The organism is Lysinibacillus sp. 10T31, from assembly GCF_056394365.1.
Genome location: NZ_JBFTHS010000037.1, coordinates 1 through 48,468, shown reverse-complemented (window position 1 = coordinate 48,468; position 48,468 = coordinate 1). Strand labels below are relative to the sequence as shown.

Here is a 48,468-nt window from a genome sequence, read left to right as displayed (position 1 = left end):
ACAACAAGCGATTGAGGATTATATCCAGTTTTACAATAACGATAGATACCAAGAACGATTAAACGGCTTAAGCCCATTAGAATACAGGGCTAAAGCCGCTTAAAAGCTTTTTATTATTTCCACTGTCTACTTGACAGGGAGCAGTTCAGGCTACTTAAATGGTGAGAGGGGTTTTTTATTTTTTCGTTGTTATGCGGAGATAAAAACCTTGCTGCACTTTGTTAGCGTTTTGTGCCTTTGAATGGGCAAGGAGCATATATTCTCGGCCTGGAGTTAAAGGTTTTGATGGAGTTATAGTTAATGAACGACCATCTACGTTAGCTGTAATAGGCACTTCATTACCACCTAAAGCAATTAGCTGAATCTTATCCTCAGACATTTGTGAAGAAAGTGTAGAAGGGACTTTCACAGTTAATTTTTTAGTATCCGAAACATTTTTTAAACTTGCAAGCTCTTTATAATTTGTATATTGTGCTTTAATTGCATCATAATGTGCCTGGAAAATAGGAGCAGTTTTTGTTTGAATGTTCGGTTTTACCCCAACATCATTAATTGTTTTCCCTAATGGACCTGTAAAATTACCGATTGTAAGCTTTAAATAGCTACCATCCTGCAGTTCAAAAAAGCCCTGCATACAGCCTTTTCCATACGTAGTTTCTCCATATAAAATAGCAGATTGCTGATCTTGTAATGTTGCTGCTAACATTTCAGAGGCGCTAGCACTATAGCGGTTTACGAGAATACGTGTATCAGCTGGGAATTTTTCATTCTGATTGACTGCACGTACTTTATAAGAGGCATGTGCTTCTTCCAATAAAAAGGCGATTTTCGCTTTTGGGAAAAGCCCTGTAATCTCCTGAGCCGTTGTTACATAGCCTCCGCCATTGTTTTGTAAATCCAATATAAAAGAAGTTGCACCACGCTGTTTTAACTGAATTAGCGCATCCTTAACAAGCTTTGCACCGTCTTCTGAGAAGGATGACATAGCAATATATCCAACATTCCCAAATAGTAATCCAGATTCAACATTCGGTAATGTGAATTTTTTTCTTGTAATGGTTGAAGTAGAATTTGTACCATCTGCATGTCGCAGTGTCACTTCTATTTTAGTGTTTTCATCACCAACTAATAGGGATGAGGCTTCTTGAGTAGAGCTTCCTGCTAAGGATTGCCCGTTAATGGCAATAATAGTGTCTCCAGCAACTACACCAGCATCAAAGGCACCGCTATTCTCAAACACTTGTAAAATATGAATGCCATCTTCATGTTCTTCGATGATTACACCAATCCCAATTGTAGATAGTTCGATGCTATTGATAAATGCCTCAAATTCCGTTTTCGTAAAATATGTAGAATAAGGATCTAACATATCAATAATTTCAGGAATCGTTTTAGCTTTTTTCAAATCTCCATGGATGGTTCCAACATAATTTTCCTCAATAATTCCCTTGATTTCCTTTACAAGCTGTTGTTCATTGCTTGCAGCAGAAGCATTTGTAAATGGAAAGATGAAAAAGCTTAGAACGAATACGAAAGACAACAATACTTTTTTCATAGGACACCTCTTTTCAAATTATCTTTATTATACATGAATTTCCATATAACCGTGAATAGGAAAAGGAGGGAATTACCTGCAAAAAAAAGAATCTACTAGCCTTTTGCGAAAAAGAAAGTTTATGCAAGATTCATAGACAGTCGTTGTCTAAAAGAAACTTGAAGTTATTCGCAAAAAGCAAGTAGATTCTAGTTAGATGAAGAACTTTTATTTTTTTATTAGCTTATGAATGATCAAGCCGATAAGCGCACCGATTATTGCAGGTACAAGCCATGCCAGACTTTGCTCGTATAATGGTAAAGCTTTTAAAATGTTCACATATGGTGTAATTGTAATCTTCATTTCCTTTAAACCATCATTCAGACTAACGAAGAATGTAGGAATTAATGCTAAAATGTAAACAATTTTTCCACCTTTAAAGAAGTTATCGAAAAGCGACAGAACCATTAACACCATCGCTAACGGATAGATGATTAATAATACAGGTAGTGAGGCACTAATAATTGTTTCAAGACCAACGTTTGTTATAGCGGCACTGAAAATTGTGAAAATTACCAAAAATGTTTTATACGAAATTTTTGGAAATAGTTTATTGAAAAATTGAGCGTTAGCAGTTAGTAAACCTACAGCAGTAGATATACATGCTAGTAAAATTGTGGCAGATAATATTACACTTCCAAGTTTTCCGAAAAGAACTTCAGCGGACTTCGCAATAATAGTACCACCATTATCAAAAGTACCAATTGCATCAATACTAGTGTTACCAATTTGTCCAAGTGAGATATAGACAAATGATAAGCCAAGAGCGGCAACAATTCCTGCGAAAATTGTAGTTTTGACTTGCTTTTTAGTATCTGACATACCCATGTCGCGCAATGCTTGCAAAATAACGATCCCGAAAACGAGTGCACTTAGTACATCCATTGTTAAGTAGCCTTGAACAAAGCCCTCAGTCAACGGTGACTTAGTGTATTTTCCTATAGCTGCCCCCGGTTCACCCATTGGAGAAATAAAGCTTTTAATCGCTAGTAATAAAATAACGGCCAATAGAACAGGCGTTAAAATTTTCCCTACGCGATCGACAAGCTTAGAAGGGTTAATAGCTAAGAATAGTATAAAGGCAAAGAATATTACAGAAGTAATGAAAAGAGGTGCCCAATGATCTGCTGCTGCCTCTGGGAGAAATGGAGCGATCCCAATTTCATAAGATACAGAACCTGTACGCGGCACTGCAAAAAATGGTCCAATCGCTAAATATACGATGGATGTAAAAATAACACCAAAGGTAGGGCTGACACGATTAGCAAGTATTTGTAAATCGCCACCTGCTTTCGCAATAGCAACGATTGCTAATAACGGTAATCCAACACCTGTTATTAAGAAACCAATCATTGCTATCGTTATATGTTCACCAGCTTGTTGACCTAATAATGGGGGGAAGATAATATTTCCAGCACCTAAAAATAAGGCAAATAATAGTAAACCTACTGCCAAATTTTCTTTGATGAAAAGCAAAATGTTTTTCATAAAAATTAAAACTCCTTTAAGATTGAAAAGATAAAACTTTCTAAAAATTTTAAATACAGAAGTGATGTTATCATATGAATACTAATCTTGCAATTAATATTCTGTTACAATTTGTAAGAATCTGTCGGAATCAGTAAGTTTCATAAATTGTTTGAAAAATAGTCAGTTTTTCCGATATCTGATTTTTAAAATATCTAGTATGATAGACACACAAGGAAATATTTTAGCACGAACGGAGGCAAATTGGTATGAAAAAGACAAAAAAATTAAGAATCCTTGCTTTAAGCACTATAGCTACTTCTTTTTTAGCATTACAGACCGCAGAAGCAGCTACTTATACCGTACAAAAAGGAGATACTTTATCTAAAATCGCTACAAATCATAAAGTAACAGTACAAGACATAAAAACTTGGAACAATTTAATGAATGATATGATTTATGTCGCACAAAAGCTTGAAGTTTCAAAACAAGCTACTAATGAAACGGTAAAACCTTCAAATCCATCAACAACAAACCCATCAACAACAAAACCGACAACACCATCAAAACCGACAGCTGTTTCCCATACAGTAGTTAAAGGCGATTCATTATCCAAAATCGCTAACCAATATAACGTGACAATAAAGGAACTTAAAGACTGGAATGGTCTAACGGTAGACACTATCTACATTGGACAGGTATTAAAATTATCTTCAGTAGCTTCAGTACCCGAGGGTGAAACAGTACATAATAACGGAACTTCAGGTGCGGGAACATCATCAGGAACGTCTAAAGATCCCACAGCTAATGGACAAGCTGTTAATAAGAAAACAGTAGAAGTAGCTAATTCATTAGTAGGAACACCATATCTCTACGGCGGCAACACACCTGAAGGTCTAGATTGCAGTGGCCTTATTTACTATGCCTTTAATCAAGGTGGCTTAAAAATTGGAAGAGAAAGTAGCGAAGGATATTTTTACGGTAATACAACACAAGTAAAAAATCCGATTGAGGGAGATTTAGTGTTCTTCCAAAATACGTATAAAGATGGTATCTCTCATATGGGTATTTATATAGGTAACAATAAATTTATCCATGCAGGGGCAGACGGTGTTGAAATTTCGGACGTTACATACTCTTACTGGTCTACAAGATTAGTAGCGTATAAACGATTCGACGCTATCAAATAAAGTAAAAGCGATTTTTGCATATACATGCAGAAATCGCTTTTTTTATGGAGTTAGTTAGAATCGATGAAAGGAAGGTGATTTTACGGGAGGGAAGTGAATACTCTGCGTGAGGGGATCGAACGCGGGAGGGACGGAAATACTCGCGGAAGGGAAATGAATATCCCGCGATGGGCGGAAATACTCGCGGAATGGAAGTGAATACYCGCGGGAGGCAGAGATACCTGTGGAATGGAAGTGAATACCCGCGGGATGGACGGAAATACCGCGCAGTGGGCGGAAATACTCGCGGAAGGGGATCGAATACCCGCGGGAGGCAGAGAGAGACCCGCGGGAGGGAAGTGAATCCCGTGCGTGGGTCGGAAATACCCGCGGGAGGCAGAGATACCTGTGGAATGGAAGTGAATACYCGCGRAAGGGACGTAAATACTCGCGGAAKRGAAGTGAATACCGCGCGATGGACGGAAATACTCGCGGAATGGAAGAGAATACTCGCGAAAGGGACGTAAATACTCGCGGAAGAGAAGAGAATACTCGCGAAAGGGACGTAAATACTCGCGGAATGGAAGTGAATACCGCGCGATGGACGAAAATACTCGCGGAATGGAAGTGAATACCGCGCGATGGACGGAAATACTCGCGGAAKRGAAGTGAATACCCGCGGGAGGGAAGTGAATCCCGTGCGTGGGTCGGAAATACCCGCGGAAGAGAAGTGAATACTGCGCGATGGACGTAAATACTCGCGAAAGAGAAGTGAATACCGCGCGATGGRCGGAAATACTCGCGGAAGAGAAGAGAATACTCGCGAAAGGGACRGAAATACTCGCGGAAGAGAAGAGAATACTCGCGAAAGGCAGAGGAATACTCGCGGATGAGAAGAGAATACTCGCGAAAGGGACGTAAATACTCGCGGAAGGGAAGTGAATACCGCGGGATGGGCGGAAATACTCGCGGAAGGGAAGTGAATACTGCGCGATGGACGTAAATACTCGCGGAAGGGAAGTGAATACCCGCGGAAGAGAAGAGAATACTCGCGAAAGGGACGAAAATACTCGCGAAAGGGACGTAAATACTCGCGGAAGAGAAGAGAATACTCGCGAAAGGGACGTAAATACTCGCGGAATAGAAGTGAATACCGCGCGATGGACGGAAATACTCGCGGAAGAGAAGAGAATACCTCGCGATGGGCGGAAATACTCGCGGAAGAGAAGAGAATACTCGCGAAAGGGACGAAAATACTCGCGGAAGAGAAGAGAATACTGCGCGATGGACGTAAATACTCGCGAAAGAGAAGTGAATACCGCGCGATGGGCGGAAATACTCGCGGAAGAGAAGAGAATACTCGCGAAAGGGACAGAAATACTCGCGAAAGGCAGAGGAATACTCGCGAAAGGCAGAGGAATACTCGCGGAAGAGAAGAGAATACTCGCGAAAGGGACAGAAATACTCGGGGAAGAGAAGAGAATACTGCGCGATGGACGTAAATACTCGGGGAAGAGAAGAGAATACTCGCGGAAGGGACGAAAATACCCCCGAAAGGGAAATGAATACCCGCGCAAGGCAATGAAAAAAATCCCTTCTTTCTATGAAAAAAGAAGGGATTTTGATATTTTATTCCGCATTAACGGGCAGTAATTTATCTGTACCGAAAGCGAAGCGTCAGGTACAAGGCTCTCCTTCAAATGCAGGAGAATAACTGCCCGTAAATGCCCGATTGGGGAAGTACTGATTAAAGTTTCACTTTATTGTGTTACGCGTGCTGTCCAACGAGAAAGATCGGCATCTTTTGCGTCAACAAGCTCTGCAGGGAAGACAAATGTCCAAGGCTTCGTTGAGTTCGGTTGTACAGTTAATACTGGATCCATTGTAAATGAACCAGTAGCAATTTGTTTACCTGTTGCATCTATAATTTCTAGTGGTAATTGTTCTAGATTAATAGCTTTATTGTGTCCATTACGGATAAAAATCGATACATTTAGGTTGCCGTTATCAGCCAGCTTTGCTTGTAAGCCAGTGAAGTTTACTTCAGTTTCACCTAACTTTGGTAAAGTATCGACGATTTTAGCTAGCTCTTCTTTTTGAGCTGCCGGTAATTGTTTTTCCCATGATGGATCTAGTTCTAATTGATGACCACGAAGGGAAACAAGATTGAAGGCAATTTTCCAACCATCTTCAGGAACTTCATCTACTTTAATTGTAGATTTTTCAAATTCGAACACCCATGGGCGAGCGCTTTCTGCTGGAATTGTGCCAAGTGCTTTAAAATCGAATTTTTTAGATGCTATAAGCTCGTCATCTTTATCCATGATAAATAGCTCAATTTCTCCTAGCTCGATTGCTTGTGCTAAGGATGAGCGGAAAAATGCACGAACAAGCCATTTACCAGAGCGTTGGTTTTCTTCAATACTAATAGAAGAAAGAGATAATTGATTTGGTTTCAATGGTTCTAGCTCATTTGCAAGGAAGTTAAAAATGTATTTTTGCTCCTGTGGTACATCCCAATCTGGATGGAATGAAAGCTTTGTCTCAACATCGCGGTTATCGCCAGAATTAGTTGAAGCGTTTCCTAGTAAGTCTTTTGAGTCAATTGTGTTTTCTTGAACGATTTTGTCCGATTTTTTAAAGAATGAAAATAAGCCCATTATTGTACCTCCTGTTGTGCCTCAATTTGTTTCATGAAGCCAGTAATCTCTATTATAATAGAACGACGTAATTCTTGGAAATTCTTACCGAATAACTCAAGTCCTTCACGTTGGTAAATTCGCATTGGATCTTCTTGCTGATAATGACGTAAACCAATACCTTCTTTTAAATGAGCCATTACCTCCAAGTGTTTCACCCAGCCACTATCTATGTAACTAAGCATTATTTGGGGAAGGACTGCTATTACTTGTTCATTTTCAGCGAATTGCTCTATACGATTGAGCAGTTCTTGTTCAGAAGGTTGAATGTCAGCTAAAATTTGTTTTACTTTGCCCGCTTCTCGGTCAATTGTGACAGGTGTATTGAAAAGTGAGTTAAGCGAGCTCTCCATTTGATCATAATTCCATTCAATGGAACTAATTTCTTCTGGTGCAGCGTCAAGAACAGCAAACTCAACCGTTTCACGAAGCATTTTTTTAAGCTCGCCCATTAAGTCTTCCCCAGCTAAGATTTTGTCACGTAGACCATAAATAACTGTACGTTGGTCGTTGATAACATCATCTAATTTTAGGTTGTATTCACGCATACCGTATTGGGAGCCCTCAACGATTCGTTGTGTACGGTTAATGAGTTCTTGAGCATCTTTATTTTGAATAATGCCCTGTTCGTTGACAACCATTTTTGCTGAGAATTTTTCAACTTCGTCTTTTGCATAACGACGGAACATATCATCTTCAATAGAGAGAATGAAGCGGCTTTCACCTACGTCGCCTTGACGACCTGAACGACCACGTAGTTGATTATCTACACGGCGGCTTTCATGCTTCTCGGTACCGATGACATATAGACCTCCAAGTGCATGAACTTCTTCGCCTAACACGATATCTGTACCACGACCAGCCATATTGGTAGCTACAGTAATACGACCTTTTTGACCTGCTTGAGAAATAAGCTCAACCTCTTGTTGCACTGTTTTTGCATTTAGTAATTGGAATTTTAAGCCTGCTTTTTTCAAGGAATCGGCAACAGTTTCAGATTGCAGTATTGACGTTGTCCCAATTAAGACGGGTTGTCCCTTTTCGTGACGACTTTTAGCTTCAGCTGCTACATACTTATATTTATCTTCTTGTTTGTTGAAAATAATATCAGGCTGATCGACACGTTGACGAGGACGGTTTGTTGGAATTTGAATAACTTCCATGCCGTACACTTCTCGAATTTCCTTTTCCTGTGTTTTCGCAGTACCCGTCATCCCAGAAAGCTTCGGATACATACGGAAATAGTTCTGAATTGTAATTTGTGCCTGTGCTTTATTTTCTTCAGTAATCGTTACATTTTCTTTTGCTTCAATCGCTTGATGTAAGCCATTAGATAGTGAACGACCTTCTAAAATACGACCTGTGAACATATCAACGAGCTCGATTTTGTCATCCTTTACGATGTAATCAACATCACGTTGAAACATGACATGTGCACGAACTGCTTGGATAACATAATGGAAAAGTGATTGGTGCTCTAAGTCATACAAATTATCTATATTGAATGCAGCCTCAACTTTTTCAATACCTTTATCTGTTAGGGAAGTAGCTTTCGTTTCATCATCAAAATCATAATCTTCATCTACTTTGAAGCGTTTTGCTAACATAGATGCGATGCGATGTAATTCATCGTTAGAAGGCATTTTACCAGCGATAATCAGTGGTGTTTTTGCCTCATCGATAAGTACACTATCTACTTCATCAATAATGGCGAAGTGATAAGGACGCTGTACTTTATCAGCTAAGCTATATGCCATATTATCACGCAAGTAATCGAAACCGAATTCAGTCCCTACACCATATGTAATATCTGCATTATAGGCTTCCTTTTTTTCGTCTGCCTCCATCATTGGTAAATTTAAACCAACTGTTAAGCCAAGGAAACGGTGAATCTGTCCAACGAGCTCAAAGTCACGTTTAGCTAGATAATCATTTACAGTAATAACATGAACACCTTTGCCTTCTAATGCACGTACATATGAGGGAAGGGAAGCAACAAGCGTTTTACCTTCACCTGTAGGCATTTCAGCGATATTGCCTTCAGTTAAAACAAGACCACCAATAAGCTGTACATCAAAATGACGCATTCCTAATACACGTTTTGAGGCTTCGCGTACAACAGCAAAAGCGTCTGGGATGATGGATGTAATAGGCTCACCTTGTTGTAAGCGATCTTTGAAAATAAAAGTCATTTCTCGTAATTCCGCATCTGACTTGTTGACATATTTTTCTTCGAGATTATTAATTTGTTCTACTATTTTATAGTAGTGTTTCAATTGACGAGCACTTGTTTGCTCTTTATTACTTTTGAAAATTGAGAACATGAAATATACGCTCCTTTAAAGTTGTCTAAATGCTAGACACTACATTATTCTATCAAATTTTACGAAAGGTGACTACATTTGACATGCAGCATTCTTCCAATCTGAAAAAAGAGGAATAATATTTGTGAAATGGTGGAAAATAAATAGAAAAAGTATATTTCGGCGCCTGTTCATGCTATAATCAATTTGGATTTAAATGTAGATTATTTTTTGAGGAGGAGAGACATGCTCTACGTGTCTATAATAGCAGCGTTTGTTGCTTCAATATTGTTAACTCCACTAGTTAAACGATTAGCGTTCAAAATAGGTGCTGTCGATGCACCGAACTATCGAAAAGTACATGCACGAATTATGCCAAGACTTGGAGGATTGGCGATATTCCTTTCATTTTTAATAGCTGTGGCTATATTCCAGCCAATTTTGATAATCAATGAAAATGGTAGTAATTTTTTACTTGCAATTATTATTGGTGCTTGCATTATCGTAGCAACAGGTGTCGTAGATGATATGCGTGAAATTTCCGCAAAGGCCAAATTAGTTGGCCAGCTTCTTGCGGCACTTATCGTTATTTTTGTAGGTGGTATTCAAATTGATATGATTACCTTACCATTTGTAGGTGAATTAAATTTTGGATTCCTAAGTATTCCTTTGACAATTCTTTGGATTGTTGGGATTACCAATGCCATTAATTTAATTGATGGCTTAGATGGACTCGCGGCAGGTGTTTCAACGATTGCCCTTATTACTTTAGCTGTCATGGCAATTATTATGGGCAATATGTTCGTTTTAGCAATCGCAGCCATCTTAGCAGCAGCAACATCTGGATTTTTATTTTACAATTTCCACCCAGCGAAAATCTTCATGGGTGATACAGGAGCATTATTCCTTGGCTTTATGATATCAGTGCTCGCATTGCTTGGATTTAAAAATATTACGTTTGTTGCATTAATTATCCCAGTTATTATACTAGGTGTACCAATTTCTGATACATTCTTTGCGATTGTACGTCGTGTACGTATGAAGAAAAAATGGTCCGATCCAGATAAATCACACTTACATCACCGTTTACTGGATATGGGCTTCACACATCGTCAAACGGTACTCATTATTTATGGGATTGCCATCATGTTTGGATTAGCAGCCATCATTTTCTCTATGGCAAAGGTATGGGGTGCGATTTTACTCGTTGCAGTTATTTTAACAGCCATTGAGATTTTTGTTGAAGTCATCGGACTCGCTGGTAAAAACTATAAGCCATTATTGAATTTTGTTCGGATATTCAGTAAATAATAAAGTTCAAAGCAATCACACATTTTTGTGTGATTGCTTTTTTTGTTGACACTTTTTAGAACGATTTTTGGGGAATACCTGCGGAAGGCGGAGATACTTGCGGAAGGGAAGCGAATACTCGCGGAAGGGAGAGGAATACTCGCGGAAGGGAGAGGAATACTCGCGGAAGGGAGAGGAATACTCGCGGAAGGGAAGCGAATACTCGCGGAAGGAAGAGAAATACTCGCGGGAGTGAAGCGAATACTCGCGGAAGATAAGCGAATACTCGCGAAAGGAAGAGGAATACTCGCGGAAGTGAAGCGAATACTCGCGGAAGGCAGAAGAATACTCGCGAAAGGAAAGCGAATACTCACGGAAGTGAAGCGAATACTCGCGGAAGGGAGAGGAATACCCGCGGAAGTGATGCGAATACTCACGGAAGGAAGAGATACTCGCGGAAGTGAAGCGAACACTCGCGAAAGGAAGAGATACTCGCGGAAGTGAAGCGAATACTCGCGGAAGGCAGAGGAATACTCGCGGAAGGCAGAGGAATACTCGCGGAAGGAAGAGGAATACTCGCGGAAGGGAGAGGAATACTCGCGGAAGGGAGAGAAATACTCGCGGAAGGAAGAGGAATACTCGCGGAAGTGAAGCGAATACTCGGGAAGGCAGAAGAATACTCGCGAAAGGAAAGCGAATACTCGCGGAAGTGAAGCGAATACTCGCGGAAGGTAGAAGAATACCCGCGAAAGGGAAGCGAATACTCGCGGAAGGCAGAAGAATACTCGCGGAAGGAAGAGGAATACTCGCGGAAAGGAAGCGAATACTCGCGAAAGGAAGAGGAATACTCGGGGAAGGTAGAGATACCCGCAAAAGGAAGCGATTACCCGCGGAAGTGAAGCGAATACTCGCGGAAGGCAGAAGAATACCCGCGGAAGTGATGCGAATACTCACGGAAGGAAGAAATACTCGCGGGAGTGAAGCGAATACTCGCGGAAGGAAAGCGAATACTCGCGAAAGGAAGAGGAATACTCGCGGAAGGAAAGCGAATACTCGCGGAAAGAAGAGAAATACTCGCGGAAGGAAAGCGAATACTCGCGGAAGGAAAGCGAATACTCGCGGAAGGCAGAGAAATACTCGCGAAAGGAAAGCGAATACTCGCGGAAAGGAAGCGAATACTCGCGGGAGGAAGAGGAATACTCGCGGAAGGAAAGCGAATACTCGCGGAAAGAAGAGAAATACTCGCGGAAGGAAAGCGAATACTCGCGGAAGGCAGAGAAATACTCGCGAAAGGAAAGCGAATACTCGCAAAATGAAGTGAAGGAATACCCGCGGAAGGAAAGCGAATACTCGCGAAAGGAAGAGAAATACTCGCGAAAGGGAAGCGAATACTCGCGGAAGGAAAGCGAATACTCGCGAAAGGAAGAGCAATACTCGCGGAAGGAAAGTGAATACTCGCGGAAGGAAAGTGAATACTCGCGGAAGGAAAGCGAATACTCGCGGAAGGAAAGCGAATACTCGCGGAAGGAAGAGGAATACTCGCGGAGAGGAAGAGGAATACTCGCGGAGAGGAAGCGAATACTCGCGGAAGGAAGCGAATACTCGCGGAAGGAAGAGAAATACTCGCGAAAGGCAAGCGAATACTCGCGGAAGGAAGAGGAATACTCGCGGAAGGAAAGCGAATACTCGCGGAAGGAAGAGGAATACTCGCGGAAGGAAGAGGAATACTCGCGGAAAGGAAGCGAATACTCGCGAGAGGAAGAGGAATACTCGCGAAAGGAAGAGGAATACCCGCGGAAGGAAAGCGAATACCCATGAAAGTAACTTTCAATATGATTCTATTAAAAAAGCCTTTCCACTAATTGAAAGTGGAAAGGCTATAAGAGTTATTGATCTAGTTAATTCACCGAAGATTCTTCACTTGAATCACTATCAGTATCTTTATTTGTGAGGCGTGATGAAGTTTCATCTAAGCCAAGGTGGTTTTTCAAAGTTTCTGATACTTCATTAACAGACTGTTGATTTAATTGGTAATAATATATACCAGTAGACATATCATCAGTGCCATCTAATGTTAATGTGTCAATGCGTGGTACACCATCTGATAAATAAGACAAGAAGGCTTTCATTTCAGTAAATGTCATATCAGTCTTCATGTTATCACCAAGTGCTTTAATTACGTCATCGTATTTTGTTATAGAACCAACAGAAGCAACTTTAGTAATAATAGCTGATAGAATTTCTTGTTGACGCTTACCACGTTCAATATCGCTATCTTGTTTACGTGTTCTTGCGAGTGCAAGTGCTTCACTACCGTTTAAATGCTGCATACCTGGCTTCAGGTTGATTGTAAACTTGTCGAATTCGTCTAACTCATGTAAAGCATAAGGTACTTCAGCTTCAATGCCGCCTAATGCATCGACTACGTCAATAAAAGCATTGAAGTTCATGCGTACATAATAGTCAATTGGAATATCTAATAAATTTTCAACTGTCTTGATTGTTGTCAGTGTACCGCCCATAGCATGTGCATGGGTAATTTTATCTCTATAGCCTACTTTAGGAATATAAACGTATGAATCACGAGGAATGCTTAGCATTTTAATTGTATGCGTTTTATTATTCAAAGTGGCTAAAACTAGTGCATCGGAACGCGAATGATCAGAACCTTGCCCACGATTATCACTATCGTCAACACCGACAAATAAGATAGATACATTATCATGTATCGGTTCTACTTTATTTTCGCGAAGTGCAGAAACGTCGCGGCCTTCTAATTTTTCATGTGCTGAGTCTGCGGCATGTTTCACTTGTTTAGTAAGATACACACCATAAGCAGTTACACAAATTGCTAAACTAGCAACGAGAAGTAAGGAAACTTTTATAATTAAGGAAGCTTTAGAAGACCTTTTTTTGTACTTTTTAGTAGCTTTATTTTTCATTTATATTCTCCTCTAAGTTATGGGGATTATAATTACGATTAAACTAAATTTTATTCAAATACAAGTAATAATATGCAGTTGATAAAAATAGATTAACGTTAAAATTATACTATGCATATTTTGTTTAGGCAATTAAAACTATTTATCTCACGGAAAATTCAATAAATTGGGCGTTCTCAAACGTAATATTGGCTTGTCCGTTTGTCATTTCTGTTACCCAGTTTCGGAACTGTTCTTCTTCCTCTTTTAACACGGATACAATTATTTCGACACCTTCTAAATAGCGAATTTCCTCTAAAGTATACGAGGAACCTCGAATTTCATTTTCTACTTTGCCAAGCCATGTGTAATCAACGGTTATTTTCATAAAATGATGTAGCTTGCGTTCGACGACCTGTGCAGCAAGTAAACCTTCTGTTGTCGCTTTTCCGTACGCGCGAATAAGACCGCCTCCGCCAAGCTTAATGCCACCAAAGTAGCGTGTGACGACAACGACCGTATCCTTTAACCCTTGTTTTTTTAGTACCTCTAACATAGGGACGCCAGCAGTGCCACTAGGTTCCCCATCATCATTGGCTTTTTGTATATGATCATGCTCGCCAATCATATAGGCTGAACAGTTGTGTGTTGCATTATGATGCATTTTTTTTATGCGGTCAATAAAAGAAATTGCATCCTCTTCCGTTTCTGCACGTTCTATATAAGTAAGGAAGCGAGATTTTGAAATAACAATTTCACTTTCTCCATATCCTTTTACAGTTAAATAGTTTTCTCTCATCCGTATCAATCTCCTTTAAAGTAGAGTTCTATTCTATAATTTTCATAAAGAAAAAGCATTAAATTTTAACATGAGAATGCTATAATAGGTGTAGACTATGTAATTGGTCTATTGAAATAGTAAGTAATCATAAGACATTAGACTGGGGAGTATACTATGTTTTCAAATGATACCTTCGATTTAAAGTCGCTTGATGACATATTTAATCGAATGTTAGAAACAATCATGAGCTCAAAAGATGATATCTTTATTATAAGCGAACAAAGCCGAAGAAGTTTCGAAGATATGAAAATAGAGCTAGAAATTGTTCGAAAACAAGTTTCAATTGTTATTGATGAAGGCGATGCTTTAGAAAAGAGTACACAGCTTGCTAAGCAAAGACTTGTGTTAGTGAGTAAAGCTTTCGATAATTATACCGAAGAACAAGTTAGAGAAGCATATGAAACTGCACATGATTTTCAAGTGAAGCTCTCCGTTATTAGGACACAAGAAAAGCAGCTACGTGATAAAAGAGATGATTTAGAGAGAAGATTAAGAGCGTTACTCGATACGATTGAACGTGCAGATCATATTGTCAATCAAGTAAATGTCATTTTGAATTACTTAACTTCAGATTTGAAAAATGTTGGTTTAGCACTTGAACAAGCAAAAATGAAACAAGATTTTGGTATACGTATTATTGCAGCACAAGAGGAGGAGCGCAAACGTCTATCTAGGGAAATTCATGATGGACCTGCTCAAATGCTAGCAAACGTACTAATGCGTACTGATTTAATAGACAGAACGTATCGTGAAAAGGGCATTGAATATGCTTTAGCTGAAATTGCTGATTTAAAGAAAACGGTGCGTAATGCATTATCAGAGGTGCGACGTATAATCTATGATTTAAGACCAATGGCACTAGATGATTTGGGAATTGTTCCGACATTAAAAAAATACTTATCGACAGTGACTGAATATAATCCTGGTGTTGAAGTTCATTTCCAATCGAGAAGCACAGAAAAGCGTATACCATCAAACTATGAAGTATCTATTTTCCGTTTAGTGCAAGAATGCGTAACAAATTCCATGAAACACGGGAAATGTAAGGATATTTGGGTAAAACTGGAGTGGATGAAAAATGCCGTAAATATCGTTGTAAAGGACGATGGCATAGGCTTCGATGTACAGGAAGTTAAAGACCATTCCTTTGGGATTTTAGGTATGAAAGAACGTATCGAAATTTTGGATGGGACAATCTCAATTACAAGTGAGATAAATCGAGGTACGACGGTTTTATTTAAAATTCCGTTAGAAGTGAAGTAGAGTAAAACGATTGTTGGAGAATTCTAGGGGGTAAAGACAAATGACGAAGATTATTATTGTAGACGATCACCAGCTATTCCGCGAAGGAGTAAAACGTATTTTAGACTTTGAAGATACGTTTGATGTAGTAGCAGAAGGTGACGATGGTACAGATGTGGTTTCTTTATATGCGGAAAATCAACCAGATGTTGTACTAATGGATATTAATATGCCGGGCAAAAATGGAGTAGAGGCAACGGCAGATTTAATTAATGAATTCCCAGATGCGAAGGTTATTATGTTATCCATTCATGATGATGAAACATACGTAACACACGCGCTAAAATCTGGATCACTTGGTTATATGTTAAAAGAGATGGATGCAGACGAAATTGTTGAAGCCATTAAAGTAGTTGCGAATGGTGGATCTTACCTACATCCAAAAGTAACTAAAAATTTAGTAGCGGAATTCMGTCGTCTTTCTGAGCATGAAAATAAAGGTAACTTCCATCAAACAGAAATTCGTCGCCCATTCCATTTACTAACAAAACGTGAATGTGAAGTATTACAACTATTAACAGATGGACAATCTAACCGTACAATTGGTGAGACACTGTTCATTTCTGAAAAAACAGTTAAAAACCACGTTTCAAGCATTTTACAAAAAATGAATGTAAACGACCGTACACAAGCTGTTGTGACAGCCATCAAAAATGGCTGGGTTGAAGTACGCTAATAGTATACATTGAAATTAAAGCTGTTTTTAAAGGCTACTATATTATTTAGTAGTTTTTAAAGCAGTTTTTTTTAGTGAAAGTATACCGCTGTCCACCGAAGACTCCTGTAATATTCACACCTATTAAAAATATACATAGTGATCACATAAATAGTGCAACATTTTAAAACCATGGGCGTCATAAGGAAGATGTAACACCTAAATGTTGAAAATGCACAACAAAATTCCTAGAACGGGATTTATATGCTACAATATGCGCGGGAGGTTTTTTGATGTTAAAAAAAAGTTTTCTAGCAGTTTTTACCTTATTAATGTTAACTGCCTGTGGTAATAAAAAAGATGAAATGAGTGCAGAAGAAAGACAAAAAATCATTGATGATGGAACCGTCGGGTTTGAAATGAATGGTGGAAAAATAACAAAGGCAGAAAATATCCCTGCTAAAGAAGAAAAAGCGATATTAGCAGCCTTTAATGAATATAATGCAGCTTTCAATTCAAAAGAAATTGATCGTTATATGCAAACACTCTCGAAGAATCCAAAAGGTTTCAATTATGAAGAAGAAAAAAAATACACGACAGAAGTCTTTAAACAGTCAGACGTTAAACGAGATGCTAAAGATACTACGATTATAAAATATAGCGAAAATGAAGCACAGGTCTATTCAAATATAACATTGCATTTAGTACAAACTACAACAAATGTGAAGCATGAAAGTGCAGGACAACAAGTTACAGTATTCGTCAAAGAAGATGGACACTGGAAGGTCACTAGCGTCTTCTATACCGGAGATGACACGAAATCAAGCACAGGCAAATAAAATGAGGATATCTTCATTCAGGCTCATCACTAAGAGTTGAGGTTGTGTGATTTTCTGAGATTAGCGTCAAGCGCAAGCTAGGAACGAAGGCAAAAAGCATAACGCCTAATGCCTAACGATTCATTGGACTTGCCTAGCTGGAACGGAAATCAACCCCAAGTTTTGGTGATGAGCTTTTATATACTTAAACGAAGGATTAATGGAATGAAGATAAAGCCTCCGGACGCTAATATGCTAAGGCATAATTGATTTTTGCTAAGAGCACTATACATAGAAAATGAATGTGAAATGGATGCTAAGTCTAACAATTTAGCAGATGTCTAGAATGATGAAAGAGTGAAGCATAATTACTTCTATTCGACATTCAGACAAGATTACGTAATGCCGTAATTCATTTCACATTCATTTCTTTTTATTGTAAACTATGTAGAATAGGAGAGTGGACATGGATGAGGACAGCAATCGTAACAGATAGTACTGCATATATTTCGGCTGAGGAACGAGGACGCTTAAACATTCATATGATTCCGTTAAGTGTAAATATCTCAGGGCAACTATTTGCAGAAGAAGTAGATATCACAGCATCTGAATTTTATGATAAAGTACGCGGTGCAAAAGAATTCCCAAAAACAACGCAGCCCCCAATTGGAGAATTTGCCTCTCTCTTTGAAGAGCTGGCAAAAGAGTATGATGAAGTAATATCTATTCATTTATCAAGTGGAATCAGTGGAACATATCAAGGTGCAATTCAAGCAGGCGAGATGGTAGAAGACATTGATGTGTACACTTTTGATAGTGAAATATCCTGTGCGGTACAGGGTTTTTATGCTTTACGAGCAGCTGAAATGGCGGCTCAGGGCTTTTCTGCAAAAGAAATTCTCGCTACATTGGCGGACATGAAGCAATCAATTCGTGCTTACTTCATTGTAGATGACTTAGCGCATTTACAACGTGGGGGACGTTTGTCTTCAGCAGCGGCATTAATTGGCGGCTTATTACAAGTAAAGCCAGTACTTCATTTTGTGGACAAGGTTATTGTACCTTTTGAAAAAATTCGTACGCGTAAAAAAGCATTAAAGCGTGCGGAGGAGCTACTAGCTGAGGATGTTCAAAAGTATGAAGCACTTGAAGCTGTCGTGATTCACGCCAATTGCAAGGCTGAAGCGGAAGAATGGCTAGCACAACTAGCAGCAACTTACCCGAACGTTAACTTTAAATTAAGCTATTTCGGTCCCGTCATTGGCACACACTTAGGTGAAGGTGCAATGGGTCTAGGCTGGACAAAAAAATAATATGAAGTGAGACAGTCTCTACAGCAAATTTGTAGAGGCTATTTTTTTATTTTGGGGACATAACCGGGAGAATCACCGGTAAATCTTGAACATCGCTGATAAAAACCACCTAAATGAAAGGAGCAATGCAATGAAATATAAAGGTTGGTTGTTGCCACCTGCATTACGAGATTTCCATGAAGGACGTATTTGGTTAAAGGAGCACGCCCCATTTTCAAAGGAAGATGTCGAGAAATCAATTAATCTCAAATACCTCCATATGATAGAAGGAATTCAAAAAGAACCACATCTAAAATGCAATCGTTGTCAAAATGATAATCCGCAGCAATTTACAATGTTTGATTGTTCAAAGTGCCTGCAGCGATGTGTATATTGTAGACATTGTCTGAATATGGGCAGGGTGAGTAGCTGTACGCAACTGATGATTTGGACAGGCCCTCGCGCAATTAGAACAAGCAAGCATTCACTCAAATGGGCAGGGCAATTTACAGTGCTTCAACAGCAGGCGGCAAATGAAATGCTAGAAAGTATTAAAGCAAAACGTTCCCATCTCTTGCATGCAGTATGTGGGGCAGGAAAAACAGAGCTACTTTTTCCGACTGTACATTATGCGTTAGAGCAGGGCTTACGGGTATGTATCGCTACGCCGCGTACAGATGTAGTGCTAGAGTTATATCCACGCTTTCAAACAGTTTTCCCGCAAACGATCATACATGCACTATATGGTGGATCACCAAAGCAGGAGGATTATGCACAGCTTGTGTTGGCTACAACTCATCAGCTTTATCGTTTTGAACGAGCGTTTGACGTCATGATTGTTGATGAAGCTGATGCATTTCCCTATACATTTGACGAAACCTTACAAAGCGCTGTGCAAAAAGCAAAAACGGCAAACGCACCAATATTGTTGGTCACAGCAACACCTTCGCAAAAATTACTGTCTCAATATCAAAATGAACGCTATTCATTTATCCCGAAGCGCTATCATAATCGTCCATTACCAGTCCCTCGATTTAATTCCCTATGGAGCTATGAAAAAAGCTTAAAGCGAGGAAAAATTCCACGCAAGCTTAAACAATGGACAGAGGAGCGCCTTGTACGCAAAGAGCCTTTTCTATTATTTTTCCCGAAAGTAGAATTAATGAAAATAGCGACGCCTCTTTTTCAGTTATTAGATGGAAGCATCATGGCGGTGCATGCGGAAGACCCTGAGCGTAAAGAAAAAGTGCTTAAACTACGCCATGAAGAAGTTCCAGGTTTACTGACAACGACCATTTTAGAAAGAGGAATTACGATAAAAAATGTACAGGTCGCAGTGATTGGGGCAGAATCAACAATTTTCACTTCAAGTGCACTCATACAAATCGCTGGGCGAGTTGGACGAAATGCTGATTTTGCAGATGGAGACGTCGTATTTTTTCATCATGGTATTACGATTGAAATGGATGATGCACGTACCAAAATTCTTTATTATAATAAGAAAGGATTTTCACAATGAATAAAAAAGAAACACTTTGCTTATTATGCTCACAGCCTTTGCAATCAGCAACTTCATGGAAAATACTTTTAACCAAACAATTTCAACCAACCATTTGTGATAGATGCTCAGCTCGATTTGAATATTCTTCAACTGCGACGGCACTTTACCAATATAACGATGCGATGAAAGATTATTTGCATCAATATAAATTTCTTCAGGATGTCGCACTCGCTAAAGTATTTCGGCAGGAGCTACATGCACGATTGAAACATGAAAAAGCAACCATTATACCGATTCCAATGCATCCCCTTAAACAAAGGGAACGTACTTTTTCGCATATGGAGGAACTATTAAAGGCTGCTACTATTCCTTTTATACAACTTTTAGAAAAGACAACGGCAGAAACACAAAGCTCCAAAAATAGAGAGCAACGAGTCCAAGCAGCTCCCCTTTTCCGACTAATGACTGGAGCACATGTAGAGCATAAAGAATATCTTCTTTTTGACGATATAAAAACGACAGGAACTACTTTGCAGCATGCGACCGAGATTTTAATGAATGCTGGTGCTAGAAATGTCAAAAGCTTCACGCTAATTAATGGATGAAAATGCTAATGCGTTGTGTATAATAGATTACGAATATATAAGATTCGTATCTAGCGGTTATTATCTTCATTCAGTCACCATCTGAACGAAGATAATGCCTCCGGCGGATGTCACGGATTCGAATTGTGCCCACACAATTCAAAATCCGGACGCAATTACGCCAAGGTGAAATTGATTTAAGAGGAGGAATAGTAGATGGCAGAGGTTCGTAATTGTCCGAAATGTAATGAGTTTTTTAATTATATAGGGGTCAGAGAAGTATGTCATAAATGTGCTCAATCTGAAGAGGACCTATATCAAATCGTTTATCGTTTTTTACGTAAACGTGAAAACCGTGCTGCGACAGTAGAACGTATTGTTGAAGCAACTGGAGCTGAAGAGGAGTTATTGTATAAATGGGTACGCAAGGGGCGCTTACAGACTGCGATGTTCCCTAATCTTGGCTATCCATGTGATAACTGTGGTCATCTAACGACAAAAGGTAAGCTATGTACAAAATGTCAGGATGAATTAAAGTCGGAGCTACGTACATTTGAAGCGGCGAAGGAGTTCCGAGACAGTGTGGCAGAACGTGATCGTGTAACATATCACGCAGAACGAAAACGTTAACTTCTTTCAGCGAGTGACCAAACCCGCTGAAATTGAGGAACTCAGTCTATGAACGCCACGTCCTGTGGCTACGACTGAGTGACCAACATCACGTTGGCCCAAGACCTCCGGCGGATGTCACTGAATCGGAAAGGAGTTAATAAAGGATGTTAGCCTAAAATCATCGCATCCATGCGATAACTGCTAACTGACCTGCATCGTGTTGCTGCCGCTACGTTAGCACTGCGCTTTCGCACAAAAAACATCTGCAGGCCTAAGCACAAAGCCGATTCCGGACGCATTGTTTATCTGCGCGAAAGCTAAGCGACAGCAGCAAATGTTTTATGTAGCGAAAGCAAAGCGTCAGCTACAATTATGCCAAGGCATAATTGATAAGTTCAAAGTGTGTTAATTTTAAACAAAATTAGCACACTTTTTTATATTTGAAAACTTAACATTATGTGAGACAATCCGAAATAATAGAAAGATAAAGCTTTTCAGATAGGGGGGTATTAAATGAAAATTACATCTTATGGGATTAATGCAGTGAACGCCTATAAAAATCAGGTGCGCAATGTAAAATCAGATACTAACAAAGCATCCTTCGTAGATAAAATAGAAATTTCAAAGACTGCACAGGAGATGCAAGGAGTTTCAACATACGGCACAGAGCGTGCAGAACGAGTAAAACAACTAAAAAAAGATATTGATTCTGGTGAATACAAAGTGGACGCTCGCAAAGTGGCAGAAGATATGCTGAAATATTATCGTTTCTAAGGAATATCAGAAAGGGTGCTTCGCAATATGTCTGTAGAAACGATTTGTTCTACACTAACAAAACTAGAAAGAATGCATAAAAGCTTACTTGAACTAGCCATTAAAAAAACTGAAATTATTACAGCTGGTGATATCGAAGCACTGGACCAAATGCTCAAGGATGAGCAGGCGCATGTAGCGGCCATCGATAAGCTCGAGCAACAGCGTCAGAAACAGGTAACGGACTACCTTGAAGCAAAAGGACTTGCTTCAACTGACAAAACAACTGTCGCGGATGTCATCGAGGCTGCTGAACAACAGACTGAAAAAGACACTCTCTCAGCAGTTCGTAATCGATTATTACAAATCATCAACGACTTAAAAAAACAAAACGATTTAAATCAAAAACTAGTGTTTCAATCACTACAATTTGTCAATCTCACAATGGATACTGTGCGACCTCGGACCGAGCAAATGAACTACTCTGGCAGTGAGATACGCGGAACAAATAAGGTTGCCAAAAAATCATTTTTCGATTCTCAAGCATAGTTTCTTGCGCCCATGCAAGAAATTTCGCTTGAGATGATAAACGTTAATAAAAAGGAGGAAAAAAAATGCGCTCAACATTTATGGGCTTAGAAGCAAGTAAACGCGGTTTATTTACACAACAAACAGCTTTATACACAACTGGACATAATATTTCCAATGCAAATACATTAGGTTTCTCTCGTCAACGGGTAAATATGCAAGCGACTCCTGGCTTCCCAACGCCGGGTTTAAACTCACCGTATTACCCTGGGCATCTTGGAACTGGGGTTGAAACTGGGTCGATTCACCGTATTCGTGATGAATTTATTGATCGCCAATATCGCCAAGAAACAAATAAATTTGGCTACTGGGAATCACGTTCAAATGCGATTTCTCAAATGGAAGATATAATGAACGAACCGTCTCAATATGGTTTAAACGCAGCATTAGAGCAGTTCTGGAAAGGGCTTCAAGATGTCAGTACAAATCCAGAAAATATGGCCTCTCGTAAAGTAGCTATCCAACGTGCTGATCACCTAGCTGAATCATTTAGATATACGGACAAGCAGCTAAAAACAATACAAGGTAATATAGGGAACGAAATTAATGTAGCGACAGATCGTATCAACTCACTCTTAAAGCAAATTGCTGCCATTAATAAACAAGTTCAGGAAGTAGAGCCGAATGGTCTTGTACCAAACGACTTATACGATGCACGTGATCTTTTAGTCGATGAATTAAATAATTACATACCTGTTTCAGTTAAACGAGTTGAATCTGGCGGAAATGCTAGTTCAGTGGCTGAAGGAACCCTTACAATTGTGTTTAAACCAAATGGTAAAGATGAAATTGAGCTAGTTAATGGTAAAGATTATGCTACTATCGAAGTAAATGGCACTAATGGCACTGGTTCAAAACAAATTGATGGCAACGACTTGTCTAATGTGTTTTCATCTATGCAAGTAAGTGGACTTGGCCCAACAGAAACAATTAAATATGGCCAGTTAGAGTCAGGTAAAGGGAAACTATTATCGCTTATTGATTCATACGGTTATACTTCAACAGATGCTAATGGTAATACTATTACTAAAGGTTATTATGCTGAAACATTAGCAGACCTTAATAAATTGGCAGCTGAATTTGCTAAAGCCTTCAATGATATGCATAAGCAAGGCTATGATTTATCCGGTGTTCAGAATGATAAATTAGATTTCTTTACTACGGAAGACGGATCCCCAATAACTGCAGGCAATATTATAGTAAACGCAGAGTTATTAAAAGATTCTTCTAAATTAGCTGCTTCTTCTAGACCGAATGAAGAAGGAAATGGTAAATGGGCACTGGAACTTGCTAATATTCAATCCAAAGTCCAAGGTGGTTTAGATGGTGCGACATTTAACTCTTTTTATCAAGGAATGATCGGTAAACTAGGAACTGACGGTGAAGAAGCTTATCGTTTAAGCAAAACTTCTGAAAAATTATTAGTAACACTTTCTGGTAATCGTGATTCAGTAAGTTCAGTGTCACTTGATGAGGAAATGACAAATATGATTACATTCCAACAAGCTTATAATGCGAATGCTCGTATGATAACTGTTGTTGATGAAACATTAGACAAAATCATTAACGGCATGGGCCGTGTAGGACTATAAAAATAGAATTACGATAGAAAGGGGCTTTTAAAAAAATGCGCGTAACGCAATCCATGCTATCTAATAACATGCTTTTAAATTTAAATAATAGCTACGGTAAAATGTCTAAGCTACAGGACCAAATCACTTCAGGTTCAAAAATTACTCGACCTTCTGACGATCCAGTAATAGCAGTAAAAGGAATGGGCTATCGCCGTGATTTAGGTCAAGTTGAACAATATACTCGTAATATGAATGAGGTTAATAACTGGATTGATACAACTGACGAATCGCTAAATCAAGTTGGTGAACAGATGAAGCGAGTGCGTGAACTTGTTATTCAAGCGGCCAACGATACAAATACACCGGATGACCGAGCAAAGATGAAAGCTGAAATCGATCAAATTCGTCAGCAAATTCAGGATGTAGGAAACACAAAGATTGCCGATCGTTATATTTTCAGCGGAACACGTACTAATCAGCCATTGTTTGAGAATGGTAAAATTGATCCAACAAAAGTAAACTCAGAAGATGTAATTATTGAAGTTTATGATGGTATTCAGATGAAAGTGAATACACCTGGTGCTGAACTATTTCAAAATATTGATGACATGATGGGGAAAATTTCAGATCTTTTAGATCCTAATCGTGCCGGTGGACCAGCTACTGGTGAAGAAATCGGTAATGCTCTTGGAGGAGTATCTGACAAAAGTACTGGCGATGATATTACAGCTATGCATAATAAAATTCTCGAGGCTCAGGCTGATGTCGGAGCACGTCAAAATCGTGTAGAGTTAATGGAGAATCGCCTTTCTATCCGTGAAGTAAGTGTAACAAAGCAAATGTCCGATAATGAAGATGTTGATTATGCAAAGGCTATTACTGAAATGGTTACTAGTGAATCGATTCATCAAGCTGCACTTTCTGTTGGAGCGAAGATCATTCAACAAACATTAGTAGATTTTATAAGATAAAAATAGTCTGGATTATTTGAATTTCTACAAAAGCGTCAGATTTAAGGAATCTTAACGAATAAGATTAAAAGAAGCGTTTGGACATTTTGTTCAGGCGCTTTTCTTGAAAGGAGAGGTATATATGAGACTCCCACAAATCCAAATTCATACAACAGGTGCAAAAATAGACCTTAATATATCTAAACCACAACAATATATTAAACAACCTAAAGCAACTCAGCATATTGAACAGCCGGCCGCTATTTTAGAAGTTCATACGACTAGAGGCGTTTTAAAAATTGATTCTTCTCAGGCAAGACGGGATATAGGAATGATAGGTCCATTGGAATCAAGTTCCAATTATGCGGAAAAAGGAAAACAAGAGGCTCTCAAGGGAATGGCACGTAGAGCGAGAGAGGGACGTCAAATGATGGACAACGCTGGTAAAGACCAGGGTCGTGCAACAATCCAAAATATCGCAAAACAAAATCATGGTCCCCACCGCACGCCGTTTAATATTAAATTTGTACCATCAGTAGGTTCAGTGAAAATAGACTATACACCAGGTACAACCGATGTCAATATTCAGCGGAGAGAGCCAATAATTGACGCAAAAGTGAACAAACCAATACACGAATACACACCAGGAAAAGTAACTGGTACAATGGTACAAAGACCGGATGTTGACATCAATGTCGTCATTTAAAGGAGCGTATAAAACAATGAAAATTCCTACTAAATTTTTAGGTGAAATCGAAATTGGGGAACAGGACATCTTAACGTTTGAACATGGATTACTCGGATTAGAGAATGAAAAAAAATTCGTATTATTACCTATAGATGCAGATCTTCCTTTAGCGATACTGCAATCTATTGAACATGTGGAAATTGGTTTTGTAGTTGCCTATCCATTCGCCTTCAAAAAAGATTACAGTTTTGATATAAGCGAAGATGATCGTAACCAGCTACAAATTGAGAAGGAAGAGAACGTACTTACATACTCTATAGTAACAATGAAGGAAACATTCCAAGAATCAACGATTAATTTGCTTGCACCTATAATCGTTAATATGGATAAAAAACGTGGTAAACAAATTGTCCTCCAAGATAATAAATCCAATCCACTACGCTATCCAATGCAAACATTGGAAGGAAGTGCGAAATAATGCTAGTACTTTCTCGAAAAAAAGATGAATCTATCATGATTGGCGATCAAATCGAAATTAAAATACTAGCCGTCGAAGGTGAGCAAATAAAAGTAGGCATTGTCGCACCAAAAACAGTTAAAGTACACCGTTCTGAAGTATTTGAAGCCATTCAAGCACAAAATAGGGAAGCTCTTTCCGCCTCGTCAAGTTTCTTAGAGCAGCTAAAGAGAAAATAATTTGGATTCATTTACATAAAAAAATAAAAAAACTTTCTAAAAACTATTAAACATTTCCAACTAAATACGATATATATATTGTAAGGGGCAGGAAGTACACACATACTACCTATTCCGAAATTCCACACGGATGTGGAATAACAAAACAAACATTCAAGGAGGAATTCCAAATGAGAATTCAACACAACATTTCAGCTTTAAACACACACCGTAACCTAGCTTTCAACAACACTCAAGCTTCTAAAAACCTTGAGAAATTATCTTCAGGTTACAAAATCAACCGTGCTGGCGATGACGCTGCTGGTTTAGCAATCTCTGAAAAAATGCGCGGACAAATCCGTGGTCTTGATATGGCTACTAAAAACGCTCAAGACTCAATCTCTTTAATCCAAACTGCTGAGGGTGCTCTTAACGAAACACACGCTATCCTACAACGTATGCGTGAATTAGCAGTACAATCTGCGAATGATACAAACGTAACATCTGACCGTGGCGATTTACAAAAAGAAATCAATGCACTTTCTGAAGAAATCACACGTATTGCAAACAACACAGAGTTCAACACTCAAAAATTATTAAACGGTTCATTTGCTACTAAAGCATTCCATATTGGTGCGAATGAAGGACAAAACATCAGTCTTTCAATTGCTAGTATGAGTGCAGGTGCAATCGGTGTTTCTGGATTAAGCATTTCTTCTCAAGGTGCTGCAGATAATGCAATTACAACAATTAACAATGCTTTAACTACAGTTTCTGCTACTCGTTCGGATTTAGGGGCGGTACAAAACCGTTTAGAGCACACTATCAACAACTTAGGTGCGACTTCTGAAAACTTAACAGCTGCAGAATCTCGTATTCGTGATACTGACATGGCTAAAGAAATGATGGGCTTCACAAAAAATAACATCTTAATGCAAGCTGCTCAATCTATGTTAGCTCAAGCTAATCAACAACCACAAGGCGTTCTTCAATTATTACAATAATTGAATAGCGTTTGGTATAAGATAAAGGAATCTGTCTTCTTTTTGACAGATTCCTTTATTTTTTTATTTTACAGTCGATAATAAATAAGAGGTGGTTAATTTTGAGTAAATATAAAATAGAATACTTACCTACTATTAATAATCTACAAACTATTAAAGTTAATGATTACTTTTTACATAGCAAATATAATCCTATACAGGAAGCAAAGAGAATCGTGGAAAAAGAGTTAGAACCAAATTTTGTTTACGTAGTTTTTGGTTATGGTTTAGGATATATCGTTAATGAATTAAAAAGTCAAATAACTAAAAAGGAAATGTTGATTGTCATTGATCCGCTTTGTAGAGAGCTTTCTGATACTGTAGGGAAAAATAATGAATATATATTGCTTGAGGAAATAAAGAGTGAAATTCTTGAGGAAACTATAAGTACTGCTTTAAAGAATTTAAGTGCTAAGGTGAAGGTGATATGCTCACCTAATTACGATAAAATTTTTAGGGAAGAGTACTTAAGTGTTTTAGAGAGCGTCAAAAGAATCCAAAGACTTCACCAAGTTAGAGAAAACACAACAAGAAGATTCTCCTATGAATGGCAGGAAAATTATATACATAATCTCTTACATACATTTAGAAGTCACTCAGTCAAAGAATTAGAAAAACAATATAATTGTCCTGTTGTTGTTATCTCAGGGGGGCCGTCTTTAAAAAAACAAATTCCGTTGCTGAAAAAAGTTAGGAATCAAGTTATCACGATAGCTTCAGGTTCTACTATTAACTCCTTAAAACATCATGGAATAGAACCTGATTATGTAGTATCAATAGATGGGGGAAAGGCAAATTATAGTCATTTTAAAGAGATTAGCGAGATTAAGTCTCACTTAATTTTCGGATTCAGTAGCCATTATAAAATACAGGAGATATTTTCAAATAGAAAGTATGCTCTTTTAGATGATGGAGACAGTGATTTTCGAAAATATATCATGGAGAAATTTAATATGGAAGTCCCTCTTATTACAGGCGGAGCTTCAGTAGCCAACTTTGCTTTTTCAGTAGCTTGCTATATGACGAAGGGACCTGTTGCGATTATTGGGCAGGATTTGGCATACACTGATAATAAATCGCATGAGGATAGCAACAAACACTTTGTAGAAGTAGATGAAGCCTATATTAAAGAGCGTGGAATGTTTGAAATAACAGGCTATTATAATGATAAAATTCTAACTGACTATGCATTTTTGCTTATGAAGAGGGATTTTGAAAGGCTAAATAAGCAAATACAGCATTCGGCACCAATTTTTAATTGTACAGAGGGGGGAGCCAAAATAGAAGGAATGGAACAACTTTCCTTCTTTGAATTTTGCAAACTTTTTATTAATGGAGAAGATAGCGTAGAAGTAAGTATCCATTTTGAACCGCATGATATAAATAAGGATATTTTCATCAGTAAAATGCAGGATGAAATAGTGATTTATAATAAGCTTATTAGTCAAATTCAAGTTGGTCTGGCAAAATTGGAGAGAAACAATTCGAATACGGTATTTGAAAAAAGTGTTTTACTTGAGTTGGATAAGATAGATAAATCAATTAAAAAATATAAGACAAAAACTTCGATGAATCATATATTCGATCCAATTACGATAGATGTTCTACGTAATTATGAACCAACGCCTAATGAGAGTGATAAGGAAGCTTATCAAAGAGTATATAATCAGAATAAAGAGCTTTATTCAAGATTATTAGAAGTATTTAATACTTCGAAACAATATGTTTTAGATATGATAGAAAATGCCAATAAATTAATGTGAGGTTATAAAATATGAATGATTTGTTAAACGAAACAATTTTAAGTTTTAACGAGTATATTGGGGGACTACCTGAGGGTTGTATGATGATTGCAAATGTCCTCCGTGATGACCAGATTGCAGAAGCCCTTGGTCATATTAAAGATTTTTCGGAAGGAGCTAGTTGGATAGTTGAAGCAAATAGACTATTACAAGCAAACAATGTGTCGATAGGATTCGATATGACGAAGATTATAGATTACCTGGGAGAAATTAATGAGGGGTTATCTATCGGAGATTATAATTTAGTAGCAGATATATTTGAATATGAAATTGCTCCATTCTTTAAAGATATAGAATCAGGAGCTTCCAGAAAATAATGGAATTCGAAAAATTTGATGCACATGATGGCAACGCTACATTAAAGGTAAATAATATATTATTGTATAGCAAGTACCGTCCTCTTACAGAAGTGAAAAAGTTTATTGAAAGTGAAATTAATTATGAAGCTAAAGGGTATTTATTAATAGGATTAGGATTAGGCTATCATTTAAATGCTTTAGCAAATTTAGTAGAAGAGAAAAAGCCGATTATTGTTTTTGCCTTAGATGAACAAGAAATAGCGTTATATCAATCTGTATTCTATAGCGAAAAATTGTTAGATAATATAACTATCACAACAGATTTTAAAGAAATATCTATCCCGAATGACTTTCAAATTATTATGCCGCATGTTTGGTTACAAGTAATGGACAAAGGCCATCCACTTTATTATTTGTTGATGGATATAAAAATAAAGCAGATGTCTTACAAGCGTTTTTTTTCAATAATGAGGAAAAATTTTTACGAAAATATACAGGAAAATTATTTTGGTCTTATAGAGCATAAAGAAAATATGCAAAATACAAATATTGCTTGCCTAATTTCTAGTGGGCCATCCCTGAATTTAACAAAAAAATGGTTGGGGAATATTAGGGATAAGGTATATCTGTTATGCGTAGGCTCTGCCCTGAAAGTACTACTAAAAGAAAATATTGTCCCAGATGCTGTAATTATAACGGACTGTCAACCAAATATTGTTGATCAATTAAATGATTCAGGGTATACAGGCGACCTCTTCTTTTTAAGCACTGCAGATTTTAATACCGTTAGGCAACACCAAGGAAAAAAAAGTATTTTGATGCAAGAAGGATATGATTTGGCTGAGTATTTTGTGGGGGAAAAATCCTATCCCTTATTAGAAACTGGTGGGTCTGTAGCTACAGCGGGCTTTAGTTTATTAGAGTATTTAGAGTTTAGGACAATAATCTTGTTTGGTCAGGATTTAGGTTTTGCTAATGAAAATACGCATGCTATGAATTCTACTTCTGGAAGAGAGTTATTAATGGACGAGGAGTTTATTGAAGTAGAATCTAATACTCAAGAACCTATTAAAACGGTACCTAATTTATATAGCTATTTAAGGTGGTTTAATCGAAAATGTAGAGTAAGCAAATGCCAAGTGTACAACACAGCTGAAAAAGGGGCAAGAATAGAGGGCGTCCCATTAATAAATGAAGAACGATTTTATGCACTTATAAAAAAACCATAAATTACAGTTTTATCTTTATGATTAAGATGAATTTGTCGATATAATAATGGATTTGAAAATTAAATCATGTAGGAAATAATTGATCCTTAAGATATAAGATAGGAGTTTTTAAATGATGGTGTTAGATAATAAAACTGTGCTAGTAACAGGTGGAACAGGCTCCTTCGGTAAGAAATTTATACGTAAGGTACTTAATGAAAATGTGAAAAAAGTAATAGTCTTCAGCCGTGACGAACTGAAGCAATATGAAATGAAGCAGGAATTTAAAGATGAGCGAATTCGATTCTTCATTGGCGATGTACGGGATAAAGAGCGTTTATATCGAGCATTTGATGATGTGGATATTGTGATTCATGCGGCAGCGATGAAACATGTAGATGCATGTGAATATAATCCGTTTGAGGCTGTAAAAACGAATATTCACGGTGCACAAAATATTATAGAAGCGGCAATCGATCGCGGTGTAGAAAGAGTCATTGCACTATCAACGGATAAAGCTTGCTCACCGGTGAATCTATATGGTGCGACAAAACTAGCATCTGATAAACTATTTGTTGCAGCCAATGCTTATGTTGGAGAAAAGAAAACACGTTTTGCGGTCGTACGCTATGGCAATGTAGTAGGAAGTCGTGGTAGTGTTGTTCCATTTTTTAAAAAGATTAAAGACACAGGAAAGTTACCAATTACAGATGAACGTATGACTCGTTTTTGGATTACTTTAGATCAAGGTGTACAATTTGTTCTAGATAATTTAGAGCGTATGTATGGTGGTGAAATTTTTGTACCAAAAATTCCTAGTATGAAGGTAATAGATTTGGCTAAAGCTATTGCACCAGAATGCGAAATTGAAATAATTGGCATTAGACCAGGTGAGAAATTACATGAAGCAATGATTATGGAAGACGATGCGCGTCATACAGTGGAGTTCGATAATTACTATGTAATTCAACCTGAATTCCCGTTTTGGTCACCGGAATTTATAAATGATGGAAATAAATTACCAGAAGGCTTTGAATACACGAGTGATAAAAATGAAGAATGGTTAACTATACTAGAGTTAAAAGAACTTGCTGAAAATCTTTAAACTAAGTTTGCTGAACATGAGGAAGTGATAATCGTGTCTCTATCCAAAATTAATATATTAGCAATTGGTACCGGTGTTGAACAAATCGATGCAATTCAATATGCTAAATCGAAGGAATTCTATGTAATAGCAATAGATAGAGTGATTAGTGATTTTGTGAAGGAAATTGTTGATGAATTCTACGAAATTGACTTGAAAAATGAAGATGAAATTATTCATAAAATAAAAGATAAAAATATTAAATTTATTATTCCTTCAACTATAGGCTATCTTTTAAAAACAATAGGAAGTATTAATGATACTTTAAATCTTCCAGGTGTTACAAAAGAAATGGCCTTGAAAATGACTGTGAAAAGTAAATACTCTGAGTTTTTAACAACGAGGTCATTGTTTAACCCTAAAAAACAAGTAATAGAGGGAGACAATAAAACTGCTAATTATATTAAAAAAATTATTGAAAATGTAGGTTTGCCTTGTATTCTTAAACCAGAAAAAGGATCTGGTAGTAGAGGGGTAATATCTATTTTTAAGAAAAATGAAATTATAGACGCTATACACTATTCATTAGAAAATTTGCTAAGTAATGAGGCGCTTATAATCGAACAGTACATAGAGGGAGTAGAGTATGGCGTAGATTTTCAAATTAAGCAAGGAGACATCCAAATAATTGCTATTAGAGATAAAATTATGAGTGATCTACCCTATAGACAAGAAGTTGGCTATATTTACGAATTTGATGATACTAAAGTTGAGCTTAAAAAGAGAATAAGTGAAGAGTTAAATCGAGCCTTTGAAAATGAGAAAAATAATTTATGTTGTATAGGGAATATTGATGTAATAATCAATGAAAAATTTGTCTATTTTGTTGAAATGTCTTTGAGACCAGCTGGGTTAGGAATTATGTATAATTTTTTGCCTTCAGCAATAGGATACAATCCTGTACATAATATGATAAATATGTTAGCTTTCGGTGAAGAAAATGTGAAAAAACCTACTAGTAATAATTTGGTAGGGATGTTTTATTTAGATGTACCACCAGGAAAGGTTAAATCACTTCCGAATTTAGGTAAATTCGTAGTTATAAAAAGCGAGATAAATTTAAAAATAGGGGATATAGTAGAACCTATTAAAACAGGTCAAGATACTATAAAGAGAGGATATATTCTTTTAGAATCAACAAATCGAAAACAATTATTTAGAAATTATAAAAAAATTTTAGAAGAAATAGAAGTGGAGAAGATGTAGAATGAACAATAATGATTTACAAAATAAAATTGCTTGGACTAAAGAAATAAAAAAAAATGTTATGCTATATCCGAATGAAAAGATTGTTGCTTTTTTAGCTAGGAATTATAAAGACATAGAGGTAAATAGCTCTAAAAAAGCGTTAGATATAGGCTTTGGTTCTGGTAGACATTTGAAGTTGCTTTTAGACTATGGTTTTCAAACATATGGTACAGATTACAGTGAAGAATGTTTGAAGATAGCTAATGATAAATTAAAGAACTACAGTGGACTACAAAAATTGAGCATGCAATCTATTGAAGAACTTGATTATCAAAGTGAAACATTTGATGTTATCTTACTTTATGGAGTTGCATTTTTACGACAATTTGAGGAAATGAAACGTGATTTACAACATATTTTTAATTTGTTAAAAGTAGGTGGTAAATCTATTGTAAACTTTAGAACAAACGAAGATGATATGTTTCAAACTGGTAAAAAGGTATCAGAGCAAACGTATATTTTAAATGATGATCGCTATCCAAGTTATAGAAATATGCTTTATACATTTTTATCATTAGAAGAAGCAAAAGAATTATTAGAAAGTACTGGCTTCAAGATTATAAATATTGAAAGAGAAGATTATTGGAAAAATCAGTTAGAACAAAAAAATAGTTGGTGGATTTTCACTGTAGAAAAGTAGTTAATTGAGTGATGTAAAATACTGTTATAGAACTACTAGAGTATATAAAAGCTTCTGTAGGCAGAAAAAATCGGCGGTTATTTTATATTAAAGATATATTCTGTCTTCAGTAGTTAAATTAGAGAAAAGAATTTCAAAGAAATTATGATGATTTGTTATTAGAAGAGCTAATATCTTGAATTACCTCTTGAAAGAATCATTTATGAATGCATATATGGAATTAAATTAAAGATTGACTACTCTGGAAATTTAGTTACTTTAGAAGGGATAAACAGCGATGACATTTAAAGTAGGAGATAAATTAATAGGTAATAATGAACCCGTATTTATTGTAGCAGAAATAGGTGCTAACCATAATAATGATTTAACACTTATAAAAAAAACAATTGATGCAGCAGTTGCATGTGGGGTAGATGCAGTTAAATTTCAAACCTATACAGCCGAAGAGTTACTCTCTGATTACGAGCGTTTTATTACATATGGAGTGAGTGGGAAAGAAGTTACAGAACCTATTGGTGATATGTTTAATAAACTCTCTTTACAAAGAGAATGGCATCATGAAATTTTTGAATATTCGAGAAAACTAGGTTTGGTTCCTTTTTCTACACCATTTAGTATAGATGGTGTAGACTTTTTAGATCAACTAGAAGTACCTTGCTTTAAAATCGCTGCCTCTGATGTGAATTACTTACCTATGTTACAGCATGTTGGACAAACTAAAAAGCCTGTCATGTTATCATTAGGGAAATGTACTATAGGAGAAGCAGATGAAGCAATTTGTACATTAGAGAATAATGGTACAAAGGATATGGTAATTATGCATTGTGTTGCCCAATATCCATCTCCTATGGAAGATATGAATTTAAAAACAATTCAAACCCTAAAGCTTCAATATCCAGATAAAATTATTGGTTTTTCAGATCATACTACAGGAGCTACTGCTGCTATAGGGGCAGTTGTGCTAGGAGCGAAAGTTATTGAAAAGCATTTTACGTTAGACAAAAATTTAGAGGGACCTGATCATTGGTTTAGCATGGATCCAACAGATATGAAATTTATGGTTGATGAAATACGAAACATAGAGATCGCTTTAGGTTCTTCTAGAAAACAAATAGCTAAATCCGAGATTGGTGAACGGAAAACTTCTATTAGGTCTATTGTTTTGAACACAGATATAGAAGTAGGTCAATCTATTCAGGAAAGTGATGTTAAATTTACAAGACCAGGTTGGGGCATTGAACCTAGAGATCTAAATAAAATTCTTGGTCTTAAAGTAAACCAAAAACTTAAGAAGAGTACAGTACTAGAATGGAAGTATTTTAAATGATTATTTTCCATACTTTATTAACTGAGAAATCTGGATTTGGAAATTTCATAAGAATGAAAGAAGTCTATAGAGAGTTGAAAAATTCTGTAAAAGATATTCATTTTTTGGTAATGGTTGATAATGAAAAAAAATTTTCGTTCGGTAGCAAAGATAGATACATTTTCTTTAACCAAAAGGATATAAGTAATAAATTTAAGACCTTGCTTGAAAGAAAAACAAGTAAGGTTTTACTTATTAGTGACTTTCCATTTATAGATGATGTTACAAAAAACATTTACTCAAGTTATACATTTGATTACACGATTTCTTTAAATGACGCAACTTTAGAAGAAGTAGAACCTAATATATTTATTAATACGGATAAACTTATTAGACCGAAACCATCTGTAAAAAGTTTTGTAGGATTGAAGTATCAAATTATTAGATCTGATTTATCACGTGGTGTCTATTTAAACAAACTGGAAGTAAAAAAAATAGGAGTTATGTTTGGTGGGTCTGATCCAGACAATTTAACAAGTATTTTTTTAAAGGATATTCTTAGAAAAGAACTGAATAAAAGATATGTTTTTAAAATCGTGATGAACGATAAAAGTAGATATAGTAAGTTCCTAAAAATTATTAATGAATTGTGTATAGTAAATATAGAAATTTTATTATCCCCTAATATGCCAGAATTTTATAAAGATATTGATGTACTCATAAATATGGGGGGGATGTCTTCATATGAAGCTATGTTTTGTGGAGTTAATGTATGCTCAGTGGAATGGAATTATATGGGTGAATATGTGAAATCTCTTGCACTTGAGAATTTATTAATTAATTTAGGAAGTATTGAACATGCGTGTGATTTTTTGAACCTTATCTTAGGAGATCTCGAAAATTTTAAAAAAATAAGGAATCAAGCATTAAAGGTATTAGATGGGAAAGCAACACAAAGAATAGCACAAATTATTTTAGAAACATATGGTGATATGAAATGAACATAGGTGTAATTATTCAAGCACGAATGGGGTCTACAAGATTACCAGGGAAAGTATTAAAACAACTAGATAATAAAACGGTTTTAAGCTATGTGGTAGAGAGATGTAAACTAATGAATCATATAAATGAAATTATTGTTGCAACTACAATTTCATCAGAAGATGATGCTATTGTAGAATGGTGTATTGCTAATGATGTTGCTTATTTTAGAGGAAGTGAAAATAATGTTTTAGAGAGATATATTCAATGTGCTGAAAAGTATAATTTGGAATATATTATTCGAGTAACAGCAGACTGTCCTTTTGTAGATTTTGAAATAGCGAATGAAGTAATTGAACTAGCAATTCAAGATGATGATTTTGATATATGGGTTATTAGAGAGAATTGGAGTAGAGGATTGGCTATAGAACTTGTAAAGCTAAAGGCATTAAAAGAAATAAGTCAATTGGTAATGGAAGAAAAATATCTTGAACATGTAACACTTTACTTATATCAAAATGGTATAAACTTTATTAGGAAAAATTTCGAAGTGTCTGGAGATAGGAAATACCCTCAATTTAGATTAACTATTGATACGATTGAAGATTTTCTAGTATGTAGCTTAATTGCAAAGAACTTTAAAAATACATCAGTTTCATGTTTTGATATATTCGAATTCCTCCTTGTAAATCCTGAAATTTCTAATTTAAATAATACTATTCAACAAAGTATAGTTTCCGGAAATAATTAAGAGAGAGGGAATAAGATGAATAAGTTTGAATCTTTTTTATCATACGGTTGTCAATCTATCAGCGAAGAAGATATACAGGCAGTAATTGAAACACTGCGCTCTCCTTTTTTAACACAAGGTCCAAAAATAAAACAATTTGAGCAGACTATTGCTGATTATGTTGGTGCACAATATGCAGTAGCTTTTTGCAACGGAACAGCGGCACTTCACGCAGCGTGTTATGTGGCAGGAATAGGTGAAGGGGATGAGGTAATCACTTCACCTATTACATTTGCGGCTAGTGCTAACTGTGTACGCTATATGGGGGGAGAGGTTGTTTTCGCAGATATCGATGAGAAGACATATAACATTAATCCCACTGAAATAAAAAAGAATATTACCTCACGTACAAAGGCAATAATCCCTGTTGATTTTACAGGGCAGCCAGCAGATATGGATGCAATCATGGATATTGCATGTAAACATAACTTAGTTGTTATTGAAGATGGAGCACATTCACTAGGTGCTGAATATAAAGGTAAAAAAGTTGGGACACAAGCTGATATGACAATGTTTAGCTTTCATCCCGTTAAGCCGATTACGACAGCTGAAGGTGGTATTATAGTAACAAATGATGAGGAATACTATCGTAAATTACAATTATTCCGTAGTCATGGCATTGAGAATACTGAATATTCTGCTAATCAGGGTGGATGGTACTATGAAATGATGGATCTTGGTTATAATTATCGTATGACAGACTTACAGGCAGCACTCGGCTTATCTCAGGTGAAAAAACTTGATACATTCATTCAACAACGTCGTGACATCGCAGCTTTTTATACCGAAGCATTTCAAGATGTTAAAGGAATTATTGTTCCACAACAGCTAGAAGGAACTAATTCAGGTTGGCATTTGTATATGCTGCAGCTTAATGGGATTTCTCGAAAGTTTGTGTTTGAGCAAATGAGATCGTTGAATATTGGTGTTCATGTACATTACATCCCGGTCTATTGGCATCCTTATTATCAGCAATTAGGTTATGAACGTGGATTATGCCCGATTGCAGAAGCTTGGTATGAAAAAGCGTTGACTTTGCCCATTCATCCAAATATGACAGCAGAAGCTTTGTCAATTATTGTGAAGAATATTAAAGTATTATTAAAACAAGTGAAATAAGTAGGTTAATTCAATTAAATTAAATATATTAGTTCCAACGACATATTATTTATAAAGAGACTCCTCAGATTCAGACATTATTGTTTAAATCTGAGGTTTTTTAATTATGTTTTTTTGCATTACATAAAAGATCACATATATTTGTTTAGCCAAAAAAGTGAAACAATACAAAGTGCTTCCGATAATAATGATAGAGAATGAAAAGTTTAGGAGGTTGAGTTAAATGCGTATTGCATCGCGGGAGCAGCCAATTGAAACGAATACTGCACCATCTAATATAAAAGCAATGAATATGCAGGGAGATATGACGCCTAATGTTTCAATGGTAACTATTTCTCAACCGGTAGGAGAAAAAACGACTACTGTTGGAGAAGAGCAGGAAATTTCAAAAGAAAAATTACAACAAGCGATCGATGTTGTAAATGAATTTTTGGCAATAAATCACAGTTCTTCGAAATTTGTATATCATGAAGGTTTAGAACGCTATTACGTAACAGTGGTGAATGTAGAAACAGAAGAAATTGTAAAAGAAATTCCACCCAAAAAGCTGTTGGATGCATTTTATGAAATGCAAAAAATGCTTGGAATGATTGTAGATGAGAAGATATAAGATTGTTTAAAACTAGGAGGGAAATGTTATGGTAATGAGAATTGGTGGATTAGCATCTGGAATGGATATCGATGAGTTAGTAAAAAAGTTAATGTCTGCTGAAAGAGCACCATTAAATAAATTATATCAACAAAAGCAAAGGTATGAATGGCAACGTGATGCATATCGTAGCGTAAATACAAAACTTAAAACATTTGATACTTATATTGCAGATAATTTTGTGTTGAAAAGTTTAATTTCTAAGACTGCTACTAGTTCAAATTCTGACTTAGTGTCAGCTACTGCGACAGGAAAAGCATCAGGATCACTTTCAATTGAAGGGGTTTCACAACTAGCTTCTGCAGCTCGCGGTTTAAGTGATAAACAGATAAATGCAACTGGATCTACTAAAGTTAGTGATTTATTCACAGACAGTCCAATGCCTACGACAATTGAATTGAAGGCTATCGATTCAAATGGAAAATTAGCTACAAAAGACACATCAATAGGAATTGATGCTAATACTACTATTGATCAATTAATAAGTAAAATTAATTCGAGTAATGCTGGAGTTACTGCAATATTTGAACAGGGTAAATTGTCAATAACCGCAAAAAATACCGGTTCAAATAAAGATGGTAGTGGTGAAGTGCAAGTATCTACCGGAGGAGAAATTTTCGGTAAGCTGGGATTTTCAGCATTAGAGGGACAATCAGCAGGAGTATTAGCATCGGGTGGTAAAAATGCAATATTCCAAATGAACGGAATTACAACTGAACGGACATCAAATAATTTTACAATTAATGGCTACAATATAACTTTGAAAAATACATTTAATACAGAAAAAACAACGGCAGAAAGATATAATGCTGCTTATACAGAATGGAAATATACTAGTAGCCAGGATTATGAAAACTTAATTAAAAGTGCAGAGCAAGCAAAAATAAATGCGGAAAAAGATTATAATAACGCAAATACTGCAAACTTAGACGCGAAAAATGAATTGTTTGGAAATGCTGTTATTTCTGATAAGGATAAAGACACGTTTAAGAAAATTAATAATCCACAACTAGTTCGTAGTTTAACAACAGAAGATTTTAATGGTATTAATGGTAATTCCTTCAATACTAAAGAGGATTATCAAGCTTGGTTAAATGATTCATCTGAAAACGATGCTTTAAAAACAAAATTAAAAAATGCGAATGTTACGTTTGGACAGTATCAAGCAATGCAAAGTTTAGGGGAAGAAAAGTTAAAAAGTTTATCGACACAAGCTATCTATGACTCAGTAGGTACTAACTTCTTTAATGGATTAACAAACGAGGAAAAAGAATTATTAAAAAATGAGTTTATATTCCCTATAAGTGAGGAAGATTTTGATAATCAGTTAAAAGTCTGGAAAGAATCGGCGGATCCAACTGAAAAAGCTTTGGGAGAAAAATTGTCAAAATTAAACGCAGCACAAAAATCAAATCTACATCAACTTTCTTCTAATGAAGAACTTGATAAAATGACGATTTTAGCTAATGCGACAGCTGATGAAAAAGCCAAATTAGCAGAAAAGAATAGAACTGAAAATGAACACAAAGCATTAGTAGATCGTCAAAATAAAGCATTAGTAGATTTCAAAGATGCCTATAAGCAACAATTTGGGCAAGAAGTTGATTTGACTCAACCAAATAATATTCCGGAAAAAGTTAGTAGCCCACCAAGTACAGTTAACCCAGTTACAATGACATCTACAACGAATGTTGATGATATGATGACAAAGATTAAAGAGTTTGTTAATACTTACAATGGTTTCATAAAAGATTTAAATGACCAATTAAAAGAAACGAAATATCGTGATTATACACCACTTACTAGTGAACAAAAAGAAAAGATGTCTGAAAATGAAATTAAACTTTGGGAAGAAAAGGCGATGAGTGGTTTACTTCGAAACGATACTCTTATTCGAAATGGCTTGTCAGAAATGCGATCCTTAGTTTATCAATCAAACCCAGCTATCACAGACTCAAAATTTAATACGCTCTTTAGTATTGGTATTACGACATCTAAAAACTATAATGATGGCGGTACTTTGGAAATCAATGAAGAAAAATTACGTAAAGCTTTAGAAGAAGATCCGGATGCAGTGGAAAAGCTCTTTAAAAATAGTGAAGGTAAAGAAGAAGACATAGTTGATGGTAAAACTGTAGATACACGGGGCTATTTTGACAAACTACGGTTTGGATCAATGAAATCATTACAGGTTAATATTGAGAAAAAGGCTGGGCGCTCTACGATGACGGACGCTCAATATGCAATAGGTAAAAGCTTAATCGATACAGAAAGTCGCATTGATACATGGAAAAGAAAGCTCGAAAGTGTTGAAGCTCGATACTGGAAACAATTTACCGCTATGGAGCAAGCAATCAATAAAGCAAACCAGCAATCAAGTATGTTTATGCAAGGTGCAGGTTGAGGCTTCTAATTCGCAAGGTAGGAGAATGTTATGCAACTAATAGATCAACTATTGCAGATGTCAGCTAATTTATTCAAACTTTTGGGCGACACTCCAAAAGGTGAAGAGCGCGATGAGTATATCGACAACATCAACAGTATGTTGGATAAGCGTGGGAAAATTATTGAAGATTTAGTACAAGAAGGATTTCGATTCGACGAACAAAATCGAATTCATCGAACGTTACTTGAATTAGATAATGGAATAAAAGGACGATTGGCTGCTGTCATGAGTGCCGTAAAGCAGGATATGGCAAACTTACAGAAAACGAAAAAAAGTGAAGGACAATACTTTGATCCATACTCGAATGTGCGTGTGATGGATGGGATGTATTATGACAAAAAGAATTAACATTTACCTATTCGCTTTTCTTCAAAAATGGTTTAAACTAGTAAATAAGTAACCTTTCAAAGGAGTTGTCCTTTATTGGCAGCAAATTTAACAGCACAAAATGCGTATAAACAAAATAGTGTTACCACTGCTTCCCCTGGTGAGCTGACGTTAATGCTCTATAATGGATGTTTAAAGTTCTTGCACAAAGCAAAACTGGCAATTCATGAAAAGAATATCCAAGAAAAAAATGCAAATCTTATAAAGGCGCAGGCAATTATTAGCGAGCTTATGGCGACATTGAATATGGATATCGAAATATCAAAAAATATGTTTGCACTTTATGAATATATGAACCATCGTTTAGTAGAGGCAAATATTCAAAGTGATGTCGCAATAATTGAAGAAGTTGAGGGATTAGTGGCGGAATTCCGTGATACATGGAAGGAAGTTATTCGCATCAATCGACAGCAGCAATTCGGTCAGGGAAACGCTGGACAAATTTAGACAACATAGAGGCCATCGATTCAAGATGGTCTCTTTTCTTTGCGAGAAAAACGAGACACGGCATTTACATCATACAAAAGAGAACCATTTAACTTCTTTCAGAGTTAAAGCCTCCGGCGGATGTCACGGAAATCGGAAAGGAATACTTTGTGCAAGCACAAAGCCGATTCCGGACGCAATTATGCCGAGGCATAATTGATTTAGTCATAAAATAGGTCTTTAATCGGCAAAATATGTTACTTATTCCCTCTAGATGTAAAACATGCATCGTGTCATAATCAAGCTAAATAGATGTTTAGAATAGTATTGGGGTGGGTAGATGATATTTAAACGCCAAGAAGGCTTTCGATTTAAGTTCGATGAGCCTGTAAAAATGACTTTTGCAATATATGAGGATGGTAGAGTCAATCAAGCGCAAACGGCAATGGCTGACTTGCTTGATATTAGTCCACGAGGTTTAAAGATGTTTACTGAGGTGGATTTAGGTGTTAATCCTCCTCCGTTGGATTTACGTTTTGTGCTTGATACTAGAGAGGTACGAGCTTATGGTGAAATAATTTGGAGCCGTCCCTTTGGCAATGGCAAGCAATATGGCGTGAATTTCAATGACCAAGAATCGGTTGAAGATTTGATTGTTGAAGAGTTGAAACTGCGCCGAAGAAAAGAAGCAGATGAGGCAAAACTAAACAGTATTAATTCATAAAGTAAAACATTCAGCGGTGGGGATTTTGCTCATCCCATATCTAACTTTTTTACTTTCGCAGATGCTACACATTATTGTAGGAAAAAAATTTTTTAAAAAAAAAGAATTATTTTAGAGGAATTTCGCAAACTTGTGTAGAAGTATAAAGTATAGCAGTTATAAAGGAGGAGTTTACATGTTAAACTTTAACATTCGCGGTGAAAATATTGAGGTAACTCCAGCTATTCGAGAGTATGTTGAGAACAAAGTCGAGAAAGTTGAACGTTATTTTAACGAAGATGTTAACGCCAACGCTAACGTAAATTTAAAGGTTTATAATGACAAGCAAACTAAAGTGGAAGTTACAATTCCAATGAAGAACTTAACTCTTCGTGCAGAAGAGCGTCATAATGATATGTATGCTGCAATTGACTTAATCGTTGATAAATTAGAACGTCAAATCCGTAAGCATAAAACAAAAGTAAACCGTAAATTCCGTGAGCGTGAAGGTACAGGCCTTTATTTTGCTACTTCTCAAGCAGCAGCTGATGCAGTAACAGAGGAAGATGAATACTCTATTGTTCGCACAAAGCAATTTGATCTAAAACCGATGGATCAAGAAGAAGCTGTCTTACAAATGAATATGCTAGGGCATGATTTCTATATCTTTACAGATGCAGAATCAAACGGCACAAATATTGTCTACAAACGTAAAGACGGTAAATATGGCTTAATTGAAACAACTTAAACTTTAATATGTACAAGGGCTCTCGCGAAATGCGGGAGCCTTTTTTATCTTCATTCAGTAGAAAATTCTTATCTCTATAGGTGATGGAATGATTGCAGGTATATCTTTTCACCAAACGCCTACAGAATGAAGATAAGCCTCTGGAAGATGTCACGCATTGTTTATCTGCGCGAAAGCGAAGCGGCAGCTACAATTACGCCAAGGCGTAATTGATATGATTTCATTTCATGCTAAGGACTCTGTTTGCATGAAACTGTTACACAATGGTAAAATGGAAGTTGAGACTATATAGGAAGTGAAAAAATTCATGGCAAACCTATTAAATAAATTATTTGATTTCAATAAACGTGAACTAAAAAAATTAGAAAAAATCGCTGACCAGGTTGAGGGATTCGCTTCTCAAATGGAACAGCTTTCAGATGATCAATTACAAGCGAAAACAGAAGAGTTTAAAAAACGCTATGCCGACGGAGAGCATTTAGATTCGATTCGTGCGGAAGCTTTTGCCGTTTGTCGAGAAGGGTCAAAGCGTGTGTTAGAGATGTACCCATTCCGTGTACAAATTATGGGTGCTGCGGCATTAGATGAAGGTAATATTGCGGAAATGAAAACCGGTGAAGGTAAAACGTTAACAGCTACAATGGCTGTTTACCTAAATGCTATTACTGGTAAAGGCGTACATGTTGTGACAGTCAACGAATATTTAGCGAGTCGTGACGCTGAGGAAATGGGGCATTTGTATAATTTCTTAGGCTTAACTGTCGGTTTAAACTTGAACAGCTTGTCAAAAGAAGAAAAACGTGCAGCCTATGAAGCTGATATTACGTATAGTACAAACAATGAGCTTGGCTTTGACTATTTACGTGATAATATGGTGCTTTATAAAGAAGAACGTGTACAACGTCCGCTACATTATGCAGTAATCGATGAGGTTGACTCGATTTTAATTGATGAAGCGCGTACGCCATTAATTATTTCGGGTCAGGCTGGGAAATCAGCGCAGCTTTATAAACAGTCTAATGCGTTTGTTCGTATGTTAAGTGCGGAAACGGATTACACGTATGAAGAGTCGACAAAAGGTGTTACGTTAACAGATGCTGGTGTTGAAAAAGCAGAGAAGGCATTTGGCATTGATAACCTATTTGATTTGACACATGTTCGTTTAAACCATGCGATTAACCAATCGTTAAAGGCACATGTAAGTATGCATAATGATGTTGATTATGTTGTACAAGAGGGCGAAATCATTATTGTTGACGGCTTTACAGGTCGTTTAATGAAAGGTCGCCGTTACTCAGATGGACTGCATCAAGCAATTGAAGCTAAAGAGGGCGTAGAGATTCAAAATGAATCGATGACGATGGCGACAATTACGTTCCAAAACTACTTCCGTATGTATCAAAAGCTTTCGGGTATGACAGGTACAGCGAAAACAGAGGAAGAGGAATTCCGTAATATTTATAATATGAGTGTTGTGGCGATTCCTACGAATAAGCCGATTGCTCGTGATGACCGTCCGGACTTAATTTTTGCTTCGATGGAAGGGAAATATAAAGCGGTAGCGGAAGATATTGCAGAGCGCCATAAAGCAGGACAACCTGTTCTTGTTGGTACTGTTGCAATTGAAACATCTGAAATCATTTCTAATTTATTGAATAAACATAAAATCCCACACAACGTCTTAAACGCGAAAAACCATGAGCGTGAAGCGGAAATTATTGCGAATGCTGGTACGCAGGGGGCAGTAACAATCGCTACGAACATGGCTGGTCGTGGTACGGACATTAAACCTGGAGAAGGTGTAATGGAGCTTGGTGGTTTAGCGGTAATTGGTACGGAGCGTCATGAATCTCGTCGTATCGATAATCAGCTGCGTGGTCGTTCTGGTCGTCAAGGGAACCCAGGGGTTACTCAATTCTACCTGTCACTAGAAGATGAATTAATGCGTCGTTTTGGTTCCGATAATATGAAGAACATGATGATGAAATTAGGGATGGATGATTCACAGCCATTACAATCTAAAGTTGTTTCAAGAGCAGTAGAATCAGCTCAAAAACGTGTTGAAGGTAATAACTTCGATGCTCGTAAACGTCTATTACAATATGATGATGTGTTACGTCAGCAACGTGAGATTATTTATAAAGAGCGTTATGACGTATTAGAAACAGAAAATATGCGTGTACTTGTTGAGTCTATGATTCAAGAAACAATCGACAATGTTGTCGCATTGTATACGCAAGGTGAGCAAAAAGATTGGCACTTAAAAGCAATTGATGACTTTGTCTCAGCAAATCTATTAGATGAAGGCGATCTGAAGGTGGAAGATTTCCAAGGTAAATCTGCAGAAGAGATTAACCAGCTAATTTCTAACGCTGTCCAAGTGCGTTATGATGAAAAAGAAGAACAGCTTACACCAGAGCGTATGCGTGAATTTGAAAAGGTTATCTTACTACGTTCAATTGATACAAAGTGGATTGATCATATTGATGCGATGGATCAGCTACGTCAAGGTATCCATCTTCGTGCATATGGTCAAAATGACCCACTTCGTGAGTATCAACAAGAGGGCTTTGCTATGTTTGAGGATATGGTCGCATCCATTCGCGAAGATGTAGCAAAATATGCGATGAAGGCAGAAATCCATAATAATTTAGAGCGTGAGGAAGTTGCAAAAGGTCAAGCTGTTAATCCGAAAGAGGATGGCGGCGGTTCAGCTCCGAAAAAGCAACCTGTTCGTAAGGCTGAAAATGTCGGACGTAATGATTTATGTCCATGCGGAAGCGGTAAGAAATTTAAAAACTGCCATGGTGCAGGTCAATAATATTCGTAAAAGATCATTTTAACTTTATGTTAAAATGGTCTTTTTTTCTATGGTTTAGTACGATACGCCTAGCAGTTAGCTAAGACTCTAGAGAATGTGAGAAAATCGCCAATCAGTCGGGAGGTTTTTAAATCAGAGTTTAAACGAATTGGAATATTAGAAAATTCAGAAAAAAGTATATAATACTACAACAATAGGTAAATAGTTCAATGAAAAGGGTAATGCTTATAACTTTTTTCTGATTTATTATGAATGTATAAATAGTTTGAAAGTTTTGATAATTGCAACCGGTTCTTTGAATAAAGGGGGTGATTCATGGGTGGGTATTAAAAATCCTCGAGAAAAGAAGTCCTGGCCAGACCTTCTCGAGGAAATACATTGGAGTATACCAATATGTTTATTAGTATACTCCTCTTTACTAGAAGAAAAAAATTCTTTTTTGAGGAGGATTGACGTGCATAGTGATGACATTATGAGTAGTGAAACGATGCTGTATATACCGGAGTATGATGCACATGGTAACTTGTGTACACGTGTAATAGAAAGGGATTACGAATATATATCAAAATTAGCACCGACAAAATTAATGGACTATAATCTACGTTATTTTGGTTCAAGCTTAAGGGGGGCTCTCGATGGATCGAAAATGATACTTGGAAAGCTGAATAAAAATCCAATAGTAGTTCATGAACAAAGTAATATTGTATGGTTTCCAAGTAAGTCTTATTTACGACGTGAATGTATATGGTTTGCTGTTCATCATATCCAAGACTATCTAGCTGTCGATAAAAAGAATACAAAAGTAATTTTTATGAACGGCTATGAAACTAATGTGGATCTAAGTGTTAGAGCATTTGAAAACAGAATTCAAAGAGCTTTTTTACTAAAATATAAGCTAGAGAAACGAACAAAGAACTTACTAGTTCAATATGATCAAGGTAAAGTATTCCAACGCATGGCGAACGACGTTATCTTTGAGGATGAAGCTGAAAAAGACTGAAACGAATGCTGTGTTGTAAAAAAGTATGTTTTCCCCCGTAAAAACGTTATAATAAAAAGATCGGGGCTTTTAAAAATGAAGTATCAGTATTTTGAAATCATTTTTTACTGATGTTAAAACTTCAAGTTTGCCCCATTAATAATGTTCGGAGGATTTAACAATGATTGAATTAGCAGATGTACGTAACGCGTTAGACACTTCAGCCAAAAAATTGGCGGATTTTAGGGGGTCTCTTTGACTTAGAAAACAAAGAGGCACGCATTCAAGAATTAGATGAAATGATGCTTGAGCCAGGTTTCTGGGATGATCAGCAAGGCGCACAGGTAATCATTAATGAGAGTAATGGCTTAAAGGCAACAGTTAATGAGTATAAAGATTTATTGGAAACGTATGAGAACCTAGATATGACACTAGAGCTAATGCGCGAAGAGCCTGATGAAGAATTGCAGGAGGAGCTAGGCAATGAATTAGTAGAATTCCAGCAAAAAATGGGCGATTTTGAGCTGCAATTACTATTAAGCGGTCCATACGATCAAAATAATGCGATTTTAGAGCTGCACCCAGGAGCAGGTGGTACGGAATCTCAGGATTGGGGCTCAATGCTGCTTCGTATGTACACACGCTGGGCTGAAAAACGTGGCTTTAAAGTCGAAACAGTTGATTATCTTCCAGGCGATGAAGCAGGTATTAAATCTGTAACATTGTCGATTAAGGGTCATAATGCTTACGGATATTTGCAAGCAGAAAAAGGTGTCCATCGTTTAGTACGTATTTCACCGTTTGACTCTTCGGGTCGTCGTCATACATCATTCGTTTCTTGTGATGTTATGCCTGAATTCGATGACAATATTGAAATTGATATTCGCACAGAGGATTTAAAAATTGATACGTATCGTGCAACAGGTGCAGGTGGTCAGCACATTAATACGACAGATTCAGCTGTTCGTATTACGCACATGCCAACTGGTACTGTCGTACAATGTCAGGCAGAACGTTCACAAATTAAAAACCGTGAAAAAGCAATGACGATGTTAAAAGGGAAACTCTATCAATTAGAGATCGAAAAGCAGCAGGCACAGCTAGATGAAATCCGTGGTGAACAGAAGGAAATCGGCTGGGGCTCACAAATTCGTTCATATGTATTCCATCCATATTCAATGGTGAAGGATCATCGTACAAATGAAGAAACAGGTAATGTAGGAGCAGTGATGGATGGTGATGTAGATCCATTCATTAATGCATATTTACGTTCAAAAATCGGGTAATGAAAGCCCCTCAGAGGCATGAACTGCTCCCTGTCAAGTAGACAGTGGAAATAATAAAAAGCTTTTAAGCGGCTTTAGCCCTGTATTCTAATGGGCTTAAGCCGTTTAATCGTTCTTGGTATCTATCGTTATTGTAAAACTGGATATAATCCTCAATCGCTTGTTGT

Annotated in this window: 52 protein-coding genes; 45 read left to right on the top strand and 7 right to left on the bottom strand. The window is 36.8% G+C overall.

Annotation, left to right across the window (positions count from 1 at the left end):
* Positions 1-103: IS3 family transposase (locus AC1DCY_RS19460; RefSeq protein ID WP_477349455.1), on the top strand; the 103-nt coding region annotated here is incomplete at its 5' end.
* A gap of 72 nt (positions 104-175) precedes the next feature.
* Here AC1DCY_RS19460 and AC1DCY_RS19455 read toward each other — a convergent pair.
* Both AC1DCY_RS19455 and brnQ read right to left on the bottom strand, forming a co-directional pair.
* On the bottom strand, positions 176-1,555 hold the full coding sequence (locus AC1DCY_RS19455) for a S41 family peptidase (RefSeq protein ID WP_477352841.1): 1,380 nt from the start codon (positions 1,553-1,555) through the stop codon (positions 176-178).
* A 207-nt stretch (positions 1,556-1,762) separates the two neighbouring features.
* Positions 1,763-3,082 (bottom strand): branched-chain amino acid transport system II carrier protein, encoded by a 1,320-nt coding sequence (brnQ, locus tag AC1DCY_RS19450; protein WP_477352840.1) that lies wholly within the window; start codon positions 3,080-3,082, stop codon positions 1,763-1,765.
* A gap of 248 nt (positions 3,083-3,330) precedes the next feature.
* Between brnQ and AC1DCY_RS19445 the strand changes: the two genes are divergently transcribed.
* From AC1DCY_RS19445 to AC1DCY_RS19435, 3 genes are all read left to right on the top strand, one after another.
* Positions 3,331-4,251 (top strand): C40 family peptidase, encoded by a 921-nt coding sequence (locus AC1DCY_RS19445; protein ID WP_477352838.1) that lies wholly within the window; start codon positions 3,331-3,333, stop codon positions 4,249-4,251.
* A gap of 681 nt (positions 4,252-4,932) precedes the next feature.
* Positions 4,933-5,151: a hypothetical protein gene (locus AC1DCY_RS19440; protein WP_477352837.1), complete on the top strand. Its 219-nt coding sequence runs from the start codon at positions 4,933-4,935 to the stop codon at positions 5,149-5,151.
* Between the two features lie 72 nt (positions 5,152-5,223).
* Positions 5,224-5,883 (top strand): hypothetical protein, encoded by a 660-nt coding sequence (locus tag AC1DCY_RS19435; RefSeq protein WP_477352835.1) that lies wholly within the window; start codon positions 5,224-5,226, stop codon positions 5,881-5,883.
* A gap of 107 nt (positions 5,884-5,990) precedes the next feature.
* Here AC1DCY_RS19435 and AC1DCY_RS19430 read toward each other — a convergent pair whose 3' ends face one another.
* Positions 5,991-6,890 (bottom strand): accessory Sec system S-layer assembly protein, encoded by a 900-nt coding sequence (locus AC1DCY_RS19430; RefSeq protein WP_477352834.1) that lies wholly within the window; start codon positions 6,888-6,890, stop codon positions 5,991-5,993.
* The gene (secA2, locus tag AC1DCY_RS19425) at positions 6,890-9,253 is read right to left on the bottom strand and encodes an accessory Sec system translocase SecA2 (protein WP_477352833.1); all 2,364 of its coding nucleotides are present in this window, start codon (positions 9,251-9,253) and stop codon (positions 6,890-6,892) included. The genes AC1DCY_RS19430 and secA2 overlap by 1 nt, the downstream gene beginning before the upstream one ends.
* Before the next feature lie 225 nt (positions 9,254-9,478).
* Between secA2 and AC1DCY_RS19420 the strand changes: the two genes are divergently transcribed.
* The 6 genes from AC1DCY_RS19420 (at position 9,479) to AC1DCY_RS19395 (ending at position 12,340) form a co-directional block, all read left to right on the top strand.
* The gene (locus tag AC1DCY_RS19420; RefSeq protein WP_477352831.1) at positions 9,479-10,543 is read left to right on the top strand and encodes a glycosyltransferase family 4 protein; all 1,065 of its coding nucleotides are present in this window, start codon (positions 9,479-9,481) and stop codon (positions 10,541-10,543) included.
* Between the two features lie 97 nt (positions 10,544-10,640).
* Complete coding sequence (locus AC1DCY_RS19415) at positions 10,641-10,778, top strand: hypothetical protein (RefSeq protein ID WP_477352829.1); 138 nt, start codon at positions 10,641-10,643, stop codon at positions 10,776-10,778.
* The gene (locus AC1DCY_RS19410) at positions 10,775-11,026 is read left to right on the top strand and encodes a hypothetical protein (protein WP_477352828.1); all 252 of its coding nucleotides are present in this window, start codon (positions 10,775-10,777) and stop codon (positions 11,024-11,026) included. Before AC1DCY_RS19415 ends, AC1DCY_RS19410 begins: the two co-directional genes overlap by 4 nt.
* The gene (locus tag AC1DCY_RS19405) at positions 11,023-11,235 is read left to right on the top strand and encodes a hypothetical protein (RefSeq protein ID WP_477352826.1); all 213 of its coding nucleotides are present in this window, start codon (positions 11,023-11,025) and stop codon (positions 11,233-11,235) included. Before AC1DCY_RS19410 ends, AC1DCY_RS19405 begins: the two co-directional genes overlap by 4 nt.
* Positions 11,236-11,499: 264 nt before the next feature.
* The gene (locus AC1DCY_RS19400; RefSeq protein ID WP_477352825.1) at positions 11,500-11,838 is read left to right on the top strand and encodes a hypothetical protein; all 339 of its coding nucleotides are present in this window, start codon (positions 11,500-11,502) and stop codon (positions 11,836-11,838) included.
* Between the two features lies 1 nt (position 11,839).
* Positions 11,840-12,340: a hypothetical protein gene (locus tag AC1DCY_RS19395; RefSeq protein ID WP_477352823.1), complete on the top strand. Its 501-nt coding sequence runs from the start codon at positions 11,840-11,842 to the stop codon at positions 12,338-12,340.
* Positions 12,341-12,420: 80 nt separating this feature from the next.
* Here AC1DCY_RS19395 and AC1DCY_RS19390 read toward each other — a convergent pair whose 3' ends face one another.
* Positions 12,421-13,464 carry an LCP family protein gene (locus tag AC1DCY_RS19390; protein ID WP_477352822.1) on the bottom strand — a complete coding sequence of 348 codons (1,044 nt, stop codon included), beginning with the start codon at positions 13,462-13,464 and terminating at the stop codon, positions 12,421-12,423.
* Between the two features lie 142 nt (positions 13,465-13,606).
* Complete coding sequence (locus tag AC1DCY_RS19385; protein ID WP_477352821.1) at positions 13,607-14,242, bottom strand: YigZ family protein; 636 nt, start codon at positions 14,240-14,242, stop codon at positions 13,607-13,609.
* Positions 14,243-14,398: 156 nt separating this feature from the next.
* Between AC1DCY_RS19385 and AC1DCY_RS19380 the strand changes: the two genes are divergently transcribed.
* The 35 genes from AC1DCY_RS19380 to prfB all read left to right on the top strand — a co-directional run bounded on the left by AC1DCY_RS19380 (position 14,399) and on the right by prfB (position 48,301).
* Positions 14,399-15,547, top strand: coding sequence for a sensor histidine kinase (locus AC1DCY_RS19380; protein WP_477352819.1), 1,149 nt, complete (start codon positions 14,399-14,401; stop codon positions 15,545-15,547).
* A gap of 40 nt (positions 15,548-15,587) precedes the next feature.
* Positions 15,588-16,262 carry a response regulator transcription factor gene (locus AC1DCY_RS19375; protein WP_477352817.1) on the top strand — a complete coding sequence of 225 codons (675 nt, stop codon included), beginning with the start codon at positions 15,588-15,590 and terminating at the stop codon, positions 16,260-16,262.
* A 272-nt stretch (positions 16,263-16,534) separates the two neighbouring features.
* Positions 16,535-17,080 carry a nuclear transport factor 2 family protein gene (locus tag AC1DCY_RS19370; RefSeq protein ID WP_477352815.1) on the top strand — a complete coding sequence of 182 codons (546 nt, stop codon included), beginning with the start codon at positions 16,535-16,537 and terminating at the stop codon, positions 17,078-17,080.
* 449 nt (positions 17,081-17,529) lie between these two features.
* Positions 17,530-18,372, top strand: coding sequence for a DegV family protein (locus tag AC1DCY_RS19365; protein ID WP_477352813.1), 843 nt, complete (start codon positions 17,530-17,532; stop codon positions 18,370-18,372).
* A 130-nt stretch (positions 18,373-18,502) separates the two neighbouring features.
* Positions 18,503-19,870, top strand: a complete 1,368-nt coding sequence (locus tag AC1DCY_RS19360) for an ATP-dependent helicase ComFA (RefSeq protein ID WP_477352811.1) — start codon at positions 18,503-18,505, stop codon at positions 19,868-19,870.
* Positions 19,867-20,457 carry a ComF family protein gene (locus AC1DCY_RS19355; protein WP_477352810.1) on the top strand — a complete coding sequence of 197 codons (591 nt, stop codon included), beginning with the start codon at positions 19,867-19,869 and terminating at the stop codon, positions 20,455-20,457. The genes AC1DCY_RS19360 and AC1DCY_RS19355 overlap by 4 nt, the downstream gene beginning before the upstream one ends.
* Before the next feature lie 195 nt (positions 20,458-20,652).
* A complete protein-coding gene (locus tag AC1DCY_RS19350) occupies positions 20,653-21,066 on the top strand; it encodes a TIGR03826 family flagellar region protein (protein WP_337991578.1) in 414 nt (137 codons plus the stop codon).
* A 495-nt stretch (positions 21,067-21,561) separates the two neighbouring features.
* Positions 21,562-21,822, top strand: a complete 261-nt coding sequence (flgM, locus tag AC1DCY_RS19345) for a flagellar biosynthesis anti-sigma factor FlgM (protein ID WP_477352808.1) — start codon at positions 21,562-21,564, stop codon at positions 21,820-21,822.
* A gap of 27 nt (positions 21,823-21,849) precedes the next feature.
* Complete coding sequence (locus AC1DCY_RS19340) at positions 21,850-22,350, top strand: flagellar protein FlgN (RefSeq protein WP_477352806.1); 501 nt, start codon at positions 21,850-21,852, stop codon at positions 22,348-22,350.
* 65 nt (positions 22,351-22,415) lie between these two features.
* Positions 22,416-23,981 carry a flagellar hook-associated protein FlgK gene (flgK, locus tag AC1DCY_RS19335; RefSeq protein WP_477352804.1) on the top strand — a complete coding sequence of 522 codons (1,566 nt, stop codon included), beginning with the start codon at positions 22,416-22,418 and terminating at the stop codon, positions 23,979-23,981.
* A gap of 35 nt (positions 23,982-24,016) precedes the next feature.
* A complete protein-coding gene (flgL, locus tag AC1DCY_RS19330; protein ID WP_477352802.1) occupies positions 24,017-24,934 on the top strand; it encodes a flagellar hook-associated protein FlgL in 918 nt (305 codons plus the stop codon).
* A gap of 121 nt (positions 24,935-25,055) precedes the next feature.
* The gene (locus AC1DCY_RS19325; protein WP_477352801.1) at positions 25,056-25,619 is read left to right on the top strand and encodes a DUF6470 family protein; all 564 of its coding nucleotides are present in this window, start codon (positions 25,056-25,058) and stop codon (positions 25,617-25,619) included.
* Between the two features lie 16 nt (positions 25,620-25,635).
* Positions 25,636-26,079 (top strand): flagellar assembly protein FliW, encoded by a 444-nt coding sequence (gene fliW, locus AC1DCY_RS19320; protein WP_477352799.1) that lies wholly within the window; start codon positions 25,636-25,638, stop codon positions 26,077-26,079.
* On the top strand, positions 26,079-26,297 hold the full coding sequence (gene csrA / locus AC1DCY_RS19315; RefSeq protein WP_477352797.1) for a carbon storage regulator CsrA: 219 nt from the start codon (positions 26,079-26,081) through the stop codon (positions 26,295-26,297). Before fliW ends, csrA begins: the two co-directional genes overlap by 1 nt.
* A 170-nt stretch (positions 26,298-26,467) precedes the next feature.
* Entirely contained in the window at positions 26,468-27,280 is an 813-nt protein-coding gene (locus AC1DCY_RS19310; RefSeq protein ID WP_477352795.1) for a flagellin N-terminal helical domain-containing protein, read from the top strand.
* Positions 27,281-27,381: 101 nt separating this feature from the next.
* A complete protein-coding gene (locus AC1DCY_RS19305; protein ID WP_477352793.1) occupies positions 27,382-29,082 on the top strand; it encodes a motility associated factor glycosyltransferase family protein in 1,701 nt (566 codons plus the stop codon).
* 11 nt (positions 29,083-29,093) lie between these two features.
* Entirely contained in the window at positions 29,094-29,438 is a 345-nt protein-coding gene (locus AC1DCY_RS19300) for a hypothetical protein (protein WP_477352791.1), read from the top strand.
* Entirely contained in the window at positions 29,438-30,649 is a 1,212-nt protein-coding gene (locus AC1DCY_RS19295; protein ID WP_477352789.1) for a motility associated factor glycosyltransferase family protein, read from the top strand. The genes AC1DCY_RS19300 and AC1DCY_RS19295 overlap by 1 nt, the downstream gene beginning before the upstream one ends.
* 115 nt (positions 30,650-30,764) lie before the next feature.
* Positions 30,765-31,733: a UDP-N-acetylglucosamine 4,6-dehydratase (inverting) gene (gene pseB, locus AC1DCY_RS19290; RefSeq protein ID WP_477352843.1), complete on the top strand. Its 969-nt coding sequence runs from the start codon at positions 30,765-30,767 to the stop codon at positions 31,731-31,733.
* A 33-nt stretch (positions 31,734-31,766) separates the two neighbouring features.
* On the top strand, positions 31,767-32,978 hold the full coding sequence (locus tag AC1DCY_RS19285; protein ID WP_477352788.1) for an ATP-grasp domain-containing protein: 1,212 nt from the start codon (positions 31,767-31,769) through the stop codon (positions 32,976-32,978).
* 1 nt (position 32,979) lies between these two features.
* The gene (locus AC1DCY_RS19280) at positions 32,980-33,660 is read left to right on the top strand and encodes a class I SAM-dependent methyltransferase (RefSeq protein WP_477352786.1); all 681 of its coding nucleotides are present in this window, start codon (positions 32,980-32,982) and stop codon (positions 33,658-33,660) included.
* Positions 33,661-33,937: 277 nt separating this feature from the next.
* Positions 33,938-34,987: an N-acetylneuraminate synthase family protein gene (locus AC1DCY_RS19275; protein ID WP_477352785.1), complete on the top strand. Its 1,050-nt coding sequence runs from the start codon at positions 33,938-33,940 to the stop codon at positions 34,985-34,987.
* Entirely contained in the window at positions 34,984-35,967 is a 984-nt protein-coding gene (locus tag AC1DCY_RS19270) for a hypothetical protein (protein ID WP_477352783.1), read from the top strand. Before AC1DCY_RS19275 ends, AC1DCY_RS19270 begins: the two co-directional genes overlap by 4 nt.
* Complete coding sequence (locus tag AC1DCY_RS19265) at positions 35,964-36,698, top strand: cytidylyltransferase domain-containing protein (RefSeq protein WP_477352781.1); 735 nt, start codon at positions 35,964-35,966, stop codon at positions 36,696-36,698. The genes AC1DCY_RS19270 and AC1DCY_RS19265 overlap by 4 nt, the downstream gene beginning before the upstream one ends.
* Positions 36,699-36,713: 15 nt before the next feature.
* Positions 36,714-37,856, top strand: coding sequence for a UDP-4-amino-4,6-dideoxy-N-acetyl-beta-L-altrosamine transaminase (gene pseC, locus AC1DCY_RS19260; protein ID WP_477352779.1), 1,143 nt, complete (start codon positions 36,714-36,716; stop codon positions 37,854-37,856).
* 223 nt (positions 37,857-38,079) lie between these two features.
* Positions 38,080-38,466: a flagellar protein FlaG gene (locus AC1DCY_RS19255; RefSeq protein ID WP_477352777.1), complete on the top strand. Its 387-nt coding sequence runs from the start codon at positions 38,080-38,082 to the stop codon at positions 38,464-38,466.
* Positions 38,467-38,494: 28 nt separating this feature from the next.
* Positions 38,495-40,909 carry a flagellar filament capping protein FliD gene (gene fliD, locus AC1DCY_RS19250; protein ID WP_477352775.1) on the top strand — a complete coding sequence of 805 codons (2,415 nt, stop codon included), beginning with the start codon at positions 38,495-38,497 and terminating at the stop codon, positions 40,907-40,909.
* Positions 40,910-40,939: 30 nt separating this feature from the next.
* Positions 40,940-41,299, top strand: a complete 360-nt coding sequence (fliT, locus tag AC1DCY_RS19245; RefSeq protein WP_477352773.1) for a flagellar protein FliT — start codon at positions 40,940-40,942, stop codon at positions 41,297-41,299.
* Positions 41,300-41,374: 75 nt separating this feature from the next.
* Complete coding sequence (gene fliS / locus AC1DCY_RS19240) at positions 41,375-41,785, top strand: flagellar export chaperone FliS (protein WP_477352771.1); 411 nt, start codon at positions 41,375-41,377, stop codon at positions 41,783-41,785.
* A 319-nt stretch (positions 41,786-42,104) separates the two neighbouring features.
* Positions 42,105-42,488: a PilZ domain-containing protein gene (locus AC1DCY_RS19235; protein ID WP_477352769.1), complete on the top strand. Its 384-nt coding sequence runs from the start codon at positions 42,105-42,107 to the stop codon at positions 42,486-42,488.
* 175 nt (positions 42,489-42,663) lie between these two features.
* Positions 42,664-43,215, top strand: a complete 552-nt coding sequence (hpf, locus tag AC1DCY_RS19230; RefSeq protein WP_049668100.1) for a ribosome hibernation-promoting factor, HPF/YfiA family — start codon at positions 42,664-42,666, stop codon at positions 43,213-43,215.
* A gap of 157 nt (positions 43,216-43,372) precedes the next feature.
* Positions 43,373-43,507: a hypothetical protein gene (locus AC1DCY_RS19225; RefSeq protein ID WP_477352767.1), complete on the top strand. Its 135-nt coding sequence runs from the start codon at positions 43,373-43,375 to the stop codon at positions 43,505-43,507.
* A 15-nt stretch (positions 43,508-43,522) separates the two neighbouring features.
* Complete coding sequence (gene secA, locus AC1DCY_RS19220) at positions 43,523-46,036, top strand: preprotein translocase subunit SecA (protein WP_477352765.1); 2,514 nt, start codon at positions 43,523-43,525, stop codon at positions 46,034-46,036.
* 454 nt (positions 46,037-46,490) lie between these two features.
* Positions 46,491-47,036, top strand: coding sequence for a competence protein ComK (locus AC1DCY_RS19215; RefSeq protein ID WP_477352764.1), 546 nt, complete (start codon positions 46,491-46,493; stop codon positions 47,034-47,036).
* A gap of 160 nt (positions 47,037-47,196) precedes the next feature.
* A protein-coding gene (prfB, locus tag AC1DCY_RS19210) for a peptide chain release factor 2 (RefSeq protein ID WP_477352762.1) occupies positions 47,197-48,301 on the top strand; the annotation gives its coding sequence in 2 pieces (ribosomal slippage) (positions 47,197-47,271 and positions 47,273-48,301; 1,104 coding nt in all).
* Between the two features lie 64 nt (positions 48,302-48,365).
* On the opposite strand, the gene AC1DCY_RS19205 is transcribed toward prfB, so the two are convergent.
* Positions 48,366-48,468: IS3 family transposase (locus AC1DCY_RS19205; protein WP_477349455.1), on the bottom strand; the 103-nt coding region annotated here is incomplete at its 5' end.

Excerpts from the sequence above, each read along its gene's own strand:
- AC1DCY_RS19455 (WP_477352841.1), bottom strand. The coding sequence starts at position 1,555 with ATGAAAAAAGTATTGTTGTCTTTCGTATTCGTTCTAAGCTTTTTCATC.
- brnQ (WP_477352840.1), bottom strand. The coding sequence starts at position 3,082 with ATGAAAAACATTTTGCTTTTCATCAAAGAAAATTTGGCAGTAGGTTTA.
- AC1DCY_RS19445 (WP_477352838.1), top strand. The coding sequence starts at position 3,331 with ATGAAAAAGACAAAAAAATTAAGAATCCTTGCTTTAAGCACTATAGCT.
- AC1DCY_RS19435 (WP_477352835.1), top strand. The coding sequence starts at position 5,224 with ATGGACGTAAATACTCGCGGAAGGGAAGTGAATACCCGCGGAAGAGAA.
- AC1DCY_RS19430 (WP_477352834.1), bottom strand. The coding sequence starts at position 6,890 with ATGGGCTTATTTTCATTCTTTAAAAAATCGGACAAAATCGTTCAAGAA.
- secA2 (WP_477352833.1), bottom strand. The coding sequence starts at position 9,253 with ATGTTCTCAATTTTCAAAAGTAATAAAGAGCAAACAAGTGCTCGTCAA.
- AC1DCY_RS19420 (WP_477352831.1), top strand. The coding sequence starts at position 9,479 with ATGCTCTACGTGTCTATAATAGCAGCGTTTGTTGCTTCAATATTGTTA.
- AC1DCY_RS19390 (WP_477352822.1), bottom strand. The coding sequence starts at position 13,464 with ATGAAAAATAAAGCTACTAAAAAGTACAAAAAAAGGTCTTCTAAAGCT.
- AC1DCY_RS19385 (WP_477352821.1), bottom strand. The coding sequence starts at position 14,242 with ATGAGAGAAAACTATTTAACTGTAAAAGGATATGGAGAAAGTGAAATT.
- AC1DCY_RS19380 (WP_477352819.1), top strand. The coding sequence starts at position 14,399 with ATGTTTTCAAATGATACCTTCGATTTAAAGTCGCTTGATGACATATTT.
- AC1DCY_RS19370 (WP_477352815.1), top strand. The coding sequence starts at position 16,535 with ATGTTAAAAAAAAGTTTTCTAGCAGTTTTTACCTTATTAATGTTAACT.
- AC1DCY_RS19365 (WP_477352813.1), top strand. The coding sequence starts at position 17,530 with ATGAGGACAGCAATCGTAACAGATAGTACTGCATATATTTCGGCTGAG.
- AC1DCY_RS19360 (WP_477352811.1), top strand. The coding sequence starts at position 18,503 with ATGAAATATAAAGGTTGGTTGTTGCCACCTGCATTACGAGATTTCCAT.
- AC1DCY_RS19355 (WP_477352810.1), top strand. The coding sequence starts at position 19,867 with ATGAATAAAAAAGAAACACTTTGCTTATTATGCTCACAGCCTTTGCAA.
- AC1DCY_RS19350 (WP_337991578.1), top strand. The coding sequence starts at position 20,653 with ATGGCAGAGGTTCGTAATTGTCCGAAATGTAATGAGTTTTTTAATTAT.
- flgM (WP_477352808.1), top strand. The coding sequence starts at position 21,562 with ATGAAAATTACATCTTATGGGATTAATGCAGTGAACGCCTATAAAAAT.
- AC1DCY_RS19340 (WP_477352806.1), top strand. The coding sequence starts at position 21,850 with ATGTCTGTAGAAACGATTTGTTCTACACTAACAAAACTAGAAAGAATG.
- flgK (WP_477352804.1), top strand. The coding sequence starts at position 22,416 with ATGCGCTCAACATTTATGGGCTTAGAAGCAAGTAAACGCGGTTTATTT.
- flgL (WP_477352802.1), top strand. The coding sequence starts at position 24,017 with ATGCGCGTAACGCAATCCATGCTATCTAATAACATGCTTTTAAATTTA.
- AC1DCY_RS19325 (WP_477352801.1), top strand. The coding sequence starts at position 25,056 with ATGAGACTCCCACAAATCCAAATTCATACAACAGGTGCAAAAATAGAC.
- fliW (WP_477352799.1), top strand. The coding sequence starts at position 25,636 with ATGAAAATTCCTACTAAATTTTTAGGTGAAATCGAAATTGGGGAACAG.
- csrA (WP_477352797.1), top strand. The coding sequence starts at position 26,079 with ATGCTAGTACTTTCTCGAAAAAAAGATGAATCTATCATGATTGGCGAT.
- AC1DCY_RS19310 (WP_477352795.1), top strand. The coding sequence starts at position 26,468 with ATGAGAATTCAACACAACATTTCAGCTTTAAACACACACCGTAACCTA.
- AC1DCY_RS19300 (WP_477352791.1), top strand. The coding sequence starts at position 29,094 with ATGAATGATTTGTTAAACGAAACAATTTTAAGTTTTAACGAGTATATT.
- AC1DCY_RS19295 (WP_477352789.1), top strand. The coding sequence starts at position 29,438 with ATGGAATTCGAAAAATTTGATGCACATGATGGCAACGCTACATTAAAG.
- pseB (WP_477352843.1), top strand. The coding sequence starts at position 30,765 with ATGGTGTTAGATAATAAAACTGTGCTAGTAACAGGTGGAACAGGCTCC.
- AC1DCY_RS19280 (WP_477352786.1), top strand. The coding sequence starts at position 32,980 with ATGAACAATAATGATTTACAAAATAAAATTGCTTGGACTAAAGAAATA.
- AC1DCY_RS19275 (WP_477352785.1), top strand. The coding sequence starts at position 33,938 with ATGACATTTAAAGTAGGAGATAAATTAATAGGTAATAATGAACCCGTA.
- AC1DCY_RS19270 (WP_477352783.1), top strand. The coding sequence starts at position 34,984 with ATGATTATTTTCCATACTTTATTAACTGAGAAATCTGGATTTGGAAAT.
- AC1DCY_RS19265 (WP_477352781.1), top strand. The coding sequence starts at position 35,964 with ATGAACATAGGTGTAATTATTCAAGCACGAATGGGGTCTACAAGATTA.
- pseC (WP_477352779.1), top strand. The coding sequence starts at position 36,714 with ATGAATAAGTTTGAATCTTTTTTATCATACGGTTGTCAATCTATCAGC.
- AC1DCY_RS19255 (WP_477352777.1), top strand. The coding sequence starts at position 38,080 with ATGCGTATTGCATCGCGGGAGCAGCCAATTGAAACGAATACTGCACCA.
- fliD (WP_477352775.1), top strand. The coding sequence starts at position 38,495 with ATGGTAATGAGAATTGGTGGATTAGCATCTGGAATGGATATCGATGAG.
- fliT (WP_477352773.1), top strand. The coding sequence starts at position 40,940 with ATGCAACTAATAGATCAACTATTGCAGATGTCAGCTAATTTATTCAAA.
- AC1DCY_RS19235 (WP_477352769.1), top strand. The coding sequence starts at position 42,105 with ATGATATTTAAACGCCAAGAAGGCTTTCGATTTAAGTTCGATGAGCCT.
- hpf (WP_049668100.1), top strand. The coding sequence starts at position 42,664 with ATGTTAAACTTTAACATTCGCGGTGAAAATATTGAGGTAACTCCAGCT.
- secA (WP_477352765.1), top strand. The coding sequence starts at position 43,523 with ATGGCAAACCTATTAAATAAATTATTTGATTTCAATAAACGTGAACTA.